42 protein-coding genes and 1 pseudogene (1 of these 43 running past the window's edge) are annotated in these 57,671 nt (G+C 66.3%); 18 read left to right on the top strand and 25 right to left on the bottom strand.

The window, feature by feature from the left end; all coding sequences use genetic code 11:
- Window positions 1-12,220, top strand: the 3' portion of a protein-coding gene (locus GD429_RS32670; RefSeq protein WP_152863339.1) for an LWXIA domain-containing protein. The gene continues 1,478 nt to the left of window position 1, outside the view; only the last 12,220 of its 13,698 coding nucleotides appear in the window; the start codon falls outside the window, past its left edge; its stop codon occupies window positions 12,218-12,220.
- Window positions 12,221-12,283: 63 nt separating this feature from the next.
- Here the strand turns inward: GD429_RS32670 and GD429_RS32665 are convergent.
- Window positions 12,284-12,911, bottom strand: a pseudogene (locus GD429_RS32665) (HD domain-containing protein).
- Between the two features lie 154 nt (window positions 12,912-13,065).
- Between GD429_RS32665 and GD429_RS32660 the strand changes: the two are divergent.
- Both GD429_RS32660 and GD429_RS32655 read left to right on the top strand, forming a co-directional pair.
- Window positions 13,066-13,377 (top strand): DUF4148 domain-containing protein, encoded by a 312-nt coding sequence (locus tag GD429_RS32660; protein WP_152863337.1) that lies wholly within the window; start codon window positions 13,066-13,068, stop codon window positions 13,375-13,377.
- A 321-nt stretch (window positions 13,378-13,698) separates the two neighbouring features.
- On the top strand, window positions 13,699-14,412 hold the full coding sequence (locus GD429_RS32655) for a dienelactone hydrolase family protein (protein ID WP_152863335.1): 714 nt from the start codon (window positions 13,699-13,701) through the stop codon (window positions 14,410-14,412).
- Window positions 14,413-14,820: 408 nt separating this feature from the next.
- Here GD429_RS32655 and GD429_RS32645 read toward each other — a convergent pair whose 3' ends face one another.
- Both GD429_RS32645 and GD429_RS32635 read right to left on the bottom strand, forming a co-directional pair.
- Window positions 14,821-15,762 carry a LysR family transcriptional regulator gene (locus GD429_RS32645; RefSeq protein ID WP_096475729.1) on the bottom strand — a complete coding sequence of 314 codons (942 nt, stop codon included), beginning with the start codon at window positions 15,760-15,762 and terminating at the stop codon, window positions 14,821-14,823.
- 299 nt (window positions 15,763-16,061) lie between these two features.
- Window positions 16,062-17,360 carry an adenylosuccinate synthase gene (locus GD429_RS32635; protein WP_152863329.1) on the bottom strand — a complete coding sequence of 433 codons (1,299 nt, stop codon included), beginning with the start codon at window positions 17,358-17,360 and terminating at the stop codon, window positions 16,062-16,064.
- A gap of 140 nt (window positions 17,361-17,500) precedes the next feature.
- On the opposite strand from GD429_RS32635, the gene gcvA reads away from it, so the two are divergent.
- Complete coding sequence (gene gcvA, locus GD429_RS32630) at window positions 17,501-18,406, top strand: transcriptional regulator GcvA (RefSeq protein ID WP_152863327.1); 906 nt, start codon at window positions 17,501-17,503, stop codon at window positions 18,404-18,406.
- Window positions 18,407-18,585: 179 nt separating this feature from the next.
- On the opposite strand, the gene GD429_RS32625 is transcribed toward gcvA, so the two are convergent.
- Window positions 18,586-18,897, bottom strand: coding sequence for a DUF4148 domain-containing protein (locus GD429_RS32625; protein WP_152863364.1), 312 nt, complete (start codon window positions 18,895-18,897; stop codon window positions 18,586-18,588).
- A gap of 356 nt (window positions 18,898-19,253) precedes the next feature.
- Between GD429_RS32625 and GD429_RS32620 the strand changes: the two genes are divergently transcribed.
- Window positions 19,254-19,487 (top strand): hypothetical protein, encoded by a 234-nt coding sequence (locus tag GD429_RS32620; protein ID WP_152863325.1) that lies wholly within the window; start codon window positions 19,254-19,256, stop codon window positions 19,485-19,487.
- Window positions 19,488-19,664: 177 nt separating this feature from the next.
- On the opposite strand, the gene GD429_RS32615 is transcribed toward GD429_RS32620, so the two are convergent.
- On the bottom strand, window positions 19,665-20,249 hold the full coding sequence (locus GD429_RS32615) for a hypothetical protein (RefSeq protein ID WP_152863323.1): 585 nt from the start codon (window positions 20,247-20,249) through the stop codon (window positions 19,665-19,667).
- Between the two features lie 1,192 nt (window positions 20,250-21,441).
- Between GD429_RS32615 and GD429_RS32610 the strand changes: the two genes are divergently transcribed.
- Window positions 21,442-22,758: a replication initiation protein gene (locus GD429_RS32610; RefSeq protein ID WP_072440344.1), complete on the top strand. Its 1,317-nt coding sequence runs from the start codon at window positions 21,442-21,444 to the stop codon at window positions 22,756-22,758.
- A 93-nt stretch (window positions 22,759-22,851) separates the two neighbouring features.
- Here GD429_RS32610 and GD429_RS32605 read toward each other — a convergent pair whose 3' ends face one another.
- From GD429_RS32605 to GD429_RS32595, 3 genes are all read right to left on the bottom strand, one after another.
- Window positions 22,852-23,886: a ParB/RepB/Spo0J family partition protein gene (locus GD429_RS32605; RefSeq protein WP_152863321.1), complete on the bottom strand. Its 1,035-nt coding sequence runs from the start codon at window positions 23,884-23,886 to the stop codon at window positions 22,852-22,854.
- Window positions 23,879-24,574, bottom strand: coding sequence for a ParA family protein (locus GD429_RS32600; RefSeq protein ID WP_006759638.1), 696 nt, complete (start codon window positions 24,572-24,574; stop codon window positions 23,879-23,881). The genes GD429_RS32605 and GD429_RS32600 overlap by 8 nt, the downstream gene beginning before the upstream one ends.
- A gap of 2,016 nt (window positions 24,575-26,590) precedes the next feature.
- Window positions 26,591-27,718 (bottom strand): MBL fold metallo-hydrolase, encoded by a 1,128-nt coding sequence (locus tag GD429_RS32595; protein WP_152863319.1) that lies wholly within the window; start codon window positions 27,716-27,718, stop codon window positions 26,591-26,593.
- 82 nt (window positions 27,719-27,800) lie between these two features.
- Here GD429_RS32595 and GD429_RS32590 point away from each other — a divergent pair, with 82 nt between their 5' ends.
- Together GD429_RS32590 and GD429_RS32585 are read left to right on the top strand one after the other, a co-directional pair.
- Entirely contained in the window at window positions 27,801-28,454 is a 654-nt protein-coding gene (locus tag GD429_RS32590; RefSeq protein ID WP_152863318.1) for a TetR/AcrR family transcriptional regulator, read from the top strand.
- Between the two features lie 209 nt (window positions 28,455-28,663).
- A complete protein-coding gene (locus tag GD429_RS32585) occupies window positions 28,664-29,155 on the top strand; it encodes a flavodoxin family protein (RefSeq protein WP_152863316.1) in 492 nt (163 codons plus the stop codon).
- A 98-nt stretch (window positions 29,156-29,253) separates the two neighbouring features.
- On the opposite strand, the gene GD429_RS32580 is transcribed toward GD429_RS32585, so the two are convergent.
- Window positions 29,254-29,838 carry a DUF2889 domain-containing protein gene (locus GD429_RS32580; RefSeq protein WP_152863314.1) on the bottom strand — a complete coding sequence of 195 codons (585 nt, stop codon included), beginning with the start codon at window positions 29,836-29,838 and terminating at the stop codon, window positions 29,254-29,256.
- A 756-nt stretch (window positions 29,839-30,594) separates the two neighbouring features.
- On the opposite strand from GD429_RS32580, the gene GD429_RS32575 reads away from it, so the two are divergent.
- Complete coding sequence (locus GD429_RS32575) at window positions 30,595-31,293, top strand: ProQ/FinO family protein (protein WP_152863362.1); 699 nt, start codon at window positions 30,595-30,597, stop codon at window positions 31,291-31,293.
- A gap of 179 nt (window positions 31,294-31,472) precedes the next feature.
- Here GD429_RS32575 and GD429_RS32570 read toward each other — a convergent pair whose 3' ends face one another.
- On the bottom strand, window positions 31,473-31,775 hold the full coding sequence (locus GD429_RS32570; RefSeq protein WP_152863312.1) for a hypothetical protein: 303 nt from the start codon (window positions 31,773-31,775) through the stop codon (window positions 31,473-31,475).
- A gap of 13 nt (window positions 31,776-31,788) precedes the next feature.
- Here GD429_RS32570 and GD429_RS32565 point away from each other — a divergent pair, with 13 nt between their 5' ends.
- A complete protein-coding gene (locus GD429_RS32565) occupies window positions 31,789-32,850 on the top strand; it encodes a DMT family transporter (protein WP_152863310.1) in 1,062 nt (353 codons plus the stop codon).
- 133 nt (window positions 32,851-32,983) lie between these two features.
- Here GD429_RS32565 and GD429_RS32560 read toward each other — a convergent pair whose 3' ends face one another.
- The 8 genes from GD429_RS32560 to GD429_RS32525 form a co-directional block, all read right to left on the bottom strand.
- Window positions 32,984-33,349 (bottom strand): bleomycin resistance protein, encoded by a 366-nt coding sequence (locus GD429_RS32560; protein WP_152863308.1) that lies wholly within the window; start codon window positions 33,347-33,349, stop codon window positions 32,984-32,986.
- 59 nt (window positions 33,350-33,408) lie between these two features.
- On the bottom strand, window positions 33,409-34,011 hold the full coding sequence (locus GD429_RS32555; protein ID WP_152863306.1) for a nitrogen fixation protein NifQ: 603 nt from the start codon (window positions 34,009-34,011) through the stop codon (window positions 33,409-33,411).
- Between the two features lie 87 nt (window positions 34,012-34,098).
- A complete protein-coding gene (locus tag GD429_RS32550; RefSeq protein ID WP_152863304.1) occupies window positions 34,099-34,524 on the bottom strand; it encodes a TOBE domain-containing protein in 426 nt (141 codons plus the stop codon).
- 190 nt (window positions 34,525-34,714) lie between these two features.
- The gene (locus tag GD429_RS32545) at window positions 34,715-36,214 is read right to left on the bottom strand and encodes an efflux transporter outer membrane subunit (protein WP_152863302.1); all 1,500 of its coding nucleotides are present in this window, start codon (window positions 36,212-36,214) and stop codon (window positions 34,715-34,717) included.
- Window positions 36,211-37,206, bottom strand: coding sequence for an HlyD family secretion protein (locus tag GD429_RS32540; protein ID WP_321575052.1), 996 nt, complete (start codon window positions 37,204-37,206; stop codon window positions 36,211-36,213). Before GD429_RS32540 ends, GD429_RS32545 begins: the two co-directional genes overlap by 4 nt.
- Before the next feature lies 1 nt (window position 37,207).
- Window positions 37,208-37,420 carry a DUF1656 domain-containing protein gene (locus GD429_RS32535; protein WP_011350409.1) on the bottom strand — a complete coding sequence of 71 codons (213 nt, stop codon included), beginning with the start codon at window positions 37,418-37,420 and terminating at the stop codon, window positions 37,208-37,210.
- Window positions 37,421-37,454: 34 nt separating this feature from the next.
- Window positions 37,455-39,578, bottom strand: coding sequence for an FUSC family protein (locus GD429_RS32530; protein ID WP_152863300.1), 2,124 nt, complete (start codon window positions 39,576-39,578; stop codon window positions 37,455-37,457).
- On the bottom strand, window positions 39,575-40,045 hold the full coding sequence (locus GD429_RS32525) for a MarR family winged helix-turn-helix transcriptional regulator (RefSeq protein ID WP_152863298.1): 471 nt from the start codon (window positions 40,043-40,045) through the stop codon (window positions 39,575-39,577). The genes GD429_RS32530 and GD429_RS32525 overlap by 4 nt, the downstream gene beginning before the upstream one ends.
- A gap of 318 nt (window positions 40,046-40,363) precedes the next feature.
- Between GD429_RS32525 and GD429_RS32520 the strand changes: the two genes are divergently transcribed.
- From GD429_RS32520 to GD429_RS32510, 3 genes are all read left to right on the top strand, one after another.
- A complete protein-coding gene (locus GD429_RS32520; RefSeq protein ID WP_321575051.1) occupies window positions 40,364-41,224 on the top strand; it encodes an FAS1-like dehydratase domain-containing protein in 861 nt (286 codons plus the stop codon).
- A gap of 222 nt (window positions 41,225-41,446) precedes the next feature.
- Entirely contained in the window at window positions 41,447-41,734 is a 288-nt protein-coding gene (locus tag GD429_RS32515) for a DUF1330 domain-containing protein (protein ID WP_047904567.1), read from the top strand.
- 50 nt (window positions 41,735-41,784) lie between these two features.
- Entirely contained in the window at window positions 41,785-42,255 is a 471-nt protein-coding gene (locus tag GD429_RS32510; RefSeq protein ID WP_152863296.1) for a hypothetical protein, read from the top strand.
- 40 nt (window positions 42,256-42,295) lie between these two features.
- Here GD429_RS32510 and GD429_RS32505 read toward each other — a convergent pair whose 3' ends face one another.
- Window positions 42,296-43,996: a dihydroxyacetone kinase family protein gene (locus tag GD429_RS32505; RefSeq protein ID WP_152863294.1), complete on the bottom strand. Its 1,701-nt coding sequence runs from the start codon at window positions 43,994-43,996 to the stop codon at window positions 42,296-42,298.
- Window positions 43,997-44,234: 238 nt separating this feature from the next.
- Window positions 44,235-45,392 carry a sigma-54 interaction domain-containing protein gene (locus GD429_RS32500; protein ID WP_152863292.1) on the bottom strand — a complete coding sequence of 386 codons (1,158 nt, stop codon included), beginning with the start codon at window positions 45,390-45,392 and terminating at the stop codon, window positions 44,235-44,237.
- Between the two features lie 595 nt (window positions 45,393-45,987).
- Here GD429_RS32500 and msuE point away from each other — a divergent pair.
- Both msuE and sfnG read left to right on the top strand, forming a co-directional pair.
- Entirely contained in the window at window positions 45,988-46,548 is a 561-nt protein-coding gene (gene msuE, locus GD429_RS32495) for an FMN reductase (protein ID WP_034182537.1), read from the top strand.
- Window positions 46,549-46,583: 35 nt separating this feature from the next.
- A complete protein-coding gene (gene sfnG, locus GD429_RS32490; protein ID WP_152863290.1) occupies window positions 46,584-47,687 on the top strand; it encodes a dimethylsulfone monooxygenase SfnG in 1,104 nt (367 codons plus the stop codon).
- A 60-nt stretch (window positions 47,688-47,747) separates the two neighbouring features.
- On the opposite strand, the gene GD429_RS32485 is transcribed toward sfnG, so the two are convergent.
- Complete coding sequence (locus GD429_RS32485; RefSeq protein ID WP_152863288.1) at window positions 47,748-48,395, bottom strand: LysE family translocator; 648 nt, start codon at window positions 48,393-48,395, stop codon at window positions 47,748-47,750.
- A 105-nt stretch (window positions 48,396-48,500) separates the two neighbouring features.
- Between GD429_RS32485 and GD429_RS32480 the strand changes: the two genes are divergently transcribed.
- Window positions 48,501-49,352, top strand: coding sequence for a LysR substrate-binding domain-containing protein (locus GD429_RS32480; protein WP_152863285.1), 852 nt, complete (start codon window positions 48,501-48,503; stop codon window positions 49,350-49,352).
- A 22-nt stretch (window positions 49,353-49,374) separates the two neighbouring features.
- On the opposite strand, the gene GD429_RS32475 is transcribed toward GD429_RS32480, so the two are convergent.
- On the bottom strand, window positions 49,375-50,265 hold the full coding sequence (locus GD429_RS32475; RefSeq protein ID WP_152863283.1) for a LysR substrate-binding domain-containing protein: 891 nt from the start codon (window positions 50,263-50,265) through the stop codon (window positions 49,375-49,377).
- A 152-nt stretch (window positions 50,266-50,417) separates the two neighbouring features.
- Here GD429_RS32475 and GD429_RS32470 point away from each other — a divergent pair, with 152 nt between their 5' ends.
- A complete protein-coding gene (locus tag GD429_RS32470) occupies window positions 50,418-53,465 on the top strand; it encodes an FAD-binding and (Fe-S)-binding domain-containing protein (RefSeq protein WP_152863281.1) in 3,048 nt (1,015 codons plus the stop codon).
- Window positions 53,466-53,558: 93 nt separating this feature from the next.
- Here GD429_RS32470 and GD429_RS32465 read toward each other — a convergent pair whose 3' ends face one another.
- From GD429_RS32465 to GD429_RS32455, 3 genes are all read right to left on the bottom strand, one after another.
- On the bottom strand, window positions 53,559-53,861 hold the full coding sequence (locus GD429_RS32465) for an XRE family transcriptional regulator (RefSeq protein WP_152863279.1): 303 nt from the start codon (window positions 53,859-53,861) through the stop codon (window positions 53,559-53,561).
- Between the two features lie 87 nt (window positions 53,862-53,948).
- Window positions 53,949-55,103 carry a branched-chain amino acid ABC transporter substrate-binding protein gene (locus GD429_RS32460; RefSeq protein WP_152863277.1) on the bottom strand — a complete coding sequence of 385 codons (1,155 nt, stop codon included), beginning with the start codon at window positions 55,101-55,103 and terminating at the stop codon, window positions 53,949-53,951.
- 627 nt (window positions 55,104-55,730) lie between these two features.
- The gene (locus GD429_RS32455) at window positions 55,731-56,630 is read right to left on the bottom strand and encodes a DMT family transporter (RefSeq protein WP_152863275.1); all 900 of its coding nucleotides are present in this window, start codon (window positions 56,628-56,630) and stop codon (window positions 55,731-55,733) included.
- 57 nt (window positions 56,631-56,687) lie between these two features.
- Between GD429_RS32455 and GD429_RS32450 the strand changes: the two genes are divergently transcribed.
- Window positions 56,688-57,659 (top strand): LysR substrate-binding domain-containing protein, encoded by a 972-nt coding sequence (locus GD429_RS32450; protein WP_152863273.1) that lies wholly within the window; start codon window positions 56,688-56,690, stop codon window positions 57,657-57,659.
- Window positions 57,660-57,671 lie beyond the last annotated feature (12 nt).

Raw genomic sequence — 57,671 nt, 5'->3', positions numbered from 1 at the left:
GACGCTGTCGACGAATCCGCCGCCCACGACGACGACGCCGGCCCCATCGTCGGGACCGTCGCCGTCGTTGAGCACGTCGCTGCCGAGCGCATCGGGTACGCCGAGTACATCGGGTACGCCGGCTCCGTCGACGACGCAGACACCGACGTCGTCATTGAGCACGTCGGCACCGGCCGGCAGCCTGTCGACATCGCTCCCTCCCACGACGCTGTTCGCGAATCCGTCGTTCGTGCTGCAACCGCCCGGCTCGAACACGTCCGTGCCGACCACCGCGACCGGCCAGACCGCGCTCGACGCGAAAAAGCTCCATGTCGTCGCGGGCGCACTGCGCACGGCCGACAGCCGGCTGTCCAACACGTACAACGACGCAGCCGCAAAATTCCAGCTCGCGAACGCGCAGACGCAGGAAGGCGTGCTGAAGGGCAAGCTCGCGGACATGCAGAAAACATACGACGACTGGTACGCGCACAACCCGACGCCCGTGCGGCTGCGCATGGTGGACGGCGACGAGATCCCGATGCCGACGCCGCTACGCGCGAATCCGTACCAGGGCGACCTCGACAAGGCGCGCAGCAATCTTCAGCAGGCCGACGCGAACATCAACAAGCTGCAACTGCTGACGGAGATGTCGCATCAGCAGGTGCTGCTCGACCAGTTCGACGCGAGCCTCGCCGAGAACCTGCGCAACCCGCAGAGCCAGGACGACAAGGACGCGTACTCGAAGGCGCTGGACGGCTTCTTCCGCGCGCACCAGAGCGAACTGTCCCAATCGCTGCTCGACCAGGCGGGCGTGAGCACGAACAAGGCCGCGACGATCGATTTCGGCAAGCTGACCGACAACGAGCAGCGCAACCTGATCGGCACCGCGATCGGGGTCGCGCCGGACGTCCAGCCGTCGTCGGACACGGGCTCGCCCACCGCGCCCGTCAACGACGACACGGTGCGCTACACCGACAAGGACAAGCTGGACACGATCAACAAGGTGCGCGGCGAAATCCTGAAGCTCGGCGGCGGCGCCGGCACGCAGGTCAACATCCTGCCGCTGATCTACTCGGACAAGACGGCCGGCATGGTGACGAGCGCGCTCTTCAAGGTCACCGACGGCAAGGGCAACGTCCAGTATGTCGACGACACGTCGGCGAAATACGACAACGTCGGCGACTACGTCGACAACAACCAGCTTGCGTCGAGCGGTACGCTCGACCTCGTGACCGGCTACGACGGCAACGGTCACGCGCAGTACCAGCAGAAGGCCGCGCATCACGACGACTGGTTCGACAGCACGCTGAACACGCTGACGGGCGGCAAGGTGAACCTCGGGATGATGGGTCTCGGGCTGCTGATGGAAGGCGCCGGCGTGCTGCTCGACGCAACGGGCGTGGGCGCGTTTGCCGGCGCCGCGCTGAACTTCACGGGCGCGGTCATGATGGACACGGCGATCGGCTCGAGCATGGCGAAATCCGCGATCGATATCGGCTCGCGATGGGACCACAACCAGAGCGTCAATCCGTTCACCGACGCCGGCGCGCGAGGCGACTGGCTCAACCTCGTGCCGATGGGCGCGGCCGGCGCCGCGAAGTTCGCGGGATCGGAAGTGTTCGGCAAGACGATCACGGCACTCACCGGCTCGGCGAAGGCCGCGCGCGTGACCACGGCGATCGTGCGCGGCACGTCGCTCGCCACCGGCGTCGGCGCCGCGAGCGAGAGCTTCGTCGAGGCCGGTTTCGCTTTCGCCGACGGGAACAGCAAGCAGGGCTGGGAAGATCTCAAGTCCGGCTTCACGAACGTCGCGCTGATGGGTGCAGGCGGCGTGAGGGATCGCGTGGTCAATGCGGCGGTGCGCGTCACCGGCAAGCCGGTGATCGCCCGCTCGGCGGGTGGCGACAGCATCTCGATCGACGGCCGGCAACTGCAGAAAATCCTGACCGCGAAGGAGCCGCCGCAACTCGCGCTTGGCGCGACGCGCGCGTCGCTCGACGGCGTCGACATCAAGGTCGCGAAGGACGGCACGTTGATGGCGGGCGACAAGGTGCTCACCTACGACAACATGCCCGTACGCGTGCTCGACGGGCTCAACAACAAGGACCTGAACAATCTGCCGCGGGGCGCATCGGTGATGCTCGGCGAGAACGGCGAACTGAGCATCGTCAAGCTGACCGGCAAGACCTGGACCGAAGGCACGAAGATCGATTCGATCACGGAGACGGGCGACCGGCTGTCGTTCGGCCGCGACGGCGAAATCGACGCGCCGTCGAAGCTCGTCGCGAAAACACCCACCCAGTGGCAGGACGACCTGCAGCAACAGGCGAACGACAACGCTCCGCCCGCCGACCACGCGCAGCACGCGCCCCCCGCCGACGAAGCCGCGACGCGCGCGTCCGAAGCGAGCAACACAGCCACCGCAACCACTGCGGCAAGCGCACGCAGTGCGCAGCACACGAGCGAAGCACAGGCCGCGCGCGACGAGAACCAGCAGGAAACGCGCGCGGCGGATTCGCATGTCGCCGCGCAGAATCGACGCAGCAGCGACCTGCGCGCGGCGCAAGATCCGGCCGTCGCGCGCTCGCCCGGCGCACCCGGTGCGGGCGCCCTCGAAGAACCGGCCAGCGTTGCACCGCGCACGCCGGTCCGCGTGATCGACCTGACCGACGCCGAACCCGCATCCCAGCCCGCGACGCTCGATCCGGCCGGCGTCTCCGTGCCGCACGGCCCGTCGGCCGAAGCGCTCGACTACGGCGGGCACACGCTCGTCATCGTGCGCAACGGCGACGACCACGCGGCGGCACCGCCCGACGCTGCGCAACCTCGCGCGGCGGGCTCGCTGCCCGCCGACGTCGCGGAACCGATCGTCGTCATCGCCGACGCCGCGGACGCGCACGTTGCGCCCGAACTCGCGAACCGCTGGCAGCGCCCGGTGTTCGCGGCCACGCTGGAAGCGCTGCACACGGACGGCACGCTGCGCGCGGATGCGCCGTTGACTCGCTACATGCCTGCGCCCGATGCGCCGGTCACGGGCGGCCGCGTCGTCGGCACGAACGCGCAGGCGCAGCACGCCGACGCGACGGCAGGCGTCGCCGAAGCCGACACGCCCGCGCCGACGCCCGAAGCGCCCGCGGTTCGCCGCGCGCCGCCGCCCGCGAACGACGACACCGTCATCGTGCTCGCGACGACCAAGCGCAGCGCCACGGACCCCGAAAACAATGCCGCCCTGCCGCCGCAACCGCCCGCTCGCGCGGCACGCGCGCTGGACGGCGCATTCAGCGCACCGAACCGCATCCTCGTGCTCGTCAAGCCGGCCGAGCGGCCTGCCTCGCGGGCGGCAAGCGACGGGAGCGACGCGTCCCGCCCAACCCCGACCGGCGACGCGCATGCCGAGGACCACGTGCTCCCGGCCGCCGCGCACCCGGAAATCACCGAAGCGCCGCCGGACCCGTCGCTGGCCGGCCCGGGCCTCTTCACGCGGCTGCAGATGCGCTTCGGCGGCGCACCGCTGCCGGACGCGGTCCATGCGCTCGCGCAGCAATCAGACACGCTCACGCAGCAGTTGCGGATGCTGAGCGACGCCGGCTGGCGCGTGAGTCTCGGCAAGCGCGGCGGCGGCAGCCGGATCGATCCGAAGCGGCGCCGCGTGACGATCGACGGCGGCCTGCGCGATTCGGGCAGCATCACGTACACGCTCGCGCACGAGGCGAAGCACGCCGTCGAGGCGATCGACGGCACGCTGGACTCGCTCGACTACAGCGGCCGCAGCCGCTTCACGCGCAAGGCGCTCGAAGCCGAAGCGCGCGCACAGATCAACGCGTTCGAAGCGCGCTACGAGATCGACCTCGCCGGCGGCGGCGACATCGCGGCGAACACGACGCTGCCCGACGCGCTCCAGCACGAGGCCGACCGCTGGGCGCCGTCGAGCGACTATGCGGGCACGGTCGACCGGCTCGCCGACGCATTCGCCGACGTGCCGGTGTCGGGCCGCCGCGGCGAGACCTACCAGGCCTTCTACGACGGCATCTGGGACAAGCAGAAGCGTCACGGCGGCGCGCCGCGGCGCATGCCCGCGCCGCACACGACGGAAGCGGTCGGCGACGGCGGCACGCACCTGCCGCGCACGCTCGAGGAACAGGTGCAGTGGAGCTTCGCGCATGCGGAGCAGATCTCGCCGTTCGCGCAACGCGGGCGCAACGAGCCGCGGCAGATGACGCTCAAGAGCCTGGACGGACGCACGTCGATCGGGCCCGACGAGCCGCTGACGGTCATCCACGGACGAACCGACGCCGCGGGCCAACTGCTCGACGCACACGGCCGCCCCGCGCAGCACGTCGACTATTCAATCGCGAACTTCCTGGCCGGCTCGTCGACCGGCGCCGGTTCCGGACGCGCGCTGGTCTTCGCCGCGGACAACGGGCACGCTGGCGCCGCGTGGCTCGCGAACACCTGGCAGCGTCCGGTCTACGTGCCGGACGGCGGCACGATCCGCAGCCTCAATGCGGTTGCGGGAAATCCGGCCGGCACGAGAGAAAAGGTGCAGTTCGGCCATGCGCCAACGTGGACCCGCTATGCGCCATCACCACGCGAGCGGATCGACTATGGCGAACTCGCCGTCGACGAAAACGGCCTCCACGTGGCAGGTGATCCGTCGCGGCGCCTGGACGCGCAAGCGCTGATCGGCCCGTTCCTCGGGGCCGGCATCGAAAAAACCGTGTTCGAGCTCGGCAAGCGCAACGCGATCGGCCTGTACGACATCGATCCCCTGCGGCCGCGCGACAGCCAGATTGACGATCATCACGATGCGCTCGACACGGAACGCAGCGGGCTCGACATGCTGCGCCGCTACGGCATGCGCACGCTGACCATCGACGGCCCGTTCTCGGTCGGCAACCGGATCGCGATCCTGTACCATCCGCTCGCCGAACTCAGCAGCCGGGCCGTCTCGCTCGGCGCGTTGCCGAAGCGCATCACGCACGAATCGATGCGACAACTCGCAGCGATGCACGAGATCGTCGAGCGTGATGGGCTGGTGTTCGATTTCCAGGGTCTGTTCGACGCGCACGGCGAGTTCTATTTCAGCGATCCGTCTACCGTGTTCCGCTCGGACGAGCATGAAGATATCGCGTCCACCCTCGAGGAAATCGACAGCGTCATCGATCCGCTCAAACGGGGCATCGCCGACGGCAGCATCGTCCTCGCCCATCCGGAGACCCGCGAAGTGCTGCCGGACGGCGCGTTCGTCCAGAAGCCTTCCCTCATCACGCGCATCCGGATGTGGTTCGGCGGCGCGCCGCTGCCCGACGCCGCTTACGCGCTCGCCGGTCAGTCGAGCCTGCTCGCCGATCAGATGCGTTTGCTGAAATCGGACGGCTGGCAGATCGTGCTGGGCCGCGCGGGACGCGGCAGCCGCACCGACGTCGACCAGCGCCGGATCGTGATCGACGGCGGGCTGCGCAGCGCCGGCACGCTCGTCTATACGCTCGCGCACGAAGCCGGCCACGCGGCCGACGCGTCGAACGGCCGGCTCGGCCTCGACACCCGCAGCCGCGAAGCGTACGTGCAAAGCACGCTGCTCGCCGAGGCCCGCGCGCAGGCGAACGCATTCGCGGTGCGCAAGCAGATTCTCGAAACGACCGGCATCGACATCGCCGAGCACGCGGTGCTCCCCGACGCGATCGCACACGAGGCCGACCACGTGATGCCGGGCGACGCAGCAGGCCTCGCGCGCCTCGCCGACGCATTCGGCAACGCAGCGGTGTCGGGCCGCACCGGCGAGCGCTACGGCACGTTCTACGGCCGCGCCTGGGACCAGCAGCAGTCGGGCAACGCATCGCTGCGCATGCCCGCGCCGCATACGACCGAATCGTCCGGCGGCACGGGCGCGCGGCTGCCGCGCACGCTCGACGAACAGGTGCAGTGGAGCAACGAGCATGCGGATCGCGTGTCGCCGTTTCCCCGGCGCTGGTTCGGCGGCAGCTCGCCGAAGCTGACCTTCTCCCGCAACGGTCCGGTGTCCTATGCAAGCGGCGAACCGCTGACGCTCGTCCACGCGCGAACCGATGCCGGCGGCGGCCTGCTCGACGCGCACGGCCGTCCCGCCACGCCGATCGACTACTCGATCGACCATCGCTACGCGTTCGGGCCCGCACAATCGGGCAACCGCCTCGTGCTCGATGGCGGCGACGCCCGCGCGGCGCATGGCGCGTGGCTCGCGAACATCTGGCAGCGCACGATCTACGTGCCCGACAGCGGTACGGTTCGCACGATCGGCGAGTCGCACACCGACCGCACGCACCGCATGCAGTTCGGCGGCCCGGGCACATGGACCCGCTACACACCCTCGCCGCGCGAACGGATCGACCCGGGCGCGCTCGCCGCCGACGCGAACGGCCTGCATGTCGCCGGCGATCCGTCGCGGCGCGTGGATCCCGCCGAACTGCTCGGCCCGCTCCTCGGCGCGGGCACCGCGAAGGCGGTGTTCGAACTCGGCAAGCGCAATGCGATCGGCCTGTTCGATGCGGGCGGCGACAAGGCACGCACGATGCTCGAGCACGAAACACGCGGGCTCGAACAGTTGAAAGCGCTCGGCATGCGCACGGTCACGGTCGACGGTCCGTTCACGTACCGCGGCCGCATCGCGGTGCTGTACAGCCCGCTCGCCGAGCTCGGCAGCATCGACGTGATGAACGGCGTCCTGCCGAAACGCGTGACGCGCGAATCGATGCGGCAGCTCGCCGCCATGCGCGCGCTGGCCGAACGTCATGGCCTGTCGTTCGACTTCGAAGGCCTGTTCGATGCGCAGGGCAACTTCTATTTCAGCGATCCTTCCGTCCTGATCCGGCACCCGGACCCGGCCGCCAACCGGACGCCCGGGATGATCGATGCCGTCATCGACCCGCTGAAGCGCGGCATCGCCAGCGGCCACGTCGAGCTCGCGCATCCGGCGATCAGCGAAGCGCTGCCGGACGGCGCGTTCGTCCAGAAGCCTTCCCTCATCACGCGCATCCGGATGTGGTTCGGCGGCGCGCCGCTGCCCGACGCCGCTTATGCGCTCGCCGGTCAGTCGAGCCTGCTCGCCGATCAGATGCGGCTGCTGAATCCGGGCCACTGGGAGATCGTGCAAGGCCGCGCGGGCGCCGGCAGCAAGGTCGACGCCGACCAGCACCGGATCGTGATCGACGGCGGCCTGCGCCATGCCGGCACGATCGTCTACGTGCTCGCGCACGAGATCGGTCACGCGGTCGATGTGGCGACGAACCGGCTCGGCCTCGACACCCGCAACTCCGACGCGTACGTGCAAAGCACGTTGCTTGCCGAAGCCCGCGCGCAGGCCAACGCATTCGCGGTGCGCAAGCAGATCCTCGAAGCGACCGGCATCGACATCGCCGAGCATGCGGTGCTCCCCGACGCGATCGCGCGCGAGGCCGACCATGTGATGCCCGGCGACGAAGCCGGCCTCGCCCGGCTCGCCGACGCATTCGGCAATGCGCCCACGTCGCTGCCCGGCAACCCCGTCTACCGCGCGCTGTACCGTGCGCAGGCCGAGCAGGCCATGCGTGACGGCGAAGCCGGCCGCGCGGGTGCGGCGCCGCGGACGATGCCGTCGATGATGATGTGGCCGGTGCCGGATCCGTCTGCCTTCATGCCGGCCGCGCCCGCGCTCACGCTCACGCCCGAGGCGCGCGCGGCCGACTGGCTCGATGCGCACGGCAAGCGCGACCTGAAGCGGATCGACGGGACGCAGTTGGCCGACATCCGCGACCTCGCGCAATACGCGGGGCCCAACGCGCACGTGCTGATCGCGAAGCACCTCGACCGGCCGGCGGACGACGGCACGCATCCGCAACCCGAATTCGTCGCGAGCCTGAAGACCGACGCGTACAGCCAGCCCGGCCAGCCCGAGGCGGCCGATCCCGGCGACACCCCCTCGCATGAAGTGCGCGACGCGGTGTATCCGGGCACGCGTCCGCGCAAGCGCAACGACAGCAAGCCGCCGCATGAGGCGCGCGCGGATTTCGACTTCTACCTGTCGCCGGTGTCGCTCGACGAATTGCGGCAATTCGGCGGCGCGGCGAAGGTCGAAGCCATCGACACGAAGCGCGTGTGGGAAGCCGAGCCGTCCGGCGACATGCCCGCGGATGAGGTCGCCAGGCAGATCGACACCCTCGCCCGCGCACCCCGGTACAAGCGGCCCAAAGCGGCCGCCAAGGCCGCGGAGGCCTTGCCCGATGGCGCGACGATCTTCGCGGTCGACAAGAAGACGGGCAAGGTGCTCGGCTACGCGGAACCCGGACAGGACGGCGGCTGGACCTATCACGAGAAGACCTCGGTCGGCGACGCGTCGATCGGGGCGCAGGATCTCGGCACCGCGTTCCGCCGCCGCGCGCGCGGCCTGCCCGACGGACGGCGCGGCGTCGTGTTCGTCCCGTCCTCGCTGCCGGAATCGGCGGTGTCCCGCTACGGCGGCTTCGAGCCTGCCGAGCGGGCATTGCCGGTCGCCGAGCAGAAACCGCCGCCGCTGAAACTGAGCGACCGCGTGCAACGCCGGCTCGGCAGGATTCAGTCGGCGGGCAAGCCGCCTGCAGGGGCGACGCCACTCGCCCATCGATGGGTCGCGCCGAACCTGCTGCCGAAATCGGCCGACGACGTGCACGACTTCAGCGGCGCGAACACGCTGCATCTGCGGCGCGTGATCGATCTCGGCCAGGTCGGCCCGGAGTACTTCATCTACGTCTACGGCACGGAAGGCGCGCTGATCGACACGCTGCACAAGCCCGACGGCATCCTCGCGACACGCGACGGCACGCTGCAATGGTTCGCCGACGCAACGCATTTCAACGATGCGGGCAAGCCCGGCATCGATCTCGACAAGACGACGATCGGCGGCGGCCCGGATGGCGCGAACCGGCATTTCCTGGTGACGAAGCTCGACCCGGCCGCGTTCGACGCACGCGCAAAACCAACGCAGCTCGAAGCCTATGTGTTGAAACAGGCGGAACTCGACAAGCAACTGCAGCAAGCCGCCGCGGAATCGTCCGCGCCGTTCGGCGAGCTGGAGAAGCGCATCGCGGCCGAACTGACGGCAGCGACGACCCGGCAGGCCAGATTCGCCAGCGACCCCGCGTCCGGCGCGCCCGCTGCCAGCCCGCCGGCGAAGCCGAAGAAACGCACGCGCGGCAAGACCAAGAACGGCAACCCGAGCGGGCCGGCCGCACCGGCGCCCGCCGGTTCGCCGGCACTCCCCGCCGGCGAACCGTTCAGCATCAAGACCTATCAGCCCGGCCTGTCGAGCGCCACGATCGCCGAATGGATCCTTCGCTTCGGCAAGGCGAAAGTCGATAACTGGTTCCCCGAGCACGAACGCGTCAAGGCGTTTGCGGGCCGGAGCGGCAAACCGCTCGATCTCGGCACGAAACGGCAGGTCATGATGGCCGACAGCGTGATGATGAAGGCACTCGGCATCCCGTTGCGGCTCGCGCGCGATGTGTCGAGCATGCCATGGCATGGCCCGCTGTCGCGGCCCGATCACGCGGCAAACGTGCTGTCCCGCCATGCGAAGGGCGCGATCACCTATCTGTCGATCGCACGCGCCGCGGACCGGCATGCGCTGCAGGCCTATGCGCGCGCGAAGGCCGAGATCCAGGATCGCATCGCACTGATGGCGCGCGGCTTCACGCTGCGCGACAACCCCGACGAGATGCTCGCGCTCGTGAAACGCTACGGCGGTGCGATGCCGGTCGTGTCGGTCGCGGTCGATCCGCATTCGCTGGCCGCGGCGCTCGGCAGGAAGCACGACCCGGCGTTCATCCGCCGCGTGCGCGAGCTCGGCAACCTCGACAACGCGCAGTTCGACGAGGCAGGTGCGCGGATCGACATCGACGGCACGGGGCGCCAGCTCGAACTCGACGACCTCGACCACCTGTTCAAATGGCTCGACGCGGCATCCGATGGCGGCTTCGTGCTGCGCCTCGAAACCGCGCCGTCGCGCGCACTCGTGTCGGCCGAAGACCAGCGCACGCTCGCCGGCACCAACGATGCATACCACGACTACGTGCGCACGTTCGACGCGCTCGAAACGTGGGCCCGCCAGAACACCGGCAAGGACGCGCCGCACGTGATGGTGACGTTCCACGGCTGGGATGCCGTGCTCGAACCGGTGCCGGGCGACGGCCATCTGAAACTCGTCGAGGCCGTGCTGGACCGCGAGGAACTCGACTGGGTTCACCTCGGGCTGTCGTATGCAACGCACGGCTCGGACTTCATCGCGAACCAGGATCTGACCGCCGCACTCGCCCGCAAGCTCGTCGAGTACGAACTGCGCGCGCCCGGCAAGCTCGCTCGCCTGCACGGCGCCGACGCGCTCACGCGCGTGTTCGAACGTGTCGGCACGCAAACGCTCGCGAATCAGCACCAGGTGCTGTTCGCCGAAGTCGAACGCGTCGGCCTCGCAAACGGGATGACACCCGATCGGCTCGCGCAGCTGCGCACCAAGCTGTACGAAGGCAATACCACCGCGCTGATGGACCGCGCGCGGCAGGCGACGATTACCTATGCGAAGGAGAACTACTGGAATACCAACGCTGCCGCCAACCGGGCCGAATTTCGCGCACGCGACGCCGGCAAACGCTGGTTGAGTGCATACGGCAAGCCGGACACCGAACCCATGCAGCTCGAAATCGCCGCGCACGCGAATGCGTCGAGCACCGCTTTCTGGCGCGCGGTGGCGGCCGATCCGAAGCTCGCCATCGACGACACCAAACCCGTCATCGTGAACCGCGACATCGCCGCGCAACCGAGCCACCAGCGCGGCGACCCGCAGAAAGCCGCGCTCGCGCAGCTCAACGCGCTGCGTGTCCACCGGCCGTCGTTCGGCAAACGCGACTGGATGTGGTCGCTGGGTTTCGGCGGCACGGTGGCCGGTGCAAGCTCGCTGGTTGCGCTGAACGTGTTCAACGGCATGAACATGATGAGCTCGGACGCGCTGAGCCATGCGAACACCGCGCTCTTCGTCGGCGCGCGTGCGGGCCGCGTGTTCGGCGCGATGCACCAGGGCGCGGTGCAGAGCCTGCAGAGCGGCGATCCGCGCGCGGTGCACGACGTGCTCGACCGCCTGCAGCGTTCGCTCGCGCAGCAGCTGAGCGCATCGGTGCACGGCTACAATCCGGCGCGGCTCGAACAGCTCGACTTGCTGACGAACGAGACCCGCGTAAAGGCGAGCCACTTCGTCGAAATGCATCGGCAAGGGCTCATCGGTTTCGACGATGCGGCCGCGCAGATCAAGGAACTGTCGGCCGACCTGCTGGCGAATATGCAGGGGATGGTCGGCGGCACGTCGCTCACGCAGCTGCACCACGGCAATTCCCGCCGACTGCTCGGCCTCGTCGGGCGCGGCAGCGCGATCGTCGGCTATTCGGGGACGATCGCCGTCGGCGTGCACGGGCTGATGACCTCGCCGACGGTCGCGGGCGCGCTGACGACCGCGAGCGCGGCGCTCGCCGCGACGTATTCGGGCCTCGTCTATGCGGTGAGCGCGCACCGCGTGAACGCGGACAAGCGCAGCCGCGTCGTGCGCCTGATCGATTCGACGTCGGATTTCGTCGGCGTGGCGAGCGGCATCGCCGGCACGATCGCGCAATACGACAAGGGCCATTACGGGCTCGCGGCGACAGCCGCAACGTCGACGGCGATCCTGCTTGGCGCGCGCCTGAACACCCATTTCCCGAACGCGACGCGCTGGGTCAAGAAATACCCGACCGCGCTGATCCTCGTGCCGATCGGAATCTGGGGCTTCACACAGTTGCAGAGCCTGTTCTTCGGATCGCCTTCGAGCGGATCGGGGTCATCGACGCACAAGCCGAAGCCGACGCCATCGTCGCCGTCGCATCAGCCGCCGCAGACCGGCGGCACGCCGACGACCGGGCTCGCGCCGGGCGCCACTGCGACGCAGCCGCCCGGCACCGGCACGACGGGCAGCACGGCGCCTGCGCAACCCTCCGCACCGCCGTCGCCGGCCGCGCAACCGTACATCGTCGTCGCGGGGGATTCGCTGTGGGTGATCGCCGACGCGCATCGCCAGTCGCTGCTCGACGCGGCGCATGTGTCGCCGGACGATCAGAAGACGATGACGCGCGACCAGCAGGATGCACATGCACTGAACGAGATCCTGCAACTCAATCCGGGCATGGCGTCGGCGCCGAACGTGCTGCACGTCGGGCAGTCGATCAATATCGGCTGATGCGTCGCCGGTCGCCCAGGCCCGGCGACGGGCATCGACGAACGCGCCGGCGAACGACAGCGTTCAGCCGGCCCATGCGGACGAGCGGATCACGCTGCAGAAGTTGCCCGTGTGGATGCGAGTCCTTGTCGGCGATTACGTCGGCCTTCACGTTGCCGAACGTGGTATCCGGCTTGTGCTTGATCCCGTCGTAGAACGCCTGGATGATGTCCTCCTTGAAATGCGGCGTGCGCGGATGCGCACGGACGACGGCCTCGCGATCGACGTCGCTGTATTCCGGATACGTCAGACCCAGTACGTCCATCTCGACACCCGCGGTGACGAGCGCGATCACCGGATGCATGTGCTGCGGGATGCCCGGCGTGGTATGCAGCGCGATCGAGGTCCACACGACATCGATATCCTGCTGCGAGATGCCCTTGCTTTTCAGGAAATCGCGGCCGGCATTGGCACCGTCCACTTCGAAGCCCTCGCACGCGCTGCTGTGCTGGTGCGTGAGCCCCATGTCGTGGAACATGCAGCCGCAGTAGAGCAGCTCGGGATCGTATTCGAGCCCGCGGCGCCGGCCCGCCAGCGCCGCGAAATAGAAGACGCGGCTGGAGTGGTGGAACAGGAACAGCAACTCGGATTCGGTATCGCGCACTGCTCGGTGCGGCGCGAGCCGACTGACCGTCCGGCGCCCCGCAATCATCGGACGAAAAACACCGATCCACGCGGATCGTTTACCCAGTTGCAATAATGATTCACTGGAACGCGTATTTCCGACCGGTAACGCGATCGCTACGATGCAATCAACCGCTGAACGCAACAAGCGAAGCGCGAAATCAACGAAACCGGAGGTCATCATGAAGTCGTTCATCTACGCTGTCGTCGCCGCAACCGCCCTGTCCGCCTCGTACGGCGCATTCGCACAGTCGAACCCGTCGGGCCAGTTGACGCGTGCCCAGGTGCGCGCGGAACTCGTCCAGCTCGAACAGGCCGGCTACAAGCCCGAAGTCTCCGATCAGTACTACCCGCGCGCACTGCAGACGGCACAGGCCCGCGTAACGAGCGCCGACGAAACCGGCTACGGCGCACAAGCCGCCGCCGGCGTGCGTGCCGGCCACGCGATCGCGGTCAAGCAGGACGGCCGCGACTCCGTGTATTTCGGCCAGTAAGCCAAACGCACACGCGCGAATTCCGATCCGCGCACCACAATCGAGACACCCCACTCCCGTTCATCGGGGGCGGGGTGTTCGCTTTTCGATGATCCGCTCCATGCCCCGATCGCGACTGTCGATCAATGCACCGCCGCCGATCGCGCATCGCGCGGTGCCGTTCACGCAGACAGCCGGCGTTTGCGCATAGAATGGCCGCGTGGTCGGTGTCGGCCGAATCGAACGCGAGCGGAACCACGACGTCCGGCATGCCCGATCGTCACCGCGCCTGCCGGTCGGCCGATGCGGCACTCATCGCATTTTTCGAAAAGGAGCGGTTTCATGTCACAAGCATCCGGTTCCATGATCACGTTTCGCCGCCCGGACGGCCAGGAACTGCAGGGCTATCTCGCCAGGCCGGAAAAGACCGAAGGCGCGCCCGCGGTCGTCGTCATCCAGGAATGGTGGGGGCTGAACGACCAGATCCGCGGCGTCGCGGATCGCCTCGCGCGCTGCGGCTATTTCGCGCTCGTGCCCGACCTGTATCGCGGCAAGTCGACGGTCGAGGAAGAAGAGGCACACCACCTGATGACCGGCCTCGATTTCGGCGACGCCGCATCGCAGGACATTCCCGGCGCCGTCACGTACCTGAAGACGCTGGCTCCGCGCGTCGCGGTGACGGGCTTCTGCATGGGCGGTGCGCTGACGCTGTTGTCGCTGCAGTTCGCCGACGCGGACGCGGGCGTCACGTGGTACGGCTTCCCCCCGCTCGACTACCTCGATCCGGCGAAGCTCAAGGTGCCGCTGATGGGCCACTGGGCCACACAGGATGCATTCTTCGCGATCGACCAGGTCGACGCGCTGGAAAAGAAGCTGACCGATGCGAAGGTCGGTGTCGAATTCCATCGTTATCTCGCGCATCACGGATTCGCGAACGAAACGGCCGTCGGCCCCGGCCGCATCTCCGGCACGCAGTTCGATCCGGTGTGGTCGCAAATCGCGTGGGACCGCACGCTTACGTTCTTCGGCCGCACGCTCTGGGCGAAGCCGCAGTAATACGCGATCGACGCGCTCGCGGTAAGCCGGCGCAAACAAAAACGCCACGGACTTTCATCCGTGGCGTTTTTGTTTGCCGGGTACCATCGAGCGGCGCGGCGGCCGGCTGTACGTGTGCCCGCTTCCGGACGACGTCGCGCTGCCGTTCCGCCATTGAGCGAATACCGGGCCGGCTGCACCGCCGCGCGAACGCGATGCAGCAGGTCGAACCGATTCCGGGAGGTTGGCGCCGCGCATCGAACCAACGATGTTCGGTATCGAAAGCAGGCGTTTTCATAAGGCCGTGCCGGTTGCCGGCACGTCGTTTTCCGGATCGATCGAGAACACGTCGTCAACACCCGCATAAAGGCAGCAATACTGATTATTTTATTGTGCAAACCGTCGTACTCAGACAGCGGCTGTGCTGACTCAGGATTTGCAGGACGCGTTCAGCGCGGCCTCGTCGGCGGCCAGCATTTCGGGCACGCATTCGCGCAGGAAATCGACGAACGTGCGGATCTTCGCATCGAGATACTGACGTGACGCATACAGCGTGTAGACCGTCAGCTTCTGCAACCGGTATTCGGGCAGCACACGCACCAGCGCACCGCTCGCGAGCGCGGGCAGTGCGGACGACATCGGCAGCGAGCCGATCCCGAGGCCGGCGCGCAATGCGCCGCCCAGCGCATCGGCGATGTTCACCTGGAAATCGGGCAACGGCAGATCGAACGTCTCGTGGCCGTCCGGGCCGTCGAGATGCCAGCGATCGCGCGGGAACACCGACGTGACGATCTGCAGGCACGCATGCCCTTCGAGCTCGCGCACCGTGCGCGGCGTGCCGCGCTCCTTCAGATACGCGGGCGACGCGCACAGCACGCTGTGCACGTCGCCGAGCCGCTGCGATACGAGCCCCGAATCGGGCAGTTCCGTCGTGCTCAATTGCAGCGACACGTCGTAACCTTCGTCGATGATGTCGGGCACGTGCTGCGACAGCGTCAGCTCGACCGCGACCGACGGATAGCGCTGACGGTAGCGCACGACCGCGGGCACCACATAGGCCTGGCCAAAACTCGTCGTCGCGTGAACGTGCAGCCGTCCGGACGGCTTCGCCTGTGCGTCCGCCGCTTCGGCTTCCGCTTCGTCGATATAACCGAGGATGCGCTGGCAACGATCGAGATAGCGCTGCCCGGCGTCGGTCAATGCGATGCGGCGTGTGCTGCGGTTGAGCAAACGCGTGCGCAGATGCGTTTCGAGCTGCGCGACCGAACGCGATGCGTACGCCGTCGTGATGTCCAGGCGCTGGGCCGCGCTCGTGAAGCTGCCCTCCTCCGCGACCCGGACGAAAATGCGCATCATCTGTAACGTGTCCATCGACCTGTCCCCGGGATTGAGATCACGGCGCACCGCCGCGCGGCCGTGATGCCGGCGGCTCCGGCGCGGGCCGGTCTGGCGCGAAGTGTGCGGAACAGTACAGCAGCGCTGCAGGCGTGTCCAGTTCGCCGTATGCGGCGTGATCCGGACGCCGAATCGTATCGCCGAGCCGACCTTCGCGCCGCGTCCGGGCCGGGCGTGTGAGCGATTGAACGGGCCGGCACGCGACAGGCATCGGGTCGGCAAAAACTACCCGGCGACCACGATGCCGATCCGCGATTTACGCCGTGGGGGGCACGTTACGCGGCGGCTGCCGCATCGAACGGGTTACGCAACACGATCGTGTCGTCGCGCTCCGCCCCGGTCGTGATCATCGATACCGACGCGCCCGCAACCGCTTCGATGCGCGCAATGAAATCCCGTGCGGCGCGCGGCAGCGCCGCACGCTCGCGCACGCCCTTCACGGTGCCACGCCAGCCGTCGAACCGTTCGTAGACCGGCTTCGCGCGCGACTGCGCATCGAGGCTCGCGGGCAGATGGTCGACCCGTGCGCCGTCGAGTTCGTAGCCGACGCACAGCTCGATCGACTCGAAGCCATCGAGCACGTCGAGCTTGGTGAGCGCCAGCGAATCGATGCCAGAGATCCTGACCGCCTGGCGCAACTGTGCTGCATCGAGCCATCCGCAGCGTCGCGGCCGGCCGGTGTTGACGCCGAATTCCTGTCCGCGCGCACGCAGCGTTTCGCCGGTTGCGTCGGTCAGCTCGGTGAGGAACGGGCCGCCGCCGACACGCGTCGCATACGCCTTGGTCACGCCCAGCACGTGGCCGAGCTTCGACGCGCCGAGGCCCGTGCCGGCCGCCGCCGCCGATGCGACGGTGCCCGACGACGTCACGAACGGATACGTGCCCCAGTCGATGTCCAGCATCACGGCCTGCGAACCCTCGAACAGGATGCGCTCGCCGCGATCGGTCGCGTCGTTGAGATCGGCCCAGACGGGACGCACGAACGGCAGGATCTTCGGCGCGATGTCGACGAGCGTCGCCAGCATCGCGTCGCGCGAACATTCGTCGAGCCCCAGGCCACGGAACCACGCGTTGTGGTGCTCGACGAGCACGTCGAGCTTGTCGGCAAGCCGGCCGGGTTCCGCGAGATCGCCGACGCGCAGCCCGCGGCGCCCGACCTTGTCCTCGTAGGCCGGCCCGATCCCGCGCAGCGTGGTGCCGATCGGTTCGCGGCGCAGGCACTCCTGCGCCTGGTCGATCGCGCGGTGAATCGGCAGCACCAGCGTCGCGTTCTCGGCGATCGACAGGTTGTCCGGCGTCACCGACAGCCCGAGCTCGGCCATCCGCGCGATTTCCGCGAGCAGCGCTTCCGGATCGAGCGCCACGCCGTTGCCGATCACGCCGCGCTTGCCGCGCACGATGCCGCTCGGCAGCAGCGCAAGCTTGTACGTCTTGCCGCCGACGACCAGCGTATGACCCGCGTTGTGGCCGCCGTTGTAGCGTGCGACGAGGTCGGCCTGAGCCGCCAGCCAGTCCACGACGCGCCCCTTGCCTTCGTCGCCCCATTGGGCACCCACGACCACCACGTTCGGCATGCTCCGCACTCCATGTGAGAAATTCAGACACTCGTTCGGCCGAGCCGGCCGTTTGTGTGCCATATTGGCGGAGCTGGATCGCCCGATCAAACGATTAAACCTGAACCATCGCGTGAGTAAATTTCACGCGAAACGACACAATGGCTCGACGTCTCCCACCGTTGAATTCGCTGCGCGCGTTCGAAGCAGCCGCGCGACTCGGCAGCTTCACGCTTGCCGCCGACGAGCTGTGCGTGACGCACGGTGCGATCAGCCGGCATGTGCAGCAACTGGAGGGGTGGCTCGGACGGCCGCTATTCGAACGCCACAACCGGCGGGTCGAACTGACCGACGCCGGCCGCGCGTATCTCGCCGAGGTCGGTGCATCGTTCGACCGGATCGCGCTCGCCACCGCGCAGCACTTCGGCCACGCGCAGCAGCGCGTGCTGCGCGTCAGCGCGCCCGCGACGTTTTCGTTGCGCTGGCTCGTGCCGAAGCTGTCGTCGTTCCAGGTTGCCCATCCGACGATCGAGGTGCGGCTGTCGACGTCGAACGAGCCGATCGAGAAACTGCGCGACAAGGTCGACCTGATCGTTCGAGGCGGCCCGCAGGCCATCGACGGTTACGTCGCGGAGGAATTCCTGTCCGAAGTCCGATTGCCGGTGTGTGCGCCGAAGCTGCTGGAGGGCCGGCCGTTGCATACGCCCGCCGATCTCGCCGGCTTCACGCTGCTGCATGCGGCGACCTATCCCGGCATGTGGCCAGAATGGCTCGCGGCGGCCGGGCATCCGAATCTCGTGCCGCGACACTCGCTCACGCTCGAGCATTTCTACCTGACGCTGCAAGGCGCACTCGACGGGCTCGGCGTCGCGATGGGGCCGATCGCGCTCGTCGCGGACGACATCGCCGAAGGCCGGCTCGTGCAGCCGTTCGGCGAACCGGCGCTGCCGCCGTGGCGCTACTTCACGTACGTGGCGTTGGCGCGCGCGGACGACGATGCGGTGCGTGCATTCAAGGACTGGCTGAAGGTGACGGGGAGCGCAGCCGCATCGGGCGCGCGGCACTGACCGTATCGACCTGCCGGTCATGCCCGCCATTAAATGCAGGATCCCGAATCAAATGGCACAAATGCGCGGATCGGGTTTGCGCTCGTTCATGAGCGGCATTCTGCTTTTGACGTGCATCGCGTGATCGCAATGCACGCGGCAAGCCACGGATCGAACCGCGGCTTGCCGCCGAACGGCGCTTACTGGCTTGCGCCGGCGGCCTTCTTCTCCGCGTTCTGCAGGTTCTGCGGATAGTTCGGGTCGTTAGCCGCCGGCTTGTAACCGGCGTCTTCGAGCTTCTTCAGCTCGGCGGTGTTTTTCGCGCGCGCAGCCTTGCGCTCCGCTTTGTGTTGAGCCCTGGCCGCCTTGCGTGCCTGGCTCTTCGCCGCCTTGGCGTCCTGTGCAGCAGGCGCGCTGGCGGCTTCGGTCTGGGCAAATGCAGGAACTGCCGAGCCGAACAGGAACGCGGCTGCGGTAGCAGCCAGCGTGAGTTTTCTGATCTGGATTCGCATCGCTGAACTCTCTTTTCTGATGATTATCACGGGTTGAAAGACCATCGAGATACCGCCCCTGTCCTGATCGGTCGTCATGTCGCGATCGGGACCTGTGCATCATAACCGCGTCGTGAAAAATGTGGCGCCAACGTGCAAACGGAGTTGGGGATACACGTATGGGAGAACACGTGCACGTCCCTCTACCGTCGCGCGGAGCAAGCAAGGACGCTATATCGCGTTTCGGCGCGCATGAAGATGCGTGTGGTCGACACAGTGGATACCTCGGACGTACAGCACGCTTCGGTGAACAGGATCGGTCATGCGGGGGTGACATTCGTGCCGTCGTGTCTTGCCCGCATGCCGACGGCTGTTTCATGGGTGGTGTCAGCGACACGCTGATGCTAGACGTGATCTTCATCACACGAAGCGCGATCACCGCAGCCGTTGTCGATCTGTGCGCAACGTTGTCGCTCGATGCGGCTCGAGCGACGGTTTCTCCCATAAACGACCACGATTCGGCTCGTCCGGTGAACAGTTGCGGAACCGGTCGCTGCACCGTGACGTGCATGGTTACCTTGGCCGGTGAAGCGCATCGTCTTCTGGTGTGAATGACGAATTGGGCAGACGCTGGGCGTAGGGTGAAGACGTCGGCTGGAACCACCTCACGAATGCACGGAGGGAGCCGCACACACGTTGCGCGTAGCGTTGATGCCGCGGCAACGCTTGTCAGTCCGCCCGACTCTGCTCGGGAGCACTTCAGGCAACACGCGCGCGCCACAGATTTTTCATTCGATGATTTTGGCCATCGAGTATCTCGTGCCGATGCCACGGCTGCACAGCTTCCATACACCTGTTGCGTGCCTCATCGGTGAGCTTTTACGGGATCCGGGGATTTTGACGGTGAGAATGTTCGGGATCGTTGTCCGAATTCGATTGCGGTGAGCTTCTTTGACGGTCGCATCTTCACGTTGGCTTGCAACTTTCACGAGATCGGCCCGGGAACCGGCGACTTGTGCAGATCGTAGGAGCGAGGCGACTTTTGCTTCCGCGGGGCTGTACTGGCCTCTCGTTGCGCTCCAGGGGCACAGCATTGCTCTTCGGTCGACCAAAGGTAGAAAGTCGCGGGGTCTCGGGGTGGCAAAGCAAGCGCCGCTCATTTCCCATGGGCACAGGTCACAGGTTAAATATGACGAGAAGCGTCGATAGCCGATCGGCAAAAAACTTGTCAACAGACCGGGAAGCATGAGTACAAAAAACCATTCGCGTGCCGTCCAGGATGATTTCGAACTGCAGCGGACAAAACTGACGATGCCCCTGCGTTCGGTTGCCGATCCGATTTGCCTGCCGATCACAGGAGCGCGGGTCGTCACGACCCGGGCTTTTCGGTCCCATAGACGGGAACCTGAACACGGAAATCGGTGATATCTGCCCGATTTCCTCCCATAGGTTTCTACTTTTAGTGTTTGTGAGTAGGCGCTCACCTCTCCTGGAAGCCTTGTCGGGCCTGGAACCTTGATGGAACGAGGCGCGAGGCTACTGCACCGCAGGCCTGGATCGAAGGATCCCGGTGCCTGGTGGACCACGGACGGATCCCATGGGTAGCGGTTTATGGGGCTTGTCTTTCTGTGGCAGCACACGTGTGTTTACATCTTTGGTAAACCACGTTTACTTCTTTAACTACTTTTAGACGGCTCACAGCCTTATTCCACAAGGGTTTGACCGGTGTTCGGTACCCATTTATGGGAGCACAGGTGGAAGGGTCTGGGGTTTCAGGTCTGTGGATTTGGGGTTTTGGGTACCGCGCTGTGGGGAAACGGGGCTGTGGATATGGGGCGTGCGTACCCTGTTATGGGAAATCAGCCCGGAAACGAGTTGGGTAGTCGTCTATGGGAACGCTGGCAGGTAGCCTTTTATGGGGCGTTTTTTTTGATCCGTAAATACTTGCTTGCACAGGGTTTTTCTTCGGGTAGCCGTTTATGGTGTCGCTCGATGGTACCCGTTTATGGGTGATCTATCGGGTCGATCGATCGTGTTTCACCGAGGCCCCGCTGCTGGCTGCTCCCATAGACAGGATCGATGCCGCGGACAGGTAACCTTTTATGGGGAAACCAATTGGTTGCCGCTTATGGGAGCGATTTCTCCCTTCGGGGCCGTAAGTAACGCAATCGTCCATGTCGAAGGCTGTCGACAGGTAGCCTTCCATGGGAGTCGATGAAGGTAGCAAGTTATGGGAGCAAAACGGCCGCGTGCTGCGAGGCACCACGAATCCGGTCGTCGATCGAGATTCCGCTTGTTTGCCCCCATGGATGGGTACCTTCCCTGGGGCAAATCTCGTGCCGGGTTTCTATATCCGAACACGTAAGGTAGCTTTTTTTGGGAGGTTTTTTGGCCAAAAGGTAGATGGATATGGGGCTCCACGCAGATTGCTTCATCATGAATTTCCCTTTTTTATCTGAAGCTTAGCTGTGATATTGCAAGTAATGCAGGAGCAAGGACGTTGCCCCGCGGCGTGAAAAGGTATAAAGTCTGCTCTCAACAAGGTCACCTTATCCGGACATCACGATGCCGCGCAAGCCCGCAAGCAAAGGCTCAGACAAACAGGTTTCACTGTTTCAGACACCGGAGCCTCCCGACTTGCTGCGCAAGGCGGTCCAGGCGATTCATATCGCGCCCAAGTCGGGAAAGATCGGTCTGCAGCAGCGCAAGATGTTCAGCTCGCTGATCAAGAACGCGCTTCGGCAGGAGGCGTTCGAGCCGGGCCGGACGAGCTTCTCGATCTCGATCGCCTCGCTTTCGCACGAGAGTGGGTTGAACAGCAACAACACGAAGTACGTGAAGGACACGGTCAACTCGCTGATCAGTACCGTCGTCAACTGGGACTACCTGGCCGCGGACCGCTCGACGGTCTGGAAAGCGTCGGGCCTGCTCGCGGGCGCGGAGCTCGAGCAATCGGTGCTGAAGTACAGCTTCTCCGACCAGATTCGCAGCGAGCTGCTCAATCCGGAAATCTACGCGCTGATCGACATGCGGATCGCCCGCGAATTCCGGCGCTCGCACTCGCTCGCGCTGTGGGAAAACACCGTGCGCTACGAAGGGATCGGCATCACCGCGAAGATTCCGCTGCCGAAATTCCGTGACCTCATTCTTGGCCAGGACAAGGCGTCGCAGTCGTACAAGGAATACAAGCTGTTCAAGAGCAAGGTCCTGGTGCCGTGCATTCAGGAGGTGAACGAAGTATCTGATCACACGCTCGAGCTGATCGAACACAAGTCCGGCCGCAGCGTGGAAGCCGTTCAGTTCAAGGTGACGCGCAAGCAGAGTGCCGATACGGTCGAAGACGGCGACGTCAAGAACGAAGCGCTGGTCGAGGAGGTCGCGAAGTTCGGCATTCCGCGTTCGGAAGCCCGCCGGCTGATCACGCAATATGGCGTGCAGCGCATCAAGGCGGCGATTGCCTATACGCTCAATCGGACTACGAAGAAGAACGCGGCGCCGGTCGACAACGTGGCCGCGTACTTCCGCAAGGCGCTGACGCACGGCTACACGCTGGCCGACGGGCAGGGAACCGAAGCAGCCGCACCGGCGAAGGAATCCGCGCAGAGCAAGCAGGAGCAGATTCGCGACAAATATCTGGCGGCGAAGGTCGAGGAAGCCGGCGCGTATTTCCGCGAGCTGGAGATCGACGACCAGACCAAGCTGATCGATCGCTACAACGAGACGGTGGCGGGCTCGAAGGATCTCACGCTGTCGCCGAAGAAGAAGGCGAGCAAGCTTGCGCAGACCAGCTTCTTCCGATGGCTGGCGTTGGATACCTGGGGCGAACCGACCTCGGACGACCTGCTGGAATTCCTGCTCAAAAGCAGTCTCGCAAGCAACTGAACTAGGCCTCGCAACCGGGGGAGCGTCGTGCGCCGGACTTTATCGTCCGGATTCGCGGCGCAACGCGGATGCGAGGCCTTTTGCTTGGGCGCGTTACTTTTGCGTGACGGCCGCCAGCTCGGCGACGTAGGCATCGATGACGGTCTTGAGCTTGTCGGCGAGCGCTTCCTGGTGGGACGTGTCGACGCCCTTGAGCTGCAGGTCCAGACGCCCGTCCGGGTAGGTCTTCAACTGGCCGATCGCTCGCGATTCGAGCGCGAAGTCGTGACGAACGCTGTAGCGCGTGCGTCCCGCTTTCTTGTTGTCGTCGCTCTGCGCACGCAGGAAATTCTCGAGATCGCGGACCGATTTCTTCCGGTCGATCACGGCCGTGAGCAGCCGGTCGGCCGTCGGTTCGCCCAGGCGCTCGAAGATCAGCTTCAGGAAGTACGCTGCCTGCAGGCCGACCACGTCGTTCGCGCTGGCCATCCGCTCCAGCAGCGTGTTGGGCAGTGCGTTGAGCGACAGCGTCTTGCTGATCGATGCCTTGTCCTTGCCGATCTTCTCCGCCAGCGTGTTCTGGTCCGGAAAGACCTTCTCGTCGAGGAGACGCTTCCATGCGACCGCATCGTCGAAGATCGTCTGGCGTTCGTGATCGTGGTTCGCCCGATACGCGATCGTATAGAGCTGCTCGGGCGTGTGGTCCGTGCGGAACGTGGCGTTGATGGTTTCATCGCCGTTGATGCTCGTCGCGCGCAGCCGGCGTTGCCCGTCGATCACGACGAGCTTGCCGGGAAACTCCGGGAGCCGCGTGACCTTGATCGGCTCGATCTGCCCTTCCCGTTTCAACGTCAGTGCGAGCTCGTGCAGGCTCGACTCCGAATAGAACACGCGCGGGTTGAACGGGTTCGGGATGCAGTCCTTGACCAGCACCTTCTGCGGCGCGCCAAGATCCGGCGTGCCGGCGGGTGCAGCCGCGGCCGGGGTCACGGCTGCGGGCGCCGCGTCGACGACGACGTTCGGCGCAGCCGGCGGCTCGGGCAAGCGGGTTTCCAGTGCGGCGTTTTCCTGCGCGAGCCCGCGCAACAGGCCGGCCGCGAGATGCAGGTTGCCGGTCGGCTTCTTGTCTTTCGATGTGTCCTTAGCCATGGGCGGCTCCGGTAGCGCGCGTCGACGCGATGTATTGGGCCATTTCCGTGACCAGCCTTTCGATTTCCGCGCGGGCTTCCTTCAGCCCCTTCAGGTATCGATTGTGATGATGGATCGTGGTGCCGAGTGCGAACGTCTGACGGTAGACCTCGCGTTGCGCGATCTGGCTGTCGAGCAAATGCTCCCCAATTTCTTCAGCCCTTAGAATTTTTAAAATTTCTTCACGCATTTTAGTTTTTCCATTAACACTATTCAGCATTAATGCGGAAGAAAGATTCGGGTTACGAACGGCTCGCATCGACTCGATCATGCGAATCATCGCGACGGTGCTGTACAGGTCCGCCGGCGATGGTGACAGCGGCACGAGGCAGAAGTCTGCGACTTCGAGCACGGACGCGATGCGCGGATCTTCGAGGTTGCCCGGACAGTCGACGACGATCACGTCGAAGTTCGCGTCCTGCTTCTTGATCTCACCGCCGATGCCGCGACCGGCGGGGGCCAGCGACAGGACCGTCATCGGCAATGTGTTCTCGCCGCTCGTCACCCATCGGACGGAAGTGCCTTGAGGGTCGGCATCGATCAGCGCGACCTTGTTGCCGCCCGCCTCGAACGCAGCCGCGATATTGACGGAGATGGTTGTCTTTCCAGTACCACCTTTTTGATTACTGACGGCGATCTTGAAAGCCATTAAATTCCTCCAAGGAGTTTTGCGTAATATATTCAGTTGTTATCAAAATGTCCAGAAAAGTGTTCGATGTGGCGCATGTCTTGGAGATTTTTGTGGTTGTCACGTGACAAGTAGGTCGAACGGCTAGTGAGTCATTTTTGGTTAGTGATCGAGTAAAAATAAAGTTGTCGACAACAAGCGTGAGAAATGTACAAATGCCTGAAGGAAATTCGACTGTCTTTGGTGTCGATGATGATGCTCGATCGTAGAGACTGGGGGGACGGCAATGCCCTTGGTTCTAACAGAATCCGCTGCGAATCTGATTGGGCTGGTTCATGGATGTCGCCGAAGTGCGTAGTTGTCACGTGACAAGCCGCCAGGAAATGGTCACGGGCGGTGTTATTCGCCGACAGGAAGATCTCGATTCGATCGAGATGTGCGTTTCGGTTGCCCCTATCGGCACGTGACGGGCAAGCTTGTGGCTGGGCCGGGCGCTTGCCGGTGGGGTGAGTTGTCACGTGACAAGCGACTTAGGATGTAACGCAACGACGTTGCTAATTTCTCGAAACGGTCTTGATCGGTCGAATCAGGATGCACTAAGCGGATCAAGGCGGAGTGAATTTATAGGTGGTGTCTGTCGATACACTCAGTTGGGATATGTGCTATCCGAGAAGTTGTCACGTGACAACAAAGGCAGCCCGAGCATCATAGAAAACGGCAGGACGACCGTCGCAGTCGTCAGAGACAAATGTCTTCGTCGATGATTGAGGCGGCATTCGTCTTGGCTGTCGGGGCCGATAGCGGTGATGTTCCGGCATTCTCGTAGTGGCTGCATGCCCTGATCGTTTGGTGAGCCACACTCAAGCGCAGGCGATTATTGGCGAGTTCGATATGTCCCCATTTAATGGGGCGATCCTCGCCGTCTTGATGCGTGCATAGTCCGGCAGGGAAGGGGAGCGAGGTTCGCCATATCTTCCAGAGCTACAACCGGCGCGATGCGGTATCACTTAGCAGCCATGACGACGGACGGCACAGGAATGAAGGCAAATCCGTACGCCAAAGGCCGCCTGCCGGTTCAAACAAGTCGAATCGTGAAACATTCGCAAAAAAATGGGGTGCTGCCGGAAATCATTGTCCAGCAATGGCTTGCGCCATATTCTTCATGTTGTTTCACGCAAAACACAGGCGATCCTCTCTGGAATTGGGGGCGCATGAATTTTCCATGCGCTACTGACACGGCGAGGAGTGAGGAAGTGAATTTCGTCTTATTTGATACGTAATTGGTGGTTTTTAATACATGTCGTGCCGAGCGCTGCCGTAGACAACATCCAGTGAGTGTCGGTCCGCTGCGTGACGATCACCCGTCGAGTCATTGATCTGATGTCCAGTGCCAACATTCAACGCGAGTTGTCACGTGACAACGCTTTTCACCGACCGTGAGATACACAGGGTTGTGGGATTTTGGGAGCCGACCGACAGCTCATCTGCCGTTGCAAATCGGTTGAACAGCCAGGTCGGATCTATTCTTCTGCGGGCTCACGTCGGTGAGCTGGTGGAAGTAATGATGGAAGATCGAGCCGCTTATCTAAACTTGCGTGCGAACCGATCAACTCGTAACGACCTGTCGAGCAGAAGGCGGTTGAAGTGGTCGATATAAGGTCAGCGCCTTCGAATTACCCGATTCTTGCCCTGAACGACGAGGCCAAAGCCGTGGGCGATCATGCTGCCTATCGGCTGGGTAGGCGCTTTCCTTTGATGGAAACGCAGATTCGAAAGGGCATCAGCTAGGCATTCAACGGTTTCGGACGAATTGGCAGATGCGACCCACCACGATTTACCGAAGCCCGCTGTCGCGGTTGGTCGAGCAGAGCCCCGTATTGTTGAATGAAGATATCAGGCGGGCGTCGCGTGCATCGTTCCCGATTCAGGTGATCGGATCTGCAGACAAGCCGCCAACGTACAGGTGCCCCGAAAGCGCCATGGCCGGAAACGCGGTACCGCCGCGCTTCCGAACGAAAAACGTAACGACAGGCGAATCTATTTCGTCGCTTGTGACGCGCAAAACTGCCACCGACGCAGTTTTGTTGTTGCAGGCGCCTTCGCGTGCTCGTCTACCGTGCGCCACCACCGCTCGCCGCGATGCGGCTCGTCGAGATCGAGGCGCTCGCCCATCCTGGGAGTCGACAGCTCGATGCCGCGCACGATCGACAGCGCCGTTACGCGCTCGAACGGCTCGTGCCAGCGATGCATCGCGAGATCGAACGTACCGTTGTGGATCGGGATCAGCCAACGTCCGCGCAAGTCGATGTGCGCCTGAACGGTTTCTTCCGGCTGCATATGCACGTACGGCCATTGTGCATCGTAAGCACCCGTTTCGATCAGCGTCACGTCAAACGGCCCGAGGCGCTCGCCGATCGTCCGGAAACCGTCGAAGTAGCCCGTGTCGCCGCTGAAAAATACACGCAGATCGTCGTCGACGATGACCCACGACGCCCACAGCGTGCTGTTGCCGTCGAACAGGCTGCGTCCGGAGAAGTGCTGTGCGGGTGTTGCGGTCAGCGTCAGGCCGGCCACGTCGACGCTCTGCCACCAGTCGAGCTGACGGATCTTCTTCGCGTCGATGCCCCATTCGATCAGGCGGTCGCCGACGCCCAGCGTTGTCACGAACACGTCGGTGGTGGCAGCGAGCGCGAGCACCGTGTCGCGGTCCAGGTGATCGTAGTGATCGTGCGACAGGATCACGCCGCGCAGCGGCGGAAGATCTTCAAGCGCTATCGGCGGCGCATGGAAGCGCTTGGGGCCAACACTCCGAAACGGCGATGCGCGCTCGGCAAACACGGGATCGGTCAGCCAGAATTCGCCGCGCAGCTTGAGCAGCAGCGTCGAATGGCCGAGCCGGTACAGGCTGCGATCGGGCGCAGCGTCAAGCCGTGCGCGGGTCAGCAAATCGACAGGTAGCGCGCCAGCCGGCACGGTATTGCGCGGCTTGTTGAACAGCATCGTCCAGGCGATCCCGAGCGTCTTGCCGAGACCTTCGACGGGACGCGGCGCGACATTGCTGAAGCGCTCGCCATTGTGCTGCGGCGAACCGCCGGACAGCGCGCGGCCGCGCCTGGCGGCTGCAAAACCCAGAATGCGGTGAATCAAAACGAGAGGCGATGCCATGTCGGTTCGTCCGGAGAAAAAGTGCACTGAACAGTGTAGTTTATTTTTGGGATAAGTAAACTGACCGGTGTAAAATTTCCATATGGATACCAGCACCCTCCCTCAACGCCTGACCGATCGAAAGCGTGCGGCCATCATCGACGCGGCTATCGAGGAATTTCTCGCAGCAGGCTACGATGCAACCAGCATGGATCGCATCGCTGCGCGCGCGGACGTGTCGAAGCGCACGGTCTACAACCACTTTCCCGGCAAGGAAACGTTGTTCGCTGCGATCTTGCACCAGCTGTGGGATGCGACCCAAACCGGTAACTCACCGACTTATCGCGCCGACTTGCCGCTGCGCGAGCAACTGCTCGTCTTGCTGGACCGCAAATTGCGCCTGCTGAACGACGATGCATTTCTCGCACTCGCGCGTGTCGCGATCGGCGCGGCCATCCATTCGCCGGAGCGTGCGCGCGACATGGTCGAACGCCTCGGCGAGCGCGAGGAAGACCTGACGGTCTGGGTGCGTGCGGCAGCGGCGGCCGGCCGCCTGTCGGTCACCGATCCGGTATTCGCCGCGCATCAGTTGCATGGTGTCGTGAAGGCATTCGCATTCTGGCCGCAGGTGACGATGGGCCAGCCGCCGCTCACGGCACCCGAGCAACAGAAAGTCGCGGAATCCGCTGCCGACATGTTTCTCGCGTACTACGCGCGTCCGGACGACGGCGACGCATCACGCGTCGCGCCGGACTGAGCGCGCATCAGGAAGATCGTGCGCGAATCGAATTCGATGCCACGAGCATGATCGATGCGCGCACAGCGTCGCCGAACCGCCGAACCGCCCGATCCGCCCGATCCGCAAAAGCGAACGCAGAACCGCCCCCCAAACGTGATGACTGTCCATCAGGCGGAAACCGGCGGCGATACCCCGACCCACCTGAAGCCTGACGCGAGCGACTACGAATGAAGACGCTGTTGATCGTCTATCACACGATGACCGGAGGCACGAAACAGATGGCCGAAGCGGCGGCCGACGCGGCGCGCGAGCAACCCGGCGTCGACGTCAGGCTGCAGCGCGCGGACGCGACGAGCGCAGACGACGTGCTGGCTGCCGACGCATACCTGTTTGCGACGCCCGAGAATCTCGCGTCGATGTCCGGGCTGATGAAGGACTTCTTCGATCGCTGCTATTACGCGGCGCTCGATCGCGTGAACGGCCGTCCGTACGCGGCAATGATTTGCGCGGGAAGCGACGGACAGAACGCGCTGCGCCAGATCGACCGGATCGCGACCGGATGGCGATTGAAGAACGTGGCGCCCGGCCTGATCGTCTGTACTCACGCGCAGACGCCTGAGCGCATCCTCGCGCCGAAGACGATCGACGCCGATGATCGTGCGCGCTGTGCCGAACTCGGTGCGGGTCTTGCCGCGGGACTCGCGCTGGGCGTTTTCTGATTTTCGGAGTGGCAGCAGCGGCCCGGTCCGTGCAGACAACGCACGCATCCATGTGCGTTACCGATCCTGCAGACGCCGACCGGCCGAATGCCGGGACCCTAGCTGCCTTTTGCCGCCGGCACAGGCCGGTGGTATTCGGGCCAAAGACGTTTCACGAGATCACGCGATGCACCATACGCATGGCAACTGTCGATCTTGAGCGGCTTGCCTTCGCTGTCGCGGGCGTCGAGCGACGACCGCCGCACACCGACCATCGTCTGATAGGCCGTGGTTGCGACCGGGCCGAGCAATTCCTTCAAGTGCGTACACGTATCGCAGGACGGCAGACGCTTGCGAATCTCGCTGTTCCAGCCGGCACCGATGCTCAGTCCGACGAGCGCCTGCAGCGAGTCGCCACCGCCCGGACACTGTGCATACGGATGCGACCGGATGAACGTGGATACGGCGCGGACAACCATGTCGGCGTCGAAGACCAGCGTCACGCCGAGGTCGTGGATCGGCGACAGCGCAGCGACCGTCCGCGTGCCGCCCGGTGGCGTGAAATCGCGGGTCTTGCGGTCCGCAAGGCAGGCCGTCACTTCGAACAGGCCGTCGCTGCGCCGATAGCCGCGCATGTCGATCTGCCGATGGTGAATCTCCTCGCGCGTGATGCCGTCGTGCGTGATGTCGTGTGGGGGAACCATGTATCCGCTCCGCTTCGTACAACGGGTTCTTTCAGCAGGCAAGAGGGTTGTCGCCGGCCGACCGGGGGCGCCGCGAGACGGGCCGAGGTACGCTGCCGACGACGTTGATCAGGCAATACTACGCATTTTCCGGCATCTTCGTACGCCAAGCGATCGATGCGGACGCAACGAGTTGTGTACGGGGCCGGTGCAATCGATGAGCGTACCGGGATGTCACGACAGGCTGTGCCGATCCATCGCCATGTGCGTCGCGTCGCTGTGATCGCGGATTCGCATGCAACCGACGGCGCCGTCCACAGTTCGGAGTCGTCGCCGTGTCAGCGGCGTGCTCGCGCAGCACGATCGGTTTCGGCTCCGCAAGGCGCAACACCACGCGTCGGGCGTCGATCAGCGGCCGCCGCCGGGCCGACCGTGCCACACGAGACTGGCCCGATTTCCGATGGAGGCCGTGAACGACGTGACTTCCGGAAACGTATCCATATAATGCGCAACACGGCCGCGCGGACGCATTTTCCGCTCCCTGGATCGGGCAAATGCAGACCGGTGAGTCAGCCGGCTGTCGCGCGTACCGGTATACTTCCCTCCTGCCTTGTCCGGCATCGTGGCCGGGTGCCTGAAAACAGAGTGGCGTGCGCGATGCGGTCCCGTAGTGTTCCGCATCGGCGGCAGACGGGTCGCACGCGTGGCGGCGAAGCTTGTTGCGCCGCGCGGAATGGCCGCACGAACCACACCTTATATTCCTGGTGGATTGAATTTATGGGTTTTGAACAACTTGCCGAACTGCGGGCGCAGCTCGCAGCGAAGGCCAAGCAGGAGCGCAACGCGAAGCGGCCGGCAGCGCCGACGGACGCCGGCGCAAAGCCGAAGTCCGGCGACCAGCCGGCCCGCGGGGCCAAACCGGGTGCCGGCGCCAAAGCGCAGCACCGTGCGAAGCCCGCTTCGGCGAAGCCGTCGGCGCCGGTCGATCCGGTCATCGTTGCGATCGGCAAACTGCAGCGGAAGTTTCCGCGCGCGTTCCCGAAGAATCCGGCCCCCAAAGTGCCGCTCAAGGTCGGCATCTGGGACGACCTCGCACGCGAGGCTCAGGCCGTCGGCCTCAACGAAGCCGAACTGCGCGAAGCGATGTCGACGTGGTGCCGCGGCAACCGCTACTGGTCGTGCCTTGTCGAAGATGCGGTGCGGGTCGATCTGCAGGGCAACGAAGCAGGGCGCGTGACGCATGACGACGCCGCGCGAGCACGTCGGCTGAAGGCGCGGCGCCCCGGCAAGGGTGCGGCGCAATCGGCCAAGGGCGCGCAGCAGCCGCCGAAGGCCGAGCAGCAGGCCGAGGCCGCCGCAGCAGCGCCGGAAACGGCGAACGCGGAAGCGCAGACCGACGCCGCGCCGCAGGTCGAGCAGCAGGTCGAGCAGCAGGTCGAGCAGCAGGTCGAGCAGCAAACGACCGGAAACGAGTAACACGCACTGCGCCGCCGTCGACTGCACGGCGCACCCGCATGCACGCCGCCTGCGGCGAATCACACGACAGACTGACCTGCCTCGAGAGGGGCAGGTCAGAACTGCTTCCACCGGCGGTTGACCTGCCGGTACTCCCCTTCGAGGTCAGACCGATAACGCAACCGGACGAAGAAGTCCCGTCAATCGGCGCTGCATGCACGATGCTTCGGCTCTGAAGTTTGCGCATGGATAGTACGCATGCTTGCTTGCAACGACGCTTCAATAAAATAATTCGGTTTCCTAAGATAGCGATATCGGAATCGTCGATCGACATGCGAACGACGCCGCTCGGCCTTCGTGACATGATGACGCGCGATAATCCCGGCTGGATCGTGAAACCACAGCAGGTTGTTCAGCGCGCCGCGGCTTGCATTTCGAAAGGTGCGGGAGGCTTGCTCCGAGACGACCGACCCGAAGCCGCGACCACCGTTTTTCAACGTCAATTAAACCCGGATCATGAACCCGAGACATTCCGCGATTCTCATCGCGCTCACCGCGGCCGCGCTGTTCGGCGCCGCGACTCCGCTCGCCAAGGCGCTGATCGGCGCAATGTCGCCGTTCATGGTCGCGGGCCTGTTCTATCTCGGCAGCGGCGTCGGGCTCGGCATCGGGATTCTGCTGCGCCGGCTGCACAACCTTCGCGCACCGGCCGCGGCAGCCGCGCCGCTGCAGCGCGCCGACCTGCCGTGGCTGGCTGGCGCGATCGCGGCCGGCGGCGTGGCCGGTCCGGCGTTGCTGATGCTCGGGCTGTCGAGCACCCCGGCGGCGGCGAGCGCGCTGCTGCTCAATCTCGAAGGCGTGTTGACGGCCGTCATCGCATGGGTCGTGTTTCGCGAAAACGTGGATACGCAGGTGTTCCTCGGGATGGTCGCGATCGTCGCGGGCGGCACGCTGCTGTCGTGGACGCCGGGTGGTGCCGGCGTGCCGGTCGGCGCGCTGCTGATCGTCGGCGCATGCCTGTGCTGGGCGATCGACAACAACCTGACCCGCAAGGTCGCCGCGAACGACGCGATGGTCATCGCGTGTATGAAAGGGCTGATCGCCGGGCCCGTGAATATCGGCATCGCGCTGGCGACCGGCGCGACGCTGCCTGCCGTTCCGGTTACGGCCGCAGCGATGCTGACGGGGCTCGGCGGCTACGGGATCAGCCTCGTGCTGTTCGTCGTCGCGCTGCGTCATCTCGGCAGCGCGCGTACGGGCGCGTATTTTTCAATCGCGCCGCTGTTCGGCGTGGTGCTGTCGCTGCTGATCTGGCCCGCGCTGCCGCCCGCGACGTTCTGGATCGCCGCCGCGCTGATGGCGCTCGGCATCTGGCTGCACGTGCGCGAACGGCACGAACATACGCATGCGCACGAGCGGCTCGAGCACACGCACCGGCATCGACACGACGAACATCACCAGCATACGCACGACTTTCCGTACGACGGCAACGAACCGCACACGCATCCGCATGTGCATCTGCCGATCACGCATAGTCACGCACATTTCCCGGACATTCATCACCGGCATCGGCATTGACTGCGTCGTGAACGGTGGACGGCCGGGCCACACGCGATGCGGATCGCAAGGTAACCGTTTATGGGGCGTGCGTCGCATCGCGCGCCCGTGCATTTCCATCGCCGCTCGATCGCGGCAGCGACAGGGGGCGAGCCTAGCCTTCCGTCTGGATCAACCGGATCAGCGAACCGTCCGGATCGATCAGCGCGCCGACCGTCCCGCCCCACGCTTCGCGTGTCGGCCGGTGCGCATGCGGCCAGCCGGTCGCTTGCTCCGGAATGCCGGCGGCGAGCACATCGTCGAAGAATGCGCCGACATCCGCGAGCCGGAAGCAGCAACTGAACCAGCTCGTGGCCGGATCGAGTTCGGGATGCGGAAAGAATTCCGGCAACAGGTCGCCGCGTTTGAGGATCATCCAGCCGTCGTCGCGCCAGGTTTCGATGAACCCCAGTTTTTCGTAGAAGCGGGACGTGGTTTCGAAATCGTGCGACGGCAGGTTGGGGCTCGCAATGTCGGTCAAGGCGGTTTCTCCGGTTGGCGATGCGATGAAATGCGCGGGCAGCGCAGCCGCCGCGGTGGCTATCCCGCGTGAGGAAAGCAGAAGCCGAAATCTTCGCAGCCCGGGCATCCGGGTGCGGGCCCTGGCGGCATGCCGAGCGATGCCGCCACTTCCTGTGCGAGGAATTTTTTCCAGCGCAGGTGAGCGACGTTGCGTGCGGCGAGCGCGGGGAAATAGCGATCGAGCATCGCGGATACCGCGTCGCGTCCGTCGAGCCCGAGGTCGCGCCACAGATGGTCGGGGCGCAGGCACGCATGCGCGATGATCGACGCGAGGCAGTCGGCGTCGTCGCGGGCGGCGGCGGGATTCGCGTCGTCCATCAACCGCACGCGCAGCGTCGCGACGAATGTCGCGTGGGCGGATGGCAGCAGCACCATCGCAACGGTCGACACGAGTGCGGCGGCATCGGCGGAAGGCAGGCTCGGAAACCGGCGGGCAAGCAGGCCAACCCACTGCGCATGAGACAGGCCGAGCAGCGCGAGTTCGTTGCGGCACGCGCGCGCCGCAACGAGGGCGCCGAACAGGCGTGCGTCGGGAGTGTCGGCGTTGGCCGCCGCGAGCAGCAGCGACTGCCGCGCCCGTTCATGCGAGGACGGTTCCGCGCGATCGAATGCGGCGGTCATCGTGCGCACCCGCGTGACAGCAGGCTGACACGACCCGCGCGAATGCGCGGCGCAAACCGGATCGCGATCGCGGCGCTCGTCACGCGATCACTCGACGCCGACGATCACGCTCGACGCCTTGAAGATCGCGGATGCGGCCGTGCCGCTCGCGAGGCCGAGACGATCGACGCTGTCGTTGGTGACGATAGCGACGATCTCGGCGCCGCTCGCGGCCTGGATCACGACTTCCGAATTGACCGCGCCCTTCGCGACCGACGATACGGTGCCCGCGACGCAGTTGCGGGCCGACACCTTGCTGCTGTCGACGTCGACCATCACGATGACCGACGATGCCTTGACGAGCGCGAACGCTTTAGAGCCGGCCGCGAGGCCCAGCGAAGCCGCGCTGCCGTGGGTGATCACGGCGACGATGTCGAGGCCATCCTGCGTGCGGAGCGTGATTTCGTCGTTGACGGCACCGGGCTTGACGGCGCTGACCCGGCCGGCGAAATGGTTGCGGGCGCTGGTTCGCATGATGACTCTCCGAATGGATGCCGCTGCCGGATCGGCAGCGGAAGATGAATGGAAGTGCATCGGCCAGTTTACCGTCAACGCGGGCGTCCGTCGTTCTCCGGATGCTATGGCGCGAATCAGTAAAACCCGCCGGCACAGCGTGTTTCGCCAGGTTCGCGTTACGTATCGTAAGGTGATCGCGCTGCGGCGCTTATTCGCTGGCTGCGGGCGCCGCGGCGGCACGCGTGGTGGCGGGGCGGGCATCCTGTGCAGTTGCTGCGCCATCGGGTTCCCACCCGCCACCAAGCGCGAGAAAGAGCCGCACCTGATCGGCCGCGACTTGTCCCTCAGCGGCCGCGACCTGCGCCTGCACGCTCGTCAGCGTGCGCGTCGCGTCGAGGTCGGAGATGAACGACTCGCGGCCGGCCGCATAGAGACGATGGGTTTCGTCGGCGGATTTGCGCGCCGATTCGTAGGCCGTGCGCAGTGCATCGGTGCGCTGCACGTCGGCGGCATAGGTCGCGAGGCTCGACTGCGTTTCGCGCAGCGCATTCAGAACGACACCGTCGAAGTGCGCGAGCGCGCCGCCCGTCGCAGCCTCGGCTTCACGCACACGCGCACGCTGGCCGTTGACGGGGAACGACCAACTGATCAGCGGTCCGAACGACCAGCGATTGGTCGTGGACGAAAACAGGTCGGCGGCGAGGCCGACCGAGCCGGCCGATGCGCCGATGCTGATCGACGGGTACAGCGCGGCGGTCGCCACGCCGATTCGCGCGGTTGCGGCGGCGAGCTGCCGCTCGGCTTCGCGAACGTCGGGGCGGCGGCGCAGCAGCGCGGCGCCGTCGCCGATCGGAATCGGCTGGCGCAGCTTCGGCAGGCGTTCGCATTCGGCGACGGCCTTCGGCAGGTCGGCCGGCGAGCGCGCGAGCAGCGCGGCGAGCTGGTATTGCGCGACCTTGCGGCGGCCTTCGAAGCGCGGGATGTCGGCGGCGAGCGTGCGCACCTGCGTCACGCCGCGCGTCACGTCGGTCTGGTTGCCGCGCCCGGCATCGCGCAACCGCTGCGACAGCGCGACGCGCTGCTTCTGCAGTGCGAGCGACTGCTTCGCGATCGCCAGCTCGTCGCCGGCCGAGCACGATTCGACGTACGCGCGCACGACGTCGGCGACGACCGTGATGCGCGCCAGGTCGCCGGCTGCCCTGACGGCCTCGCTGTCCGCGCGCGCGGCTTCGACGCCGCGCCGCAGCTTGCCGAACAGGTCGATCTCGTACGACACGTTGATGCCGACCGCGCCTTCGTTGACGACCGGCAGCTTGTTCTCGAGCAGGTACTGTTCAGCAGATTCCTGTGCGCGTTGCACGGCCGCCTCCGCGCCGCCGGAGAACCCGCCCTGTTCGTTCGCGACTTCCAGCGCCGCGCGCGAGCGCGCGAGGTTGGCCGCGGCGACGCGCAGGTCGGTGTTCGATTTCAGCGCGCCGCGCACGAGCTCGTCGAGCACGGGGTCGTCGTATAGCTGCCACCAGTTGCCGGGCACGGCGTCACGCGACACGAGCGTGCCGTTCGCGTCGTCGAGCGCATGATTCGCGAGCGGTGCATTCACATAGGCCTGCTGCGGCAGCTTGTAATCGGGGCCGACGGACTTGCACGCGCCGAGTGCGAGCGCGAGCGGCGCGAGCGCCGTCGCGAGGCGCAGACCGTGCCGTTTCATTGCGATGCCCCCGCCGAGTTTGCGGCCGCACCGGAAGCCGTCGATACCGGCGTGACTGCCGACGTCGCGCCGGCGGTTGCCGCCGACGCGGCGGCAGCCGGCTTCGCGTTGTCGCGTCGGCGCGTGTCGGCTTCGCGCATCGAAACCGTCGCGGTGCGGCCCGCGATCATCCGGAAGTCGTCGGGCACCTCGTCGAGCAAGACGCGCACCGGCACGCGCTGCGCCAGCCGCACCCAGCTGAATGCCGGGTTCACGTTCGGCAGCAGGTTCGCACCCTGCGTGCGGTCGCGATCCTCGATCGCGGCGACGATGCTCTGCACGTGCCCGCGCAGCGCATGCGGCTCGCCCATCACGACGATGTCGACCGGCTGGCCGATATGAATGCCGCGCAGCTTGGTTTCCTCGAAGTAGCCGTCGACGCGGAACGAATTGCGGTCGACGACCGACAGCACCGCGCGGCCGGCCGGTACGTATTCGCCGACGCGCGGCGCGCGGTCGTTCAGGTAGCCGTCTACGGGACTGACGATCGACGTGCGCTGCAGGTTCAGCTTCGCGGTGTCGAGCGACACCTGCGCATCGGCGACGGCGGCCTCGCCCTGTTCGACGCGCGTGCGGCTTTCCTCGACCTGTTCGCCTGCGACGAGGTTGCCGAGCTGCAGGTTGCGCGCGTATTCGCGCTTCGCCTGGGCGAGCGTCGCGCTGCGCTGCGCGAGCGTCGCTTCGGCGAGCCGCTCCGCGAGCGTGTAGCGGGCCTGGTCGATCACGAACAGCACCTGGCCGCGTTTGACCTCCTGGTTGTCGGCGACCTGCACCGACGTGATGAGGCCCGACACGTCCGGCGCGACCTGGATCACGTCGGCGCGCACGTGCCCGTCGCGCGTCCACGGCGAGAACATGTAGTAGTTGATGATTCGCCACAGCACGAGGCCGGCCACGACGACGACGATCAGGGTGAGCAGGATTTGCCCTGCCGAGAGCCAGGATTTTTTCACGTTAGGTAGCCACGAGATGGTGGGAAACGATCACGACGGCGGCAAACACGAACACGTAGATGCCGAGGTCGAAGATCGAACGGTGCCAGACGAGGCGGTAGAAGCCGACGCGCTCGAGCACCGCGCGCACGACGATGTTGATCAGGTAGGCGATCAGCATCAGCACGAGCGGAGCCGGCACGAATACGCCGAAGATGTCGATTTCGCCGATCATGGTCGCGCTCGGAAAGACAGGTTGGAAAGCCGGATCATGCGCGTGCTCCGTCCGGTGCCTGCGGCGCTTGCGCGGCCGCGGCCGGATACAGCGACAGGCGAAGGCCGACGAGCGCGTGCAGCGTGTCGCGCAGCCGGCGGTGCGTGGCGGGCGTGGCGGGCGCCGTGCCGCCGTCGGCCGGCGCGGTGCCCGGCAGGTTGCGGCCGGCCACGCGATGCAGCGCATCGTCGATCGACGCGAGCAGCGCCGGCGGCGCGGGCTGGCGCGCGTTCGCGGCCGCGCAGCGCGCATAGTGGTCGGTGACGCCGGCGAGCACGCGATCGATCGCGTCGGGCACGTTGCCCGACAGCCGGCGGCGCGAACGGCGCAGGTCGAGCGCGTTCAGCGCGATGCGCAGGTCGCGGAAGCTTTCGATCGACGGGTGGCGGTGGTCGTCGGATGCGCCGAGACGCGGCAGCAGTTGCGTGACGCGATCGAGCATTCGCGATGCGTGGTTGCGCTGGTCGTCGAGCGGCTGTGTCGATGCGGAGCGCACGACGTCTTCCCAGCCCGAGCGCAGCAGGCGCCGCACCGCGAGTTCCGCGCCGAACGGCCGCGTCGCGCGTGTCCACAGGTACGCGAACAACAGCCCGGCAACGCCGGCGAGATTGCTGTTCAGGAACACGAAGAAGTCGGCTTCGTAGGCGCTCTGAATGCTGATGAAGGTGGCCGTATTCACCGCGACGAGCATCGTCACCATGTTGAACTGCGGGCGCGGCAGCAGCGTGCCGATCAGGATGAACGGGCCCGCGAACATCAGCACGAGCATCGCGAAGTCGTGCACGTGCGGCAGCACGACGAACAGGTACAGGCCCGCGAACACGACGCTCGCGGCCGTCGACAGGAAAAACTTGAACACCAGCGGCGCGGGCTCGTCGAGCGCGGCGAAGAAGCTGCACGACACGGCCACGAGCGTGACGGCGGCCGCGCCGTCGTGCCAGCCGGACGAGATCCACAGCCAGCACGCGAACACGATCGCGAGCACGACGGTCAGCGTGGAGAACAGCATCATCCCGCGATCGAAGAAGCGCTCGGTGCCGCCGAGCCGCCAGTGCCGGTAGCGCGGCTGCCAGACGCCCGACTCGTTCGCGATCAGTGCGCGCAGCGAGCGGCAGTCCTGCCAGATGTCGATGACCTGGCGCAGCCGCCACAGCGCATTCGACAGCAGCGCGCCGTCCCAGCTCGTCAGCGCGCTGTCGGCGGGCTGCAGCGCGGCGATGCGCTCGCGTAGATCATCCGCGACCGGATCGTGGGCCATGTCGCCGTCGGTGCCGGATTTCACGGCCGGCAGCGGCGCGTCGAACCACTTCGCGGCGTCGGCCAGCAGCGCGTCGAGCGCGGGCGGGCGTACGTGCAGGTCGCGCATCAGCGCGATCAGCGGATCGGCGAGCGCCGACATCAGCGGCAGGAACAGCTGCATCCGGCCCGCGAGCGCCTGCGCCCGCGCGAGGATGCTCGGATGCGCATGGTCGTAACCCAACTGGCTCAGCAGGAATTCGAGGCCGGTGATCGTCATCGCGAGGCGCTGCCGGCACGCGGACAGCGCCTTGCCGGCGATATGCCCGGACAACGTCTCGCGACCGTAGAACGCGGCGTCCTTGAACCATGCGTCGGTGCGCTCGATCAGCGTCGGCGCGAGCCGGTTCGGGAACACGGCGCTGCCGACCACGCTCGCGCACACGATGCCGAGCACGATTTCCTCGGTGCGCGCGATCGCGACGTCGAATACCGTGGACGGGTCGGTCACGGTCGGCAGCGCGATCAGCGGCATCGTATAACCGGCGAGCATGAACACGTAGCTGCGCGCGGTGCGGTCGGAGATCGCGAGGTAGAGCAGAGTGCCGCACCACGTCGCGACGATGATGCTGAACAGGATCGGCGTTTCGACGAACGGCGGCACGAAGAAGATCGCGGCGGCCGCGCCGAGCGCGGTGCCGAGCGCGCGATACAGCGCCTTCGAGCGCGTCGCGCCGACGAACGGGTTCGACACGATGTAGACGCTCGCCATCGCCCAGTACGGGCGCGGCAGCTGGAAATACAGGCCGAGGTACAGCGCCAGCATCGACGCGGCGAACGTCTTGCCCGAGAACAGCCAGTCGCGAAGGCTCGGATAGGTCATGACGCGGAGTCGGCAGGGGGCGGCGCGGGCTGCGCCGCGTCGGACGCGTTGAATGCGTTCAGTACACGCAGCGTCGTTTCGAGATCGGCGCGCGTGACGCCCTTGAGCACCTGTGCGCGCAGCACGCGCAGGTCTTCCTCCATCTTCGCGGTGACCGCGCGGCCGGCGGCCGTCAGCGAGATCGTTTTCGCGCGGCGGTCATGCGGATCCTCGTCGCGGCGCGCGAGGCCGGCCGCGCACAGCTGGTCGAGCAGGCGCACGAGCGACGGCCCCTCGATGCCGACAATCTCGGCGAGCGTGCCCTGCCGTACGCCTTCGCCGAGGCGGCCGGCGATCAACAGCGGCGTCGCGCAGGCTTCGGACACGTTGTACGCGGTCAGCACGCCGTCGCTGGTGCGGCGCCACTTGCGCGCGGACAGCACCAGCAGGCTGCTGACGGCGAGGCGGAGGTCGTGCAGATTGGTCATGGGCGAGATGATAGGGGCAAAAACATTCGATAGCAAACTATCGTATTTTTGTCACCCGCGTGTCATGTCGCGCGTGGTTCGGCCGGCCCGTTTGAAGCAATTTAGGCGGCGTGTCGGCGATGGTCAAGCTGTAAGGTTGGTGTCCGGGAGGCGTGCGCGGCAGGTGCGGCGACTATATTGAATAGTCGGACGAGATCCGTCGGGCAGGGCCGCGCGTCAGGAAAATGCGGAGCGAGGGTTCGGGAAAGCCGACTTCGCGAAACGGCGCGAGGCGTGCATATTGGTAGGGCCATTCCCATCGCATCGGAGACTTCGCACGTGTCGACTTCATCCTCCCAGCCTGCCGCCGCGCCGTCGATCGACGCATGGCTCGGCAAGACCGAAACGCTCGGCGACGACATCACCGCGTTCCCGTTGAACGCACTGGCCGCCACGCTCGACCGCGCGTCGCCCGGCGACGTCGTGCCGCCGCTGTGGCACTGGCTCTACTTCCTGCCGGTCGCGCCGATGGCGGAAGTCGGCCCCGATGGCCACCCGAGGCGCGGCGGCTTCCTGCCGCCGGTGCCGTTGCCGCGCCGCATGTGGGCCGGCGGCCGCCTGACGTTCCATGCGCCGCTGCGCGCGGGGCGCCGCGCGACGCGCGAATCGACGATCGCGAACCTCGAGGACAAGACGGGCCGCAGCGGCCGGCTCGTGTTCGTGACGGTGCAGCATCGGATCGAGTGCGACGGCGAGCTGTGCGTCGAGGAAGAGCACGACATCGTCTATCGCGACGCGCCGCAGCCGGGCGCGAGCGCACCGAAGCCGGTCGCGGCGCCCGCGGGCGAAACGTGGTCGCGCATCGTCACCGCCGACGCCGTGATGCTGTTCCGTTATTCGGCGTTGACCTTCAACGGTCACCGCATCCACTACGACCGCAGCTATGTGACGCAGGACGAAGGTTATCCGGGGCTCGTCGTGCATGGCCCGCTGATCGCGACGCTGCTCGTCGATCTCGTGCACCGCGAACGGCCCGACGCGACACTCGCGAGCTTCGCGTTCCGCGCGGTGCGCCCGACCTTCGACGGGCAGCCGTTCACGCTGTGCGGCAGGCCGTCGGACGACGGCCGGACGATCGAGCTGTGGGCAAAGGATCGCGACGGTTGGTTGACGATGCAGGCCACCGCGGCGCTCGCATAGCGCACGCGTCGCGTTTCCTTTCATTGGCGACCGCTACGTGATCAACGGGCAGACGGTGCGGCGCATCCTGCGCGGGTAGGCGGCCCGCGCCATTCGCCGGCGAGCATCTATAATCCGCACAACCGGCCGCGCGGCACGCGGCCACGGCCGGGACGGCGCATGCAGCCGGCGGAACGGCGACCTGCGTCCGATCTTCCACCCATCGCACAAGGGGTATGCATCTTGGCAACCTACATCGTGTTTACTCGGGAAAGCACGCAGGACCAGCACGAACTCGACGTCTACGGGAGCAAGGTCGGCGCGACGCTTGCCGGTCATCCGGTCAAGGTGCTCGCCGCCTACGGCCCGCAGGAAACGCTGGAAGGTGAAGGGCCGGAGGGCGTCGTGATCGTCGAGTTTCCGTCGAAGGAAGCCGCGCACGCGTGGTACCACGGCCCCGAATATCAGGCCGTCGTCCAGCACCGCTTCAAGGGCGCGCGTTATCGCGCGGTGCTGGTCGAGGGCGTTTGAACGCTACGCTTCGGGCGTTCGCTTCGACGCGATGCGACGCCTGACGCAACATGAACACGACGACGTCGTCCGCTGAATCCGTCCGCCCGCCGATGGGCCGCGCTGCCACGTCGCTGCTGGCGATCAGCGTGCTGTTCTATCTCGTCGCGATGGTCACCGCACCGTTCCGTACGGGCGCGCCGGACCCGCATCCGTGGGCCGACGGCTGGCAGGTGCTGCTGACGGGCTGGATGGGCGTGTTCTTTGGCATCTACACGTGGCTCGCGAACCCGCTCGTGTTCGCGGCCTGGTTGCTGACGACGAAGCGCCTGCGCGCGCAGGCGGTCGTGCTGGCCGTGCTTGCGCTGCTGCTCGGATCGAGCTTCCTGTCGCAGCATCGGATCGTCGTCAACGAAGGCGGCGGGGTCGAGCCGGTTCATCTCGATGCGATCGGCTATTGGTGCTGGCTCGCGAGTTTCGGCGCGGCGCTGGTCGGCGCCGCGCTGTTGCCCGGGCGGACGAAGGCGCGCGCGACAGGTTGATGCGGGCGGCGCGGCCGACCCGCGTCGCGCGAACCACCGCTTATCGCACGTGCGGCTGCAGAGCGCGCACCCAGTACGACACCGCAACGGCGCCTCCATCCGGCGTGCCGACCGCTCGCTCGCCGAGATAGCTTGCACGCCCCGCGCGCGGCGTCATGCGTGCCGTTTGCTGCGCGCCGTGTTCGGCGGCCTCGACCGCTGCCGCCCATGCGCTCGCGGGATCGCGATCGCCGTCGAGCGCACGGTCGAACGCATCGGCAGCCGGCACCAGCGCATCGAGCATCGTCCGGTCGCCGGCGTGTGCGCCGCCGAGTTCGCTGATCGAATCCACTGCGTTTCGGAATGCCGCGGCCCAATCGCGCGCCGACGGCTCCGCGATATCCGCCAGCCGGCGCGACGCGCGCAGCAGCGCGGTTGCATAGAACGGCCCCGAACTGCCTGCAATGGCACGGCGCAACGCGGCGCCGAGCGCCGCGAGCGTGCCGGCCGGCGTACCGTACGCGGTTTCCGGCAGTTCGAGAATCGCGCGCGCGGCGCGCAGCATGCTCGCGCCGAGATCGCCGTCGCCGGCTGCCGCATCGAGGTCGGTCAGCGTCTGCTCATGATCGATCAGCGTCTGCGCGACCGCGTGCAGCGCCGGCTGCAGGCGCGCGGCCCACGCGCGGCCGGCCGCGTCGAGCGGCGGCAGCGGCGCGTCGTGCGAGTCGGCCGCGGCCACGCGGATGTGCGTGTTCACGGTGCCGCCGCCCGGCCATGCACGCGCCTGCGTCGGCGCGTCGAGCAGCGCCGCGCGTTCTTCGTTCAGCCGCAGCACCGAGATCGAGCAGCCGGGCATGTTCAGCGCCGACAGGAACGTGCCGGCCCACGCGCGCGCGACGACAATGCCGCGCCGGCTCAGGTTGTCGTACGCGGCGCGCAGCACGATCGCGAGTTCCATGTCCGGCGTCGCGCCGAGACCGTTGACGAACAGCGCGACGCGCTCGCCGCTGTCGAGCACGAGATCGGCGACGATGCTCGACAGCAGCGTGTCGACCAGCGTGTCGGCGGGCAGCGGCGCGCGGCGTTCGACGCCTTTCTCGCCGTGGATGCCGAGGCCGAGCTCGATTTCGTGGTCGGCGAGGCTGAAGCCCGACTTGTCGGCGCCCGGGATCGTGCAGCCGTCGAACGCGACGCCCATCGTGCCGAGCTCGGCCGCCGCGTCACGCGCGATTCCCGCGACGCGGGCCAGCGGCAGCCCGCGCGCGGCGGCCGCGCCGGCGAGCTTGTGGATCAGCACGGTGCCGGCGATCCCGCGCCGCTGGCCGCGCTCGACACGGCCGCGCAGCGACACGTCGTCGGCGACGATGACGGTCTCGGCCGGAATGCCTTCCGCCCGCGCGAGCTCGGCGGCGAGCCCGAAATTGAGCCGGTCGCCCGTGTAGTTCTTCACGATCAGCAGCGCGCCGTTCGGGCCGGCGCTCGCGCGGATCGCGGCAAGCACGGCGTCGGTGGACGGCGACGTGAACACTTCGCCGCACACGGCCGCGCTCAGCATCCCTTCGCCGACGTAGCCGCCATGCGCGGGCTCGTGGCCGCTGCCGCCGCCGGAGAGGATCGCGACGGGCCGCTGCGACGGCTCGGGCAGCGGCTGGCGGACGAGCACGAGCTCGTCGCCGAGGATCGCGAGATGCGGCGACTGCCGCGCGATGCCTTCCAGCATTTCTCGCACGACATCGGACGGGCGGTTCACAAGCTTCTTCATGGCGACGGTTCCTGACGGGTGAACGGGGCTCGGTCGGGCACGCGTGGGCGCCGGACGGCTTTCGTGTTGCGGATGATCGTGCGGGCGCCCTGTCGCAGGCAGGGTCGGCATCGCCGCCCGGATGCGGCGACGGGCGCGCGCTTCGCGCCACGATACATCAGGTCGGGACGTCGCTGCACGGATCGCGGGCGCGATCGTGCCGTGCCGGGGCGAGCGATGGTCCGCCCAGGGGATGTTGCTACTTCGCCGCCGCGATTTCCTTCGCGCGGATCAGCCGCGCGCGCAGCACGTTGCGGCTGATGCCGAGCAGCCGCGCCGCCTGGATCTGATTGCGGTGGCTGAACTCGAACGCGACGCGCATCACGGTGTCCTCGATGCGTTCGAACAGGTTGCCGTGCCCGTCGTCGAACAGGTCGCGCAGCGCGCGTTCGAGCGCGTCCTGCGCGGCGGCGGACGCATCCGGCGCGCGCGCGGCGGCCGCCGGCATGCACGGCGATGCAATGTGCAGGTCGGTGTCCTGCAGCGAATCGTGGCGGCTTACGAGCAGCGCATGATGGATCACGTTCTCCAGTTCGCGGATATTGCCGGGCCAGCCGTGCGCCTCGAGCCTGCGCTCGGCGCGCGGATCGATGCTGCGCGGCCCGTAGCCGAGGCGGCTGCGGTAGTCGTCGAAGAAGTGGCGCGCGAGCGGCAGGATGTCGCCCGGCCGCTCGCGCAGTGTCGGCACCGCGAGCTGCACGACGTTGAGCCGGTAGAACAGGTCGCCGCGAAAATGCCCGGTCGCGACCGCCTGCTGCAGGTCGACGTTGGTCGCGGCGACCACGCGCACGTCGATCGGCATGCTCGTGCGCGAACCGAGCCGCACGACCTCGCGCTCCTGCAGCACGCGCAGCAGCTTGACCTGCATCGACAGCGGCAGGTCGCCGATCTCGTCGAGAAACAGCGTGCCGCCGTTCGCGGCTTCGAACCAGCCCGGTTTCGCGCTGAACGCGCCCGTAAACGCCCCTTTCTCGTGGCCGAACAGTTCGCTCTCGACCAGCGTTTCGGAGAACGCGCCGCAGTTCACGGCGACGAACGGCCCGGTGTTGCGGCCGCTGACGCTGTGCACGTGGCGCGCGATCAGTTCCTTGCCGGTGCCCGTCTCGCCGACGATCAGCACGTTCGCGTCGCTCGGTGCGACGAGGCGAATCCGTTCGAGCAGCGCGACCGAACGCGGATCGACGAACACTTGCGCGCGGGCGCGGATCGACGTCGCGAGCGCAGGCCGGTCGGGCAGCGTGAGGACGGGCGCGAGGCGTTCGGCTGTTTGCCGGGCATCAGACGGGCCCGGCTCGTCGCGGGACGGCGTGACGACGCGCAGGTCGGCTGCGCGAGGCGATACGGAATGGGATGTCATGGCTGTGTAGGCATCGGGTCGCTGCACGGATCGGTCAGGTTCGCGATGATCGTTGCTGACCGGGTGCTGCGTGATCAGCAGAGTGTTCAACGTTTTGCGCAACGCGGGAAACATCGATTTCTGATAACCAATGCCGGATTGCTGCGCTGGACGCAGTTGCGTAACGCGATGTCGCCCGGTTAAGCGAAATGCGGCGTGCGGACGTTGATGAAGCATCGGTTTCGACACTGCCGCAGCGATGTGCCGCGTTGCGGCGACACGCGATCGCTGCGAACGGGTGCCGCGTGCGTTCCGGATTCCAAGCGGAAACGGAAAGATGCCCAAGACATACATCGTGCTGCTGATCAGGAAGCAGCGAATCAGCACAGCTGTTTCCCGTGATTCATCTCGCTGCGGAATATGGTTGTGATGCGCCGGCTGGCACGCTTATCGACATGCGGCGATCGGTGAATACGCCGCGACAGGCCGTCGATTGCGACGCATTTCGTCATGCAGACGATCGTTTTTCATGGCGATCTCCGCGTTGGCACGCTCCTTGCGGGACCATGATGTGACGGGTGCATTGGCGCCCGACTCGACAATGGGAATGCAACCGATGAGCAATGCGATCAATGTGGTTGCGATATCGGGCGGCCTGCAGCGGCCGTCGCGCACGCTGGCGCTGACCGACGCGATCGTCGCGGCGCTCGGCGCCGCGCTGCCGATCGATACGCGGCTGATCGAACTCGGCGAGATCGGCGGCCGGCTGGCCGGTGCACTGACGCGCGCGCAGGTGCCGGCCGACCTCGAAGCGCTGATCCGCGCGATCGAGACGGCCGATGCGCTCGTCGTCGCGAGCCCCGTGTATCGCGCGTCATACACGGGCCTCTTCAAGCATCTGTTCGACCTCGTGCGTCACGACGCGCTCGTCGATGTGCCCGTGCTGCTCGCCGCCACCGGCGGCAGCGAGCGCCATGCGCTCGTGATCGACCACCAATTGCGGCCGCTGTTCAGTTTCTTCCAGGCGCGCACGCTGCCGATCGGCGTGTACGCATCCGAAAGCGATTTCGACCGATACGAAATCGCGAACCCGGCGCTGCGCGCGCGCATCGCGCTCGCCGTCGATCGCGCGGTGCCGCAACTGCGCCCGCATGCGCTTTCCGCCGCGGCCGCGTAAGCCGCTTCCGTTTTCCCTTCGACCAGGACACCTTCATGAGCCTTACCGACCCTTCCGCCGACGGCGTCAAATTCGCGTACTGGGTGCCGAACGTCAGCGGCGGCCTCGTCGTCAGCACGATCGAGCAGCGCACTGACTGGAGCCTCGAATACAACCAGCAGCTCGCACGCACGGCCGAAGCGGCCGGCTTCGACTACGCGCTGAGCCAGATTCGCTTCACGGCCGGCTACGGCGCCGAATACCAGCACGAATCGGTGTCGTTCAGCCAGGCGCTGCTGCATGCGACGACGAAGCTCAAGGTGCTCGCTGCGATCCTCCCGGGGCCGTGGCATCCGGCGGTGGTCGCGAAGCAGCTCGCGACGATCGATCACATCTCGAATGGACGCATCGCGATCAACGTCGTGAGCGGCTGGTTCAAGGGCGAATTCACCGCGATCGGCGAACCGTGGCTCGAGCACGACGAACGCTATCGGCGCTCGAAGGAATTCATCCAGGCGCTGAAGGGCATCTGGACGCAGGACAACTTCACGTTCAAGGGCGATTTCTACCGCTTCAACGACTACACGCTGAGCCCGAAACCCGTGCAGAAACCGCATCCGGAAATCTTCCAGGGCGGCAGCTCGCGCGCGGCGCGCGACAACGCGGCGAGCGTGTCCGACTGGTATTTCACGAACGGCAATACGCCGGAGAACCTGAAGGCGCAGATCGACGATATCCGCGTGAAGGCGGCCGCGAACAACCACCGCGTGCGCATCGGCGTCAACGCGTTCGTGATCGCGCGGGACACCGAGGAAGAGGCGCGGGCCGTGCTCGACGACATCGTCCGGCACGCGCACGTCGAGGCCGTGCATGCGTTCGGCGATGCGGTGAAAGAGGCCGGCAAGGCGTCGCCGGAAGGCGAAGGCAACTGGGCGAAATCCACGTTCGAGGATCTCGTGCAGTACAACGACGGCTTCCGCACGAACCTGATCGGCACGCCGCAGCAGATTGCCGAGCGGATCGTCGCGCTGAAGGCGATCGGCGTCGATCTCGTGCTTGCCGGGTTCCTGCATTTCATCGAGGAAGTCGAGTACTTCGGCCAGCGCGTGCTGCCGCTCGTGCGCGAACTCGAGGCGCAGCGGCAGGCAGTCGCCGCGTGACGGATGCCGGCCGGCGCGCGGCTCGCGATTGCGTGAGCCCGCGCCGCGCCGGCGCGACACTCACGCCACGCCCGCCATCTTCGATGCATCGACAACCATCTGCACGCCGAGGCCGCCGAGGATGAGGCCCATCGCCCAGCGCTGCACGAGCAGCAGCGCCGGGCGCCCGTGCAGGAACTTCGCGATGCCGCTCGAGCAGATCGCCACCAGCCCGTTTGCCGACGCAAACGCGGCGATCAGCAGCGAACCGAGAAACAGCGACTGGCCGAACACGCTTCCTTGCCGGTAGTCGATGAACTGCGGCAGCAGCGACACGAACAGCATCGCGAGCTTCGGATTCAGCACGCTGGTCGTCGCGCCCATCGCCAGCAGCCGCAGCGGCTGTTCGTTCGGCAATGCCCGCACCTCGAACGGCGAACGCCCGCCGGGCCTGACCGCCTGCCATGCGAGGTACAGCAGGTAGGCCGCACCGACCGCACCCAGCACGCTGCCCGCATAGGGCACGCTCATGAACAGCGTCGTGATGCCGAACGCCGCGCCGAACATGTAGAACAGGTAGCCGATCATCACGCCGGCCAGCGAAATGAGCCCGGCCGCGCGCCCTTGCGTGATCGAGCGCGACATCACGTAGACCATGTTCGGCCCCGGCGTGACCGCGAGCATGCCGCCGATGACGAGAAATCCATAGAGCGATCCGGACGTATGCATGTTTCCGCTTCCTGCAACGAGTGCTGACGGGATTCATTGTCCGACCGTGGAGGCGAACAGTAAAACGGGATAAACTGAATCGATTGATCAGATTTTCTGAATGAAATGAAAAAGCTCGACCTCGATGTGCTGGCGATGGTGGTGGCTGTCGCGGAATCCGGATCGTTCGCGCAGGGCGCGCAGGCCGTGCATCGGTCGCCGTCGGCGGTGAGCATGCAGATCAAGGCGCTGGAAGACGCGCTCGGCAAGCCGCTCTTCATCCGCGACACGCGCAATGTGACGGCCACCGACGACGGCAGGACGCTCGCCGAATACGGCCGCCGGATGCTGGCGATGCGCGACGAGGCGTGGGCGTCGGTCGTGCGCCCGGAGATTCGCGGCCGCGTGACGATCGGCGTGCCCGACGACTACATTTCGTCGCTGCTGCCGCAAGTGCTCGGCAAATTCGCGGCGATGCATCCGCGCGTGGAAGTGCGCGTGATCGGCCAGCCGAGCAGTGCGCTCGTGCCGATGCTGAAGGACAACACGGTCGACCTCGCATGTCTCACGCGAATCAAGGGCGTGACCGGCGAGCTGATCCGGATGGAGCCGATCGTCTGGACCGGATCGCCGAAGCGGAACGTATGGGAAGAGCGGCCGCTGCCGGTGGCGTTTTTCACGCACGGCGGCAGCATGGCGCGCGATCACGCGATCAAGGCGCTGAACCGGCAGCGCATCCCGTTCCGCATGTCATATGAAAGCCCGAGCTACCTCGGACTGCTGAGCATGGTCGAGGCCGGGCTCGCTGTCGCGCCGCTGGCGCGCTGCTGCATTCCGGAACACCTCGTCCAGCTTACGGAGAACCACGGGCTGCCGCCGCTGGGCGAACTCGAGGTCGTACTCGCGCGCAGCGCGCAGTCCGCGCGTGCGCCGTGCGACTACCTCGCCGAGCAGATTCTCGACGAATGGCGCGCGTGACCGGCACGTTGCCGGCGGCGCTTCAGCACGACTTCAGCAACCATTCGCGGAACGCGACGAGCGACGGCAGCGTCTCGTTCCCCGGCGGGTAGACGAGATAATAGCTGCGCTGGCTGGTAATCGCGTCGCCGATCGACACGAGCTCGTTGCGGCTCAACTCGTCTTCCACCAACACCTTCGGCACCAGCCCGATTCCCATTCCGGCACGGACGGCCTGGATCAGGTGCGACGTCAGCTCGAAGCTCGGGCCGATTCGCATCTGGCGATGGTCGAGCCGATAGTGCGAGAACCACTCGGCCCACGCCTGCTGGTTGCTCGTCACGCCCAGCAGCGTCTGCTGCGCGGCCCAGGCCGGCGTGCGTGCTGCGGCCTTGCGGCGGCTGCCCGCGTCGGGGCTCGCGATCGCGATCAGGAACTCGTTGTACAGCCGATGCGCGTGCAGGCCGGGCCAGTCGTCCGCGCCGACGGTGATGGCCGCGTCGAGGTCGTCGTTGAGGAAATCGATCGCGCCGATCCGCGAATGAAGATGCACGGTCACACCTGGATGCGCGGCGTAGAAGTCGTGCAGGTGCGGCAGCAGCCATTTCGAGCCGAACGTCGGCAAGGTCGCGAGCCGCAGCGTGCCGGCGCCCGCCTGGTGGGACATCGCCTGCAGCGTTGCGCCGCGGATGCGCCCCAGTGCGCCGCTCAGCTCGACGAAGTAGCGGCGCCCGACTTCAGTCAGCTTCACGGAGCGGCCCTCGCGCCGGAACAGCGGCACGCCGAGCTGATCCTCGAGCGTCTGGACCTGCCGGCTGATCGCGCTCTGGCTCAGCGACAGCTCGTCGGCCGCGCGCGTGTAGCTTTCGTGCCGCGCGGCTGCCTCGAACACGAGCAGCAGCGACATCGACGGGGTGAGGCGACGGTAATTCATGAGTTTTATGCAATATTCGTCGGGCGAGAATTCGTTTGTTTCTCGCGGGAATTCCAAAGATACTGGAATTCCCGGTTGCTTGGAAACTTGCTCAAAACTCATGTTTCGGAGCACGCGAGCACACCGGTTCACCCACCTTGCGCCTTTACCCCATGTCGATTGCCCCGTTGCCCCGTCCCGCCAGCCCGCCCGCGAACGCGTACCGTGACTTTCTCGCCGCGCTGCAGGCCGCCGGATTCGCCGGGGAAATCCGCGCGGATCATGCGAACCGGACGGTCCTGGCCACCGACAACTCGATCTACCAGCGCCTGCCGCAAGCGGTGATCTGTCCCGCGCATGCCGACGATATCCGGCTGCTGGCCAGGGTGCTCGCGGAACCCGCGCATCGCGATGTCGCGGTGGCCGCGCGCGGCGGCGGCACGGGCACCAACGGACAGTCGCTGACCGACGGCGTGGTCGTCGACCTGTCGCGCAACATGAACCGGATCCTGGAAATCGACGTCGAGCAGCGCTGGGTGCGCGTGCAGGCGGGCGTCGTCAAGGATCAGCTCAATGCGGCGCTGAAGCCGCACGGGCTGTTTTTCGCGCCGGAGCTGTCGACGTCGAACCGCGCGACCGTCGGCGGGATGATCAACACCGACGCGAGCGGGCAGGGCAGCTGCACGTACGGCAAGACGCGCGATCACGTGCTCGAACTGGACTTCGTGCTGATGGGCGGCGAGCAACTGCACAGCGGCGCGCTCGCGGACGACGAACTGGAACGGCGCTGTGCGCGGCAGGATCGCGTCGGCAAGGTCTACCGCACCGCGCGGCGCATCAGCGACGACAAGGCGGCGCTGATCGAAGCGAAGTTTCCGAAGCTCAACCGCTGCCTGACCGGCTATGACCTCGCGCACCTGCGCGAACCAGACGGCCGCTTCAACCTGAACAGCGTGCTGTGCGGCGCTGAAGGCTCGCTCGGCTTCGTCGTCGAGGCGAAGCTCAACGTGTTGCCGATTCCCAAGTATTCGGTGCTGGTCAACGTGCGCTACGCGGGCTTCATGGACGCGCTGCGCGATGCACGCGCGCTGATCGAGCACAAGCCGCTTTCGATCGAGACGGTCGACTCGAAGGTGCTGATGCTCGCGATGAAGGACTTCGTGTGGAGCAGCGTGGCCGAATATTTCCCGCAGGACGACCAGCGCCCGACGCTCGGCATCAACCTGATCGAATTCAGCGGCGACGACGCGGACGACGTCGATGCGCGCGTGCGCGCGTTCGTCGACCACCTGCGCACCGATACGAGCGTGGAGCGCCTCGGCCACACGCTCGCGGCCGGCGACGATGCGGTGAAGCGCGTATACGCGATGCGCAAGCGCGCGGTCGGCCTGCTCGGCAACGTGCAGGGCGAGGCGCGTCCGCAGCCGTTCGTCGAGGACACCGCGGTGCCGCCCGAGAACCTCGCCGCGTACATCGCCGAATTCCGCGCGCTGCTCGACGGCCACGGGCTGCAGTACGGGATGTTCGGCCACGTCGACGCGGGCGTGCTGCATGTGCGCCCGGCGCTCGACATGAAGGACCCGCGGCAGGCCGCGCTGGTGCGGCCCGTGTCGGATGCAGTGGCCGAGCTCACGCAGCGTCATGGCGGCCTTTTGTGGGGCGAGCACGGCAAGGGCGTGCGCTCCGAATATGCGCCGGCGTTTTTCGGCGAGCTGTATCCGTCTCTGCAGCAACTGAAGGCCGCGTTCGATCCGCACAACCAGTTCAATCCGGGCAAGATCGCGACGCCGCCGGAGAACACGATGCGGCTGCTGAAGATCGACGAAGTGCCGACGCGCGGCGACCACGACCGGCAGATCGACGAGCGCGTGTGGCAGAGCTACGGCACCGCGATGCACTGCAACGGCAACGGCGCGTGCTACAACTTCGATCCGGACGACGCGATGTGCCCGTCGTGGAAGGCGACGCGCGAACGCGTGCATTCGCCGAAGGGGCGCGCGTCGCTGATGCGCGAATGGTTGCGCCTGCAAGGGCAGGCCGGTGTCGACGTCGTCGCGGCGGCGCGCGCGCGGCAGCCGTTCCTGCGCGGCGTTGCCGCCCGCTGGCGCAACAGCCGCGCCGCGAGCAGCGGTGCGGCCGATTTCTCGCACGAGGTGTACGACGCGATGGCCGGATGCCTTGCCTGCAAGTCGTGCGCGGGGCAGTGCCCGGTCAAGGTCAACGTGCCCGAGTTCCGTTCGCGTTTTCTCGAGCTGTATCACCGTCGTTATCAGCGGCCGCTGCGCGACTACCTGATCGGCTCGCTCGAATTCACGATGCCGTGGATGGCGCGGGTGCCCGCGCTGTACAACGGGCTGATGCGTGCGGGATGGGTGCGCACGCTGCTGGAGCGGCAGGTCGGCATGGTCGACAGCCCGCTGCTGAGCCGCTTCGATCTCGCGGCCGTGATCCGGCAATGGCGCGTGAAGCCGGCCGATCCGCACGCGCTCGCGGCACTGAGCGATGCGCAGCGCGCGCGCAGCGTCGTCATCGTGCAGGACACGTTCACGCGCTTTTTCGATACCGAGCAACTGGCGACGCTGATCGAACTGGCGGCGCGCGTGGGTTTTCAGGTGTGGCTCGCGCCGCTCGCGCCGAACGGCAAGGCGCTGCACGTGCAGGGCTTTCTGCGGGCGTTCGAGAAGGCGGCGATCCGCAATGCCGCGCAGCTTGCGGCGCTGGCGCGGTCGGGCGTCGCGCTGGTCGGCCTCGATCCGGCGATGACGCTCACGTATCGACAGGAATACCTGAAGGTGACGGGGCTCACCGATGTGCCGAAGGTTGCGCTGCCGCAGGAATGGCTGTTGCAGGCGCTGCCGGAAGCCGGCGCGGTCGGCGCGTCTCGTGCATACCGGCTGCTGCCGCACTGTACCGAGAAGACCAACGCGCCCGACAGCGGCAAGCAATGGGCACAGGTGTTCGCGCGGCGCGGGCTGCGTTTGCAGGTTCAGGCGACCGGGTGCTGCGGGATGTCCGGCACGTATGGGCACGAGGCGCGCAACCTGCAGACGTCGAAGACGATCTATTCGCAGTCGTGGGCCGCGCACGTCGATGCGCCGGAGGACGAAGGAGAGGCGCTGGCGACCGGGTATTCGTGCCGCAGCCAGGTGAAGCGCATGTCGTCGACGCAGTTGCGTCATCCGTTGCAGGCGCTGCTCGATCACGTTCGTGCGGCGGGTTGACGTTCGGGCGGCGCGCGCTGCGCTGCCCGTGTGACGACATCGCGCGCGGAGCGGCAATCTGTGTGCCGCTCTCGACGCATGCGAAAGGGGCGGTCAGGAATCGGTTTTCGCGGCCTTCCGCGCACGCGGCTTGTCGGCCGCAGGAAACGCGCCGACGCCGCGCGGCCGTTTCGGTTCGATCCGCATCTGCCGGATCACGCGCCGGAAGTCGATCTCGTGCGCGGCCAGCGCGCCGATCAGCTTCGCGATGACCGCGAGGTGGGAGGGCACCGTGCCCCTGCTCGAATAGTTCGTGATCGAGCTTTCGTTCATCCGGATCAGATGCGCGAACTCGCGCGACGTCAGTCGCGCTTTTCTCAACTCCTGCTGAAATTCGGTATACGCCATTGCACACATGTTGCTTCGTCTCCGTGATTCAGAAATCGGCCCGCGCGGCGCCGGCGCCGACGGGTGGCGTTCCCGTCGGGCCGGCGCGCCGGCGGGTTACATCTTGACCTGGTCGAGGAAGGACTTCTTGCCGCCCTTGTAGCCGTAGATCGAGATGATCCCGTGCGTCAGGTCGCCCTTCGAATCGAACGTCGTCGTGCCGATCACGCCGTCGTACTTCGTCGCCGGCATCGCCGCGAGGATCTTCGCCGGGTCCGTCGAGTTCGCGCGCTTCATCGCGTCGACCGCGATATAGACCGCGTCGTACGCGAACGGCGCATCGAACTTGATGCCCTGGTTGAAGCGCTTCTCGTACTTCGCGACGAACGCCGCGCCGCCCGGCATCTTCTCCAGCGCCGCGCCGGCCTGCGAGCACAGCACGTTGTCGGCCGCCGGGCCGGCCAGTTCGGCCAGTGAGTCGGTGCACACGCCGTCGCCGGACAGGATCCTCGCGCGCAGGCCGAGCTGCTTCGCCTGCTTCGCGAGCGGGCCGCCGGTGGCGTCCATCCCGCCGTACATGATCGCGTCGGGGTTCTCGCCCTTGATTTTCGTGAGAATCGCGCGGAAGTCGACCGCCTTGTCGTTGGTCGCGTCGTGCGACAGCACCTTCAGGCCGAGCGCCTTGGCCTTCTTCTCGAACTCGTTCGCGAGACCCTGGCCGTAGGCGGTCGAATCGTCGATCACCGCCACGCTCTTCACGCCCTTCGACTGCGCGTAGCTCGCGAGCGCCGGACCTTGCTGCGCGTCGGTCGCGACGACGCGGTAGGTCGTCTTGAAGCCTTGCTGCGTGTAGGTCGGGTTCGTGGCCGACGGCGAGATCTGCACGATGCCGGCATCGCTGTAGATCTTCGACGCCGGGATCGACGTGCCCGAGTTCAGGTGGCCGATGACGGCGACGACCTTGTCGTCGACGAGCTTCTGCGCGACCTGCGTGGCCTGCCGCGGGTCGGCCGCGTCATCCTGCGCGTCGAGCTGCAGCGTGACCTTCTTGCCGCCGATCGTCAGCCCCTTCGCGTTGATTTCCTCGACCGCGAGGCGCGCGCCGTTCTCGTTGTCCTTGCCGAGGTGCGAGATGCCGCCCGTCGTCGGTTCGACGCTGCCGATCTTCACGACCTGGTCGGCCATCGCGGTCGACGCTGCCGCGAACGCAGCGGCGGCCAGTGCAACGGTGATCAGGGGTTTGCAGCGCATGCCGACAATGCTTCGTTCCATCTGCCATCTCCGAATTGAATGTCTTTCTTTGACGTCTCGACCGGCCGGCTGCGGGCCGGGGCGATCGGACGAGTCTCCATACCCATCATGGGCTTCAGTTGCATCGCACCCGGCCGTGCGACGGGCCGCCCGAGCGAGCGGGCGGACCATCGGCCGGCGCGATGCAATTCGTATGAATATATCCGAAGCCGATTTTGCGCGCTGCAGCGAATCCCGTGACGGGGCGGACACGGCACGGTTCGGCGCCCGGATTTCGCGGATTCCGGAAATCGTGCGCCGTGGCGGGCCAGGCTGCGATTCGCTGTCGATGGCCTTACGGCCGCATCCATTATTCGGCCGGTCGCGGGGGCGAAGCCATGGACACTGATGGGCGGTCAGTCGGGAACTGTTCGGTCGATTTGTCTGCACAGTTTGGGCACTCGCAAGCGCGCAGCCGGGTTCCTGGAAATGCATTCATCGAATGCGATATCTCTCGCATGCAACTAACGGTCAAGTCCGGCGGCATCGACGAATTGGCGCAAGTCGATAGCCCGTACAATGCATTCGGCTCTGCACATGCCGGGGCTCGCCTGGACCGGCCGCTTCCGGACTGTCGGGCAGGTAATGCCATGCGATGCAACCGCGATCCTACGACCGTCCGCGCAACGCGACGAAGATCACGCCTGCAATCGCCAGCAGTCCGCCGCATAGCGTCTCGATGCCGGGCCGCTCGCCCGTCAGCATCATCGACAGGGTTGTCGCCGCCGCTGGCGTAAGATAGAGAAAGTTGGCGGCGCGCGCCGCACCGAAGTAGCCGAGTGCGAAGGTCCAGGTCGCGTAACCGAGTGCCGCGGGAAATATGCCGAGGATCAATACCGCCAGCGTCGTGTCGTGCGACGCACCGCCTAGCGAGTCGAGCGCGCCGGGCGACCAGGGTGTGAGCAGCAGGGCACCGGCCAGCAGCGTGTACGCGGCGCAGGGCAGCGCGCCGTACACGGGAATCAGCCGCCGCTGCAATACGAAATAGCTGGCCGAACACAGCGCCGCAGCGAGAATCAGCGTGCTCCCCGAGCCGAGGACGAACCCGCCCGGCTGACCATGCGCAATCACGCCGATGCCGGCCAGGCTGACCAGCGAACCGAGCCATCCCCGGAGATTGAATCGTTCGCCGAGAAACACGGCGGCAAGCAGCGCCGTGAAAATCGGCAGCGTGTTCACGATGAAACTTGCCGCGCCGGCCGACACGGTTTGCTCGCCGGTATTGAGCAGCGCGTTATAGAGTGCGATGCCGAGGAAACCGCAGGCCAGGAAGCGCAACGCGTCGCGCTTCGAGGGCCTCGGAGGCCGCCGCCACGCAAGCCACGCGATCACGAGCAACGCGGCGGTGGCAAAGCGCGCCGCCGCGAGTTGCAGGGGCGCCAGGCCGTGCAGGCCGATCCGGATGAACGGGAATGCGGAGGCCCACGACACGATCGTGAACGCCACCGCGCCTGCCGCGACAAGCGGCTGTCGCGCGCCGCGCGACGACGGTGAGGAAAGGGTATTCATGCGGCAATGGTGCGATTTTGCGAGATGTTAAGCTAGCGCACAGATCAACATCCGGATATGACTATGGCTCACAGCTCGGTTCGGCGGCGAGCCGACGGTCCGGCTGCGGCTGCGCTGCCGGGCGCAGCGCCGGCGCCTGGCCCGTGGCCGCCGCTTGCCAGCCTGGAGACCGTCTGCACGGTGGCGCGTCAAGGTTCGTTCCTGGCAGCCGCCGATGTCTCCGGCGTGACGCACGGCGCGATCAGCCGGCGGGTGGCCGCCGTGGAAAACTGGCTGGGCATGGCGCTGTTCGAACGTCATGCACGCGGCGTGCGGCTGACGCCGGACGGGCAGCGCTTCGTCGGCCGGATCGAACAGGCGTTCGCGATCATCGACAGCGCGGCCGACCAGTGGCGCTCGCCGCGTACGCCGCGACTGGTCAGGATGAGCGTGGTGCCTGCATTCGCGCAGCTGTGGCTGCTCGAGCGGCAGCAGGCGCTCGAGAGCGAGGCGCCCGCGTTGCGCATCGAGCTCGGCATCGAGCTTCGCAACGTGGATATCGCCGGCGGCGAAGCGGATCTGTCGATCCGGTATGGGCGCGGCAACTGGCGTCAGCTCGAAACCCGCGCGTTCATGCCGGAGCGGCTTTATCCGGTCGCGCATCCGCGGCTTGCCGCGCTACTGGCAAAGGCGCGCCGCCGGCGCGGCGACGCCGCGCTGCTCGAGATGCCGCTGCTGCATGATTCCGACGTGACCGGATGGCGCACCTGGTTCGACGCGCTGGGCATTCCGTTCAAGCCGCGTGCGCAGGATCGCCGCTTCGAGGATTACAACCTGGTGCTGGCGGCGGCCGAAGCAGGGCTCGGCGTGGCGCTGGCGCGGACGCCGCTCGCGGACGGGTATCTGAAGCGCAGCGCGCTCGTGCGGGTGAGCCGCCACGAGGTCGATTCGCTGCTCCGGTATCACTTCGTGCATGCGAAGGGAGAGAGTCGGCCGGAGGTGCTCGCGTTGATGGAGCGGATGCGGGCGGCGTTGGGGGAACAGGGTTAGGTGGTGGGGTCG

This window comes from Burkholderia sp. BE17 (assembly GCF_009362305.1).
GTDB classification, from domain to species: Bacteria; Pseudomonadota; Gammaproteobacteria; order Burkholderiales; family Burkholderiaceae; genus Burkholderia; species Burkholderia pyrrocinia_C.
This window is presented reverse-complemented; position numbering and strand designations above follow the sequence as displayed.

Excerpts from the sequence above, each read along its gene's own strand:
- sfnG (WP_152863290.1), top strand. The coding sequence starts at position 46,584 with ATGAGCCTTACCGACCCTTCCGCCGACGGCGTCAAATTCGCGTACTGG.
- GD429_RS32505 (WP_152863294.1), bottom strand. The coding sequence starts at position 43,996 with ATGAAGAAGCTTGTGAACCGCCCGTCCGATGTCGTGCGAGAAATGCTG.
- GD429_RS32595 (WP_152863319.1), bottom strand. The coding sequence starts at position 27,718 with ATGGCATCGCCTCTCGTTTTGATTCACCGCATTCTGGGTTTTGCAGCC.
- GD429_RS32535 (WP_011350409.1), bottom strand. The coding sequence starts at position 37,420 with ATGATCGGCGAAATCGACATCTTCGGCGTATTCGTGCCGGCTCCGCTC.
- GD429_RS32575 (WP_152863362.1), top strand. The coding sequence starts at position 30,595 with ATGGGTTTTGAACAACTTGCCGAACTGCGGGCGCAGCTCGCAGCGAAG.
- msuE (WP_034182537.1), top strand. The coding sequence starts at position 45,988 with ATGAGCAATGCGATCAATGTGGTTGCGATATCGGGCGGCCTGCAGCGG.
- GD429_RS32590 (WP_152863318.1), top strand. The coding sequence starts at position 27,801 with ATGGATACCAGCACCCTCCCTCAACGCCTGACCGATCGAAAGCGTGCG.
- gcvA (WP_152863327.1), top strand. The coding sequence starts at position 17,501 with ATGGCTCGACGTCTCCCACCGTTGAATTCGCTGCGCGCGTTCGAAGCA.
- GD429_RS32480 (WP_152863285.1), top strand. The coding sequence starts at position 48,501 with ATGAAAAAGCTCGACCTCGATGTGCTGGCGATGGTGGTGGCTGTCGCG.
- GD429_RS32500 (WP_152863292.1), bottom strand. The coding sequence starts at position 45,392 with ATGACATCCCATTCCGTATCGCCTCGCGCAGCCGACCTGCGCGTCGTC.
- GD429_RS32450 (WP_152863273.1), top strand. The coding sequence starts at position 56,688 with ATGACTATGGCTCACAGCTCGGTTCGGCGGCGAGCCGACGGTCCGGCT.
- GD429_RS32585 (WP_152863316.1), top strand. The coding sequence starts at position 28,664 with ATGAAGACGCTGTTGATCGTCTATCACACGATGACCGGAGGCACGAAA.
- GD429_RS32655 (WP_152863335.1), top strand. The coding sequence starts at position 13,699 with ATGTCACAAGCATCCGGTTCCATGATCACGTTTCGCCGCCCGGACGGC.
- GD429_RS32525 (WP_152863298.1), bottom strand. The coding sequence starts at position 40,045 with ATGACCAATCTGCACGACCTCCGCCTCGCCGTCAGCAGCCTGCTGGTG.
- GD429_RS32635 (WP_152863329.1), bottom strand. The coding sequence starts at position 17,360 with ATGCCGAACGTGGTGGTCGTGGGTGCCCAATGGGGCGACGAAGGCAAG.
- GD429_RS32510 (WP_152863296.1), top strand. The coding sequence starts at position 41,785 with ATGAACACGACGACGTCGTCCGCTGAATCCGTCCGCCCGCCGATGGGC.
- GD429_RS32470 (WP_152863281.1), top strand. The coding sequence starts at position 50,418 with ATGTCGATTGCCCCGTTGCCCCGTCCCGCCAGCCCGCCCGCGAACGCG.
- GD429_RS32550 (WP_152863304.1), bottom strand. The coding sequence starts at position 34,524 with ATGCGAACCAGCGCCCGCAACCATTTCGCCGGCCGGGTCAGCGCCGTC.
- GD429_RS32600 (WP_006759638.1), bottom strand. The coding sequence starts at position 24,574 with ATGGCTTTCAAGATCGCCGTCAGTAATCAAAAAGGTGGTACTGGAAAG.
- GD429_RS32625 (WP_152863364.1), bottom strand. The coding sequence starts at position 18,897 with ATGCGAATCCAGATCAGAAAACTCACGCTGGCTGCTACCGCAGCCGCG.
- GD429_RS32485 (WP_152863288.1), bottom strand. The coding sequence starts at position 48,395 with ATGCATACGTCCGGATCGCTCTATGGATTTCTCGTCATCGGCGGCATG.
- GD429_RS32580 (WP_152863314.1), bottom strand. The coding sequence starts at position 29,838 with ATGGTTCCCCCACACGACATCACGCACGACGGCATCACGCGCGAGGAG.
- GD429_RS32610 (WP_072440344.1), top strand. The coding sequence starts at position 21,442 with ATGCCGCGCAAGCCCGCAAGCAAAGGCTCAGACAAACAGGTTTCACTG.
- GD429_RS32460 (WP_152863277.1), bottom strand. The coding sequence starts at position 55,103 with ATGGAACGAAGCATTGTCGGCATGCGCTGCAAACCCCTGATCACCGTT.
- GD429_RS32455 (WP_152863275.1), bottom strand. The coding sequence starts at position 56,630 with ATGAATACCCTTTCCTCACCGTCGTCGCGCGGCGCGCGACAGCCGCTT.
- GD429_RS32465 (WP_152863279.1), bottom strand. The coding sequence starts at position 53,861 with ATGTGTGCAATGGCGTATACCGAATTTCAGCAGGAGTTGAGAAAAGCG.
- GD429_RS32555 (WP_152863306.1), bottom strand. The coding sequence starts at position 34,011 with ATGACCGCCGCATTCGATCGCGCGGAACCGTCCTCGCATGAACGGGCG.
- GD429_RS32475 (WP_152863283.1), bottom strand. The coding sequence starts at position 50,265 with ATGAATTACCGTCGCCTCACCCCGTCGATGTCGCTGCTGCTCGTGTTC.
- GD429_RS32530 (WP_152863300.1), bottom strand. The coding sequence starts at position 39,578 with ATGACCTATCCGAGCCTTCGCGACTGGCTGTTCTCGGGCAAGACGTTC.
- GD429_RS32660 (WP_152863337.1), top strand. The coding sequence starts at position 13,066 with ATGAAGTCGTTCATCTACGCTGTCGTCGCCGCAACCGCCCTGTCCGCC.
- GD429_RS32565 (WP_152863310.1), top strand. The coding sequence starts at position 31,789 with ATGAACCCGAGACATTCCGCGATTCTCATCGCGCTCACCGCGGCCGCG.
- GD429_RS32605 (WP_152863321.1), bottom strand. The coding sequence starts at position 23,886 with ATGGCTAAGGACACATCGAAAGACAAGAAGCCGACCGGCAACCTGCAT.
- GD429_RS32545 (WP_152863302.1), bottom strand. The coding sequence starts at position 36,214 with ATGAAACGGCACGGTCTGCGCCTCGCGACGGCGCTCGCGCCGCTCGCG.
- GD429_RS32620 (WP_152863325.1), top strand. The coding sequence starts at position 19,254 with ATGGGTGGTGTCAGCGACACGCTGATGCTAGACGTGATCTTCATCACA.
- GD429_RS32645 (WP_096475729.1), bottom strand. The coding sequence starts at position 15,762 with ATGGACACGTTACAGATGATGCGCATTTTCGTCCGGGTCGCGGAGGAG.